This window comes from Modestobacter sp. SYSU DS0290, assembly GCF_054050955.1.
On sequence record NZ_JBJHAI010000014.1, the window covers coordinates 1 to 56,108 of the forward strand.

The window sequence follows — 56,108 nt, forward strand, 5'->3', positions numbered from 1 at the left end:
GGCAGGACCGTCGCCCGGCCGGTGACCGTCCGCAGCGCGGTGGTGGGGACCGTCCGCAGCGTGGTGGCGGTGACCGGCCCTCGTGGCAGGACCGTCGCCCGGCCGGTGACCGTCCGCAGCGCGGTGGTGGGGACCGTCCGCAGCGTGGTGGCGGTGACCGGCCCTCGTGGCAGGACCGTCGCCCGGCCGGTGACCGTCCGCAGCGCGGTGGCGGGGACCGTCCGCAGCGTGGTGGCGGTGACGGGCCGTCGTGGCAGGACCGTCGGCCCGATCGTGCGGCGGGCCGGCCGACCGGGGGTCAGGACCGCGACGATCGCCGCCCGGCCCGTTCCGGTCCGCCGGACCGTCCGTCGTGGCAGGACCGTCGGCCGGCACGCGCCGAGGGTGGTCAGGAGGACGTGGGTGGCCGTCCTGCGGGCCCGCAGCTGCCCGAGTGGGCAGACCCGCGTGAGCTGGACCCGGCCGTCCGTGCGGCCCTCCGTGGCCTCGACTCCCGCAACTCCGACGTCGTCGGACAGCACCTGGTGGCTGCGGGCGGTCTGCTCGAGGAGGACCCCGAGCTCGCCCTGCAGCACGCCCGGGCCGCCCGGGACCGGGCTTCCCGGCTGGCCGTCGTGCGTGAGGCGGTCGGCGTCGCCGCGTACCACGCGGGGGACTTCGCCGAGGCGGCCCGCGAGCTCCGCGCCTACGCGCGGATGGCCGGTGATCAGAGCTACCGCGCCGTGCTGGCCGACTGCGAGCGGGCGCTGGGGCGGCCGGAGACGGCGCTTCGACTGGTCCAGGAGGCGCTGGAGTCGGCGCCGGAAGGGGAGGAGCTCGTCGAGCTGCGCCTCGTCGAGGCCGGCGCGCGGCAGGACATGGGCGAGGATCGTGCGGCGGCCCTGGTGCTGGAGGCCGCTCTCGGGGGCCGGCCTACCCCGGCGGGTCTCGGCGCCGCCGACCTGGGCCGGCTCCGGCTGGCCAGCGCCTACGCCGACCTGCTCGCCGACCGGGGCGAGGACGACCTCGCCCAGCAGTGGTATGCGGCGATCGCTGCAGCCGACCCCGACGACCTGACCGGCGTCAGCGCGTACTTCGCCGACGACCTCGAGGACGACACCGACGACACCGACGACACCGACGACACCGACGAGTCGTCGGTCTCCGAGGACACCGACGGGAACGCGGTCGCCGACGACTCGCCGTTCCCGGAGGAGGAGCCCTTCGACGAGGAGATGCTCGCGGCGGTGACCGGCCCGGTGACCGACGACGACATCGAGGCGGAGGTCGCCGAGCTGCTGGGTGAGACCCCGCCTCCGGTGGAGCGCGACCACACCCGGCTCTTCCAGGAGGCCCCCGCTCCCGAGCACGAGCAGGACCCGCTGACGGACTGACCTTCGTCGTCCACACCGGCCAGGGCTGTCCACAGCTCGCGGGCAGCCCTGGCCGGCCTGCCCGTCCCCGGTGACGCTTGCGGGCATGAGCCTGGCCGTGATCGACCGGAACGACGTCGTGCTGCGCGGGCGGCTGTCCGCCCCGCCCGAACTGCGCCCGCTGCCCAGCGGGGACACGCTCCTGCTGTTCAAGCTGGTGGTCCGCCGCGAGAACCCGCGTCCGCGGGCGCCGCGGTCGGACGTCCTGACCTGCGTGAGCACCGCACCGACCCTGCTGCGCTACGCCGCTGCCTGGCGCGCCGACGACGTGGTCGAGGTCGAGGGCTCACTGCAACGGCGCTTCTGGCGCACCCCGACCGGTACCGCGGTGGCCTACGAGGTCAGCTGCCGGCGGGGGCGGAAGCTGCAGCGTGCGGGCCGCCGGGTCGCGCGGGAGCCCGCATGACCCGGTCAGTCCTCGTGCGGTCGCAGCACCAAACCGGTGCGCGGCTTCGGCACGAAGAGGGTCGACTTCCGGGGCATGCGGGCCCCGGAGCGGGCGACCGCAGCGACGTCCGCCGGGGCGGGGGAGCGCAGCAGCAGAGCCACCCCGGCCCGTTCACCGGCCAACCGCAGCGCCTGGTCGACGTCGTGGGCGACCAGCACGGAGGTGGGATCGTCAGCCCGGTGCCACAGGTGGCTCAGCAGCCCGTGGTGAGCCAGGACGACGTCCAGCTCGCGCCACGCCCGGGGTGCCTCGGCCGGCACGGTGGCCAGCAGCGACGCCGTCGGGGCCGACAGCTCCACCACCCGGGCGCCGTCGGTCACCAGGAACACCGGGGCGCTCGCGCTGTCCGCGCCGCGTGCCCAACGGCGGCACACCTCGGCCACCTCGCCGTCGGCGGGGGTCACCTCCCGCGCGGTCAACCCGGCGGCAGCGAGGTCGACGGCGGACGCCAGCGACAGGTCCGGCACGACCCGGTGGATCGCCTGCACTCGCAGCCCGCCGGGCCCCATGGGCGTGAGGAGGGCGAGCACGGCGCACCGCGAGGAGCCACCGGTGGTCTGGTGCTCCCGGGCCGCGGCGAACCGGTGGTGGCCGTCGGCGATGACCGCCTGGGTGCGGCCCAGCGCGGCCACCAACCGGTCGACCAGCTCCGTCTCGGTCACCCGCCACAGGCGGTGCGTGACGCCGTCGGGGTCGGTCACCTCCAGCGTGGGTGTGCCCTGCCCGGCGTGCTGCGTCAGCTGGGCCAGCTCCGGTTCCGGGTCGTGCGCCAGCACGATCGGCTCCAGGTCGGTCCGGGTCTCGTCGAGCAGCGCCCGGCGGCCCTCCACAGCCGGGGCGAAGGTGTCCTCGTGCGGCAGCACGGCAGGGGAGCCCGCTGGTGGCACGCGCACCGCGCCGAGCCATCCGGTGGTCGCCGCGGCTGCCGGCACGGCCATCTCGTAGCGCCACAACGCCGGTTCCTCCTCGCGGACGAGCACCCGCTCGGCCAGCCACTGCCGGAGGTTCGCCGCAGCAGCCCGGGCCGAGGCCCGGTCCCGTTCTCCGCGTCCCCCGGGGACGGGGTCGACGTGCGGCAGGATCAAGCGGACGATGTTGTGCGGGTCGGCCTCGGCCAGGCGGTCGCGGCCCCCGACGGTGACCAGGTCGTAGGCCGGCGAGCTCACCCGCGCCAGGTGCGCCGGGTCGTGCTCCCGGTAGACCAGGGCGCGGAAGGGCCGGACGTCGAGACCCGCCGAAGCGGAGGGCGAGACGTCCGCCGGCGGGTTGGGCACCGCCCGATGGTAGGAGCGCGGTGCCGGCCGGCCTGCGGCGGCTGGACGTCGGCGCGGTCGAGCCGGTGCGACGGGGGAGGAGCAGTGGTGGAGGCAGGCCAGCCGGACGGCGGCGTCTACGAGTGGTACCAGCGCGGTCTCCAGCTGCTCGGCAGCGGTCACCCCGACGCCGCAGCCACCCTGCTGGAGCGGGCGGTCAGCGCCGAGCCCGGCTCGCGCAGCGCGCGCGAGGCGCTGGCCCGCGCCCAGTACGACGCCGGCCGGTACCGCGCGGCGATCGACAGCTTCGCCCGGATCATCGAGGCCAATCCGACCGACGACTACGCCCAGTTCGGCCTCGGTCTCGCCGCCAGCCGTGCGGGCGAGCTCGAGCTGGCCGCCGAGCACTTGGCCCTGGCCGTCGCCATGCGCCCCGACCTCACCCACTACGCCCAGGCGTTGCGCGGCGTGCGCGCCCGCCGGGGCCTCGTCCAGGAGCTGCCATGACCTGCCCGACGCCCGCCGCTCGACCCCTTCCCGCGGGCCGATCGGGGGCCGCCGCGTGAGCGCCCGGGAGCTGCCTCCGCTGGCCGCCGGCAGCGACCGCGCCCCGGCCGGCGAGTACGACGTCGCACTGCTCGACCTGGACGGGGTCGTCTACGTCGGCCCGGCGGCGGTGCCCGGCGTGCCGGAGGCGCTCGCTGCTGCCCGCGACCGGGGCATGCGCCTCGGGTTCGTGACCAACAACGCCGCACGCACCCCTGAGCAGGTCGCCGACCACCTCGCCGAGCTGGGCGTCCCCGCGGCGGCCACGGACGTCATCACCAGCTCGCAGGCCGCCGCCTCGGTCGTCCGGGAGCTGGTCGGTGCCGGCGCACCCGTCCTGGCCGTGGGTGGCCCGGGCGTGGCCGCCGCGCTGACCGCTGCCGGGCTGCGGGTCGTCGAGCGGGCCGAGGACGGGCCCGTGGCGGTCGTGCAGGGCTACGGGCCCACGGTCGGCTGGGCGCAGCTGGCCGAGGCCGTGGTGGCCGTGCGCAACGGCGCTCGGCACGTGGCCACCAACACCGATGCCACCATTCCCTCACCGCGTGGGGTCCTGCCGGGTAACGGCGCGCTGGTGGGCGTGGTCAGCGCCGTCACCGGGCAGGCGCCCCTGGTCACCGGCAAACCGGACCCTGCGATGCACGCCGAGTGCGTGCGGCGCACCGGCGCGGCCCGGCCGCTGGTCGTGGGCGACCGCCTGGACACCGACATCGAGGGCGCCCGGCGAGCCGGCGCGGCCAGCCTCCTGGTGCTGACCGGGGTGGCCACCCCGGCGGACCTGCTCGCCGCGGTGCCCGAGCACCGCCCCGACCTGCTCTCCGCCGACGTCGCGGGGCTGCTGACCCCGCACCCCCGGGTGGAAGCGGTCGAAGGCGGGTGGCGGTGCCGCGGCTGGGTGGCCGAGGCCACCGGCGATCGGGTGGTGCTGCGCTCACCCGACGGGGGTGCGGCCGGCGGCGACGGCTTGGACGGGCTGCGCGCCGTCGCCGCGGCCCACTGGGCCGCGGCGGACGAGTCCACCGGCGGCAGTGGCCGGCGGCCGCGGATCAGCGGGGCCGACACCCCTGCCGACGTCGCGCTGGCGCAGTGGGGGCTCGGCGGCTGAGCGCAGTGGCCGGACGCGGGAGGGGAGGACGCCGGGCCCCCGGTGCCGGTACTCGGTGCCGGGTCCTCGGTGCAGGGTCAGAGCATGGCGCGGAGCCGGAGCATGTCGCGCAGTCCCGCCTCCAGCTTCACCCGGCCGCTGGCCCAGGCCGGGGTGAAGGACAGGTCGCCGGCGGTCAGCGCCAGCAGGTCGTCGCTGGTCATGGTCAGCCGGATGTCGGCCTTGGGCACCGCCGGCCCCTCGGGGACCGCGGTCATGTCGTGCACCGCCCCTCGGGCCAGCCGTCCCTGGACCACCTGCCCGAGGTCGGTCAGCCGGCAGGAGACGGTGCGGTCGAGGCCGCGGGCCGCGTCCTTCGCGGCCAACTGGCCGACGAAACCGGTGAGAGCGGTCATGCACTGGTCCAGCGTCGCCACGGAAGGGGTGCCTCCTCCAGCCGATGGCCAGGCAGGTCCCGGCCGGGGCAGTCCGGAGCGGGACGCTACCGGCGCCCACCGACACCGGCGCCGCCCGGTCGTGACCGGCACCGTGTCGCCGGTGGACCGTGTCGCCGGTGGACCGTGTCGCCGGTGCAGCGGGCCGACCGGCGCTCGGTCGGGCCGCGGGGACCCCGCACCGGCCGGTAACCTCCGACGTGGTCCCGCCGCGGCCACCGCCCGGTGGCGGGCCCCGTCCGGCGACCGCCACCACCCGGCGCGCGACGCCGATGCCCTGCACACCCATCCGGGCCGCCCGCCGGCCCGCCGACGGCGCCAGCCCGACACCGCGGAGGAGGACCACCGTGAGCCACCCCGACCGGCCACGCCCGGTGCCCGGCCCCCCGCGCGCACCCGTCGTCCCCCCGCCGGTGCCGGCCGACCGCGCGACCGGCGCCCCTGCCGTACCGGCCGCCCCCGCCGATGACACCGCTCCTGCCCCGGCTCCCGGCTCCCGGTTCGCGGACCTGGCCGAGCGGCCGGTGGCCGAGCACGTGGGGGTCTACGAGGCCGAGCACGAGCGGTTGCAGCGCGAACTGTCGACCATCGACCAGCTCTGATGGCACGTCGCAGCCGGCTCGACGCCGAGCTCGTCCGCCGCGGGCTGGCCCGCTCCCGCGAGCACGCCGTCACGCTCATCGCCGAGGGTCGGGTCACCGTCGCCGGCGCCGCCGCCACCAAGCCGGCCACCGGGGTCGAGGCCGGAACCCCCGTGGTGGTCCGCACCGACCCCGACCAGCCCAGCTGGGTCTCCCGGGGTGCGCACAAGCTGCTCGGTGCGCTGGCGGCCTTCGACGTCGACGTGACCGGCCGGCGGGCCCTGGACGCCGGCGCCTCCACCGGCGGGTTCACCGAGGTGCTGCTCAGTCGCGGCGCGCACGAGGTGGTCGCGGTCGACGTCGGGTACGGCGAGCTGGCCTGGTCGCTGCGCACCGACGACCGCGTCGCGGTGCACGAGCGCACCAACGTCCGCGAGCTCACCCCCGAGGCGATCGGCGGGCCGGTGCAGCTGGTCGTGGCCGACCTGTCCTTCATCTCCCTGCGGCTCGTGCTCCCCGCGCTGACCCGGTGCGCCACGCCGGACGCCGACCTGCTGCCGATGGTCAAGCCGCAGTTCGAGGTGGGCCGGGAACGCCTGGGCAGCGGGGGAGTGGTCCGCGACCCCGCGCACCGCGCGGACGCGGTGCTCACGGTGGCCCGGGCCGCCGCCGAGCTGGGCTGGGGCACCGCGGGGGTGGTGGCCAGTCCGCTGCCCGGACCGGCGGGCAACGTGGAGTTCTTCCTCCGGCTGCGCCGCGACGCACCACCACCGCAGCAGGCCGATGTCGACCGAGCAGTTCAGGAGGGACCGCAGTGACCGAGTGCGCACCACCGCGGGAAGGGGGCGGGGTGCGGCGGGTGCTGCTCGCCGTCCACACCGGCCGTGCCGACATCGTCGCGCTCGCCCGGTCCGCGGCCGCCCGCCTGGACCGGGCCGGCTTCGTCGTCCGGGTGCTGGACGACGAGGCCGAGGACCTGGCCATCCCCGGTGCCGAGGTCTGCGCGTTCGGCCCGCAGGCCGCCGAGGGCACCGAGATCGTGCTCGTCTTCGGCGGTGACGGCACGTTCCTGCGCGCCGCCGAGCTCGCCCGCTCCACCGACGCGGCGATCACCGGGGTGAACCTGGGCCGCGTGGGCTTCCTCGCCGAGACCGAACCCGAGGCGGTCGAGGAGATGCTCACCGCCGTCGAGCGCTGCCAGTACGAGGTCGAGGAGCGGCTGACCCTGGAGGCGACGGTGTTCGACCCCGAGGGGCGGGCCGTCGGCGGCACCTGGGGCCTGAACGAGGTCTCGGTGGAGAAGGTCGAGCGCTCCCGCGTCCTCGACGTCGTCCTCGAGGTCGACGGGCACCCGCTGACCAGCTTCGGCTGCGACGGCGTGCTGTGCGCGACCCCGACCGGGTCCACCGCCTACGCGTTCTCCGCCGGCGGGCCGGTGGTCTGGCCCGACGTCGAGGCGCTGCTGCTGGTGCCGGCCAATGCGCACGCGCTGTTCTCCCGGCCGCTGGTCACCTCCCCGACGTCGGTGCTCACCGTGGCCGTCCCGCACGACGGCGCCCGGGCGCGGGTCTCAGCGGACGGGCGGCGCCTGGTCGAGGTGCCCGACGGCGGCCGCGTGGAGGTGCGGCGCTCGGACCGGCCGGTGCGCATCGCCCGGGTCAACCCCACCTCCTTCGGTGACCGGCTGGTCGCCAAGTTCGGCCTGCCGGTGCGCGGCTTCCGCGACGCCCGCTCGCACGGGCCCGGGCACGAGGCGCCGACCGGGCAGCGCAACGTCCTCACCCGGGACTTCAGCACCGTCGACGGGGCTGCGGCCCGCCGACCCGGGGAGGTGGGCGATGGCGACGCGGACGGCGCGGCGTGAGCAGGCCGCCGCGGCCCCGCCGACGGCGGCGCGCAACGGCGCCCTCACCGAGCTGCACATCCGCGGCCTCGGGGCGATCGACGACGTCACCCTGGAGCTCGGGCCCGGCCTGACCGTGGTCACCGGCGAGACCGGGGCCGGCAAGACGATGGTGGTCACCGGCCTGACCCTGCTGTTCGGCGGCCGTGCCGACCCCGGCCGCGTGCGCGCGAACGGCCGGGCCAGCGTGGAGGGCCGGATCACCCTGCCGGCGGGGTCACCGGTCTGGGCCCGGGCCGCCGACGCCGGCGCCGACCCCGACGAGGACGGCAGCCTGATCCTGGCCCGCACGATCAGCGCCGAGGGCCGGTCCCGGGCGCACCTGGGCGGTCGCACCGTGCCGGTCGGCCTGGTCGCCGAGCTGTCCGAGGACCTGCTGGCCGTGCACGGGCAGACCGACCAGCTGCGCCTCACCCGCCCGGCCGAACAGCGTCGCGCTCTGGACCGCTACGCCGGCCCGGCGCACCTGGCGCTGGTCGAGGAGCACCGGGCCGCCTACGCGCGGTGGCGCGAGCTCGCCGACGACCTGGACCGCCGGCACAGCCAGGCCCGTGAGCTGGCGCAGACCGCCGACGTGCTGCGGCACGGGCTGGCGGAGATCGCCGACGTCGCCCCCGAGCCGGGCGAGGACGAGGCGCTCGACGCCCAGGCCAAGCGGCTCGGCGACGCCGACGCGCTGCGCGTGGTCGCCGACGAGGCGCGGATCGCGTTGGTCGGTGACGTGACCGGCGAGCTCGGCGGCGACGGCGGCTTCCCGGCCGACGCCTCCGCCGCCCTGGCCACCGCCGAGCGGGCGCTGGCGGCCTCCGACGACCCGTCGCTGGTGCTGCTGGCCCGTGACCTGGCCGACGCGGTGGCCGTGGTGTCCGACGTCGCCGTCCAGCTCGCCGGCTACGTGGCCGACCTGGACGCCGACCCGGCCCGGCTGGCCGAGGTGCTGGACCGGCGCGCCGCGATCACCGCGCTGGTGCGCAAGTACGCCGACCCGGGCGCGGGGCTGGCCGGGGTGCTGGCCTGGGCGGCCGACGCGCAGGAGCGGCTGGCCCAGCTCGACGTCTCCGACGAGGCGCTGGAGGCGCTGGCGGCCGAGCGGGACGCCGCCCGCGCCGAGCTGGCGGCGCTGTCCGCCCGGGTCACCGCCGGCCGCCGGGCCGCGGCCGAGGGGTTCGCCGCCGAGGTGGGCGCGGAGCTCGCCGGGCTGGCGATGAAGAGCGCCCAGGTCTCCTTCCGCATCGAGACCGACCCCGACCACCCCGGCGCCGAGGGCGCCGACGAGGTGGCGTTGCTGCTGTCGGCGCACCCCGGCGCGCCTGCCCGGCCGGTGCACAAGGGGGCCTCCGGCGGCGAGCTGTCCCGGGTCATGCTGGCCATCGAGGTGGTGTTCGCCGGTGCCGACCCGGTGCCGGTGATGGTCTTCGACGAGGTCGACGCCGGCGTGGGGGGTCAGGCGGCCGGGGAGATCGGCGCGCGGCTGGCCCGGCTGGCCCGGGAGCACCAGGTCGTCGTCGTCACGCACCTGGCCCAGGTCGCCGCCTTCGCCGACACCCACGTCGTGGTCGACAAGGCGCCGGACTCCGGCGCCGGCGTCACCGCCACCGACATCCACACGGTGCGGGACGAGGAGCGGGTGCGGGAGCTGGCCCGGATGCTGTCGGGCCTGGCCGACAGCGAGACCGGTCAGGCGCACGCCCGGGAACTGCTGGCGGTCGCCGCCCAGCGGCACGCCTGATCGGCGCCGTCCCGAGCAGGGCGCGCTACTGCTGGGGCCGTTCGGCGTAGCCGGCCAGGCCGGTCTGCAACAGCGCCAGGCCCGACCGGCCACGGGCCTGCAGCTCGGCGACCAGCTCCGGGCCGGCGGCACCGGCCAGCACCCGGTCGCGGGCCAGCTCGAGCAGCGCTGCGTACAGCCCCAGCACCGAGTGCGCGGCCAGCCAGGGCTCCAGCCGGCCCGGCTCTGCGCCCGTCTCGGCGGCGAACTCGGCGGCGAGGGAGTCGGTCAGCGCGCCGAGGATCTCCCGTTCACGCACCTGCAGGGTCCGCGACCCACGGATCACCCGGGCCATCTCGGCGACACCGTCGGCCGCCGCGGCGGAGCCGAGCTGGCTGATCGCGGCGACCACGAACCTCCCGGCGGCGGCCGGCGCGGACTCCCCGGCGCGCCGGTGCCGGACGGCGTCCAGCACCGCCTCGCGCATCGGCGGGTCGGCCTCGAAGACCAGCCCTTCCTTCACCGGGAAGTGGTTGAAGACCGTCTTCTCCACGACGCCCGCGCGCTGGGCGATCTGCTGCACGCTCACGGCGTCGAACCCGCGCTCGGCGAACAGCCCGGCGGCGGCGTCGACGATCTCCTCGCGGGTCTGCTGGCGGCGCAGCTCCCGTTTGCTCGGCCCCCCGCGGCCCCGCCGGCGGCGCGGTTGCCCGGCGTCGGCAGGGGCCGGCGCGGTGCCGGTCGCCGCAGGCAGGGCAGCCGTCTCCCGCAGCGGGGGCGGGGCGAAGGCCACCACCTGCCCGGTACGTGCCGCGTCCTCGGCGGGTTCGGCGCCCGTGACCGGGTCGGCCGGTTCGGTGGCGGTGTCGTGCAGGACGGTCGCTGTACCCCGGCTCGCGGAGGCCCCTCCAGTCACAGCAACCACGCTAGTGACGGGCCGGTCCCGTCCCCGGGCAGCGACACCCGGTGCGATCCTCGGCGTGTCGCGGCCGACCCCGTGGCGTTCACGAACTGTGATCGACCGGTCACCCTCGCGCGTCGGGCATCGGGTCCCGACGGCCCGTGGGAGCATCAAGGGATGCGCATCGGCACCCTGCGGCGCGGACGGGCGTCCTCGACGGGACCCGGCGTGACCGGCACCGTCCGGCTCGACCGGCGGACCAAGAACCTCACCAAGCGGCTGCGGCCCGGCGAGGTCGCGGTCATCGACCACGCCGACGTGGACCGGGTGAGCGCCGACTCGCTGGTCGCCGCCAAGGTCGCCGCGGTGGTCAACGCCGCGCCCAGCACCACCGGCCGCTACCCCAACCTCGGCCCCGGGATCCTCGTCGAGGCGGGCATCCCGCTGATCGACGGCGTGGGCAAGGAGGTCTTCGAGACCCTCAAGGAGGGCACGGAGGTCCGGGTCGAGGGCAACCGCCTCTACGCCGGGGACACCGTGGTCGCCGAGGGGGTCGAGCAGACCCGGGAGACCGTCGACGCGGCGATGGCCGAGGCGCGGGCCGGGTTGTCGACGCAGCTCGAGGCGTTCGCCGCGAACACCATGGAGTACATGAAGCGCGAGCGCGCGCTGCTGCTGGACGGCGTGGGCGTCCCCGACGTCCGCACCCGGATCGAGGGCCGGCACGCGCTGGTCGTCGTCCGGGGGTACGACTACAAGGAGGACCTGGCGGCGCTGCGGTCCTACATCCGTGACTACCGGCCGGTGCTCATCGGCGTCGACGGCGGCGCCGACGCGATCCGCGAGGCCGGCTACCAGCCGGACATGATCATCGGCGACATGGACTCGGTCAGCGACGACGTCCTGCGCTGCGGCGCCGAGGTCGTCGTGCACGCCTACGCCGACGGGCGCGCCCCCGGGCTGCAGCGGGTGCTGGACCTGGGGGTCGAGGCGATCACCTTCCCGGCGTCGGCCACCAGCGAGGACATCGCCATGCTGCTGGCCGACGAGAAGGGCGCCTCGCTCATCGTCGCCGTGGGCACGCACGCCACCCTCGTGGAGTTCCTGGACAAGGGGCGCGGGGGCATGGCCTCCACCTTCCTCACCCGGTTGCGCCTGGGCGGCAAGCTCGTCGACGCCAAGGGGGTGAGCCGGCTCTACCGCAGCCGGATCTCCACCCTCGCCCTCACCCTGCTGGTCCTCGCCGCCCTGGCCTCGATCGCGGCGGCGCTGGCCGTCTCGACCGCCGGCCGGGTGTACCTGGACCTGCTCATCGACCAATGGGACAGCTTCGTGTTCTGGCTGGAGAACCTCTTCTCGTGATCGACTTCCGCTACCACCTGGTCTCGCTGATCGCGGTCTTCCTGGCCGTGGCGCTGGGCATCGTCATCGGCACGACCCAGCTCAACGGGCCGGTGCTGACCAACCTGCAGAACCAGGTCAGCCAGCTGCAGGAGGACAAGCGGGGTCTGGAGGACCAGACCCGGGAGCTGCAGGCACAGCTGGCGGAGGACGGCGGCTTCGACGAGGCCGTCGGCCCGGTCCTGGTCGCCGACCGGCTCGCCGGGCGCAGCGTGGTGCTCGTGGTCGCCGGCGGCGAGGTCGACACCGAGGTGGTCGAGGGCGTGACCGCGCTGCTGGGCAGCGCCGGCGCCACGGTGACCGGCACGATCCGGCTCACCGATGCCTACGCCGACCCCTCCACCGCCAGCAGCCTGGAGAGCTACGTCAGCGGCCCGGGGCTGCCGGCAGGGGTGGTGCCCGCGGAGACCGCGGACACCGGCGAGCTCGTCGCCTCGGTGCTGGCGCAGGTGCTGATGGTGCCCGGTGACGGCGACGAGGGCGCCGGCGTCGCACCGGACACCGCCGCCACCTCGCAGGTGCTCGCCGGCCTCGAGGAGCTGGACGTGCTCAGCCGCGACACCACCTCGGTGAGCCCGGCCGACTACGCGGTCGTGCTCACCTCCGGCGGCGTCGAGGGAGAGGACGCCGAGGCGCGCGCCGCGGCGCTGGTCGACCTGGTGACCGCCCTCGACGCCCAGGGTTCCGGGGCCGTCGTCGCCGGTGACGCGGCCGCGACCGAGGAGGGCGGGCTGATCGCCGCCGTCCGGGCCGACCCCGGGGCCAGCGACAACGTGTCCACCGTGGACAACGTCACCGCGCCCGCCGGCCGGATCAGCACGGTGCTGGCCCTGGTCGCCGAGGGCACGGGCACGTCGGGGGCGTACGGGACGGGCGAGGACGCCCAGCCGGTGCCGGCGCCGGTCTCGTGACCCCCCCGGGACGCGCCCGTCGCAGGCTCGCTCTCACCGCCGCCGGGGCGCTCGCGGCCCGGGCCGGTCTCGCCGGCACCGCCGCGCTCACCGCCCGCCCGGCCGGGGCGCGCTGGCGCCGCACCAACTACGCCGGCCGGCCGGTCACGCTGCTCGGCGGCCCGGTGCTGGCCGCCACGGCCACCGGCACCGCCGTGGCCGGTGCCCCCACCGGGCAGCGGGCCGCCGCGCTCGTCGTCGGCGCCGCCGCCGGCCTGGTCGGCGGCTACGACGACCTCGCCGGCGCCCGGCCGGAGCAGGCCCGGGACAAGGGGCTGGCCGGCCACCTGGCCGCGCTGCGCGCCGGCCGCGTCTCGGCCGGCGCGGTGAAGGTCGCCGGGATCGGGGCGGCAGCCGCGGTCGCCGCCGTGCTGACCCGTCGCGGCACCGGCGCCGGGGCGCTCGTCGACGGCGTGCTCACCACCGGGCTCGTCGCCGGGACGGCGAACCTGGTCAACCTGCTCGACCTGCGCCCCGGCCGCGCGGGCAAGGCCGCGGTGCTGCTGGCTTCGGCCACCGCGGGTGGCCCCGCCGGTGGGCTGGTGGCCGGCCCACTGGGGGCGACCCTCGGCGTGCTGCCCGCCGACCTCGGCGAGCGGGTGATGCTCGGTGACTGCGGCGCCAACGCGGTCGGCGCGCTGCTCGGCTTGCGGCTGGCCGCGCTGCCCGGGCGCCCGGCGCGGGCGGGGCTGCTGACCGGCATCGCCGCACTGACCCTGGCCAGCGAGCGGATCAGCTTCACCCGCGTCATCGAGGCCACTCCAGGGCTGCGCGAGCTGGACCGGCTCGGCCGCCGACGGGCGTGAGTGCCCGGCGCGTCGCCGCCGGGGTCGCCGGTGCGGCGCTGCTGATCTCGGCGCTGACCCTGCTGTCCCGGGTGGCCGGCTTCGGCCGCACGGTGGTCTTCACCAACGCGGTCGGCGCGGACACCACCGCGGACACCTACCTCGCGGCCAACAACGTGCCGAACATCGTCTTCGAGGTGGTCGCCGGCGGGGCGCTGGCCAGCCTGGTCGTGCCGATGCTCGCCGGTGGCATCGCAGCGGGGGACCGGGAGCAGGTCCGCCGCACCGCCGGGGCGCTGCTGGGCTGGGCCCTGCTGGTGCTCGTGCCGCTGGCCGCCCTGCTCGCCCTGCTCGCCCGACCCATCGCGACGGTGCTGCTGGGCGGGGACGCCGGGGACCCGGCCAAGGTCGACCTGGCCGCGCGCTTCCTGCTGGTCTTCGCCCCCCAGGTGGTGCTGTACGGCATCGCGGTCGTGCTGACCGGCGTGCTGCAGGCCCACCGCCGGTTCGCCGGCCCGGCGGTCGCGCCGCTGCTCTCCACGCTCGTCGTCGCCGGCACCTACCTGCTGTTCGCCGCCCTCGACGGCAGCCGTTCGGTCGACGGGCTGTCCACCACCGCCGAGCTGGTGCTGGGGGTCGGGACGACGCTCGGCGTGCTCGCGCTGGCGGGCTCCCTGCTGGTGCCGGTGCGCGGACTGGGCCTGCGGCTGCGGCCCTCGCTGCGCTTCCCGGTCGGTGCCGCGCCGCGGGTGCGCCGCCTGGCGCTGGCCGGGGTGCTCACCCTCGCCGGGCAGCAGCTGGTCGCCGTGGTGGCGATCCGGCTGGCCAACGCGGGCGCGCCGGACGGCACCCAGACCGTCTACTTCGCCGGCATGACCGTCTTCCTGCTGCCGTGGGCAGCGCTGGCCGTGCCGCTGGCCACCTCGGTGTACCCCGGGCTGACCGAGCGGGCCGCGGTCGGTGACGAGGAGGGCTACCGGCGCACGCTGGCGCCGGCGGTGGTGCTGACCGTGGTCGCCGGCGCGGTGGCCGCCGCCGGACTGGTCGCCGTCTCCGGGCCGGTCGCCCGGGTGTTCCTCGCCGTCCCCGACGACCCGGGTGCCGCGGGCGCGCTGCAGTCGGCGATCGCCGCCTTCGCTCCGGGGCTCCTCGGCTACGGCCTGGTCGCGCTGCTGTCCCGGGCGCTCTACGCCCGCGGCCTCTGGCGGGCACCCACCGCATGCGTGGCCGGCGGGTGGCTGGTCGCCGTCGCCGCCGACCTGGTGCTCTCCGCCGCGCTGCCGGCGGGGGACCGGGCGCTGGCACTGGCCGCCGGGCACACCGTCGGCGTGACCGTCGCGGGCCTGGCGCTGCTGCTGGTCATCGGCCGGGTGGCCGGCGCAGGCGCGCTGGAGGGGGTGGCGCACGCCGGGGGAGCCGCCCTCGCCGCCGCCGTCCTGGGCGGTGCGGCGGGTCTGCTGACCGGCCGCCTGCTGGGCGCCGACCCGGTGCCCGACGGCGTGCTCGGGGCGCTGCTGTCCGGCAGCGCCGCCGGTGCGGTCGTGCTCGTGGTCGCCGGTGCGATCATGGTGGGCACCGCCCGGCGGCCGCTGCTCGCGGCCGTCGCCGGGCTGCGCGGACCGGCGCGACAGGAGGTGGGGACCGATGGCTGACCCGCAGGGGTCCCCGTTGGCCGACCGGCGGATCGCCGAGGTCCTCGCCACTAGCACCGGCGGGGTCGGCACCCACCTGCGCTCCCTGCTGGCCCCGCTGGGGCGGGCCGGTGCCTCGGTGCGGGTGTGCGGCCCGCAGCCCACCGAGGAGCTGTTCGGCTTCACCGCCACCGGTGCCGACTTCCGCCCGGTCGGCATCTCCGCCGGCCTCGACCCGGCCGCCGACCTGCGCGCCGTGCTCGCGCTGCGCCGGGCGACCGCCGGCGCCGACCTGGTGCACGCCCACGGCCTGCGGGCCGGCCTGGTCGCCGCGGCCGCCCGCCGGCTGGCCGGGCAGCACCGCCGGCCGCTCGTCGTCACCCTGCACAACGCCCTGCCCGAGGGCGGCGGGCTGCGCCGGCGGGTGCTGCAGGTCGCCGAGCGGGCGACGATCCGCGGCGCCGACGTGGTGCTGGCGGCCTCCAGCGACCTCGCCGAGAACGCCCGCCGCCTCGGTGCCCGCGACGTCCGGGTAGCCCCGGTGGCCGCGCCCCCGCTGCCGCCGCCGCAGCGCCCCCGGCCGGAGGTGCGCCGGGAGGTGGGCCTGGACGACGACGTCCGGCCGCTGGTGGTCGCCGTCGGCCGGCTGCACCCGCAGAAGGGCTACGACGTCCTGCTGGACGCGGTGGCCCGCTGGGTGGCCGACCCGCGACTGCAGCCGCCGCCCCTGGTGGCCATCGCCGGCGACGGCCCGCTGCACGCCGAGCTCGCCGCCCGGATCCGGGCCGAGCAGCTGCCGGTCACCCTGCTGGGCCGCCGAACCGACGTCGCGGACCTGCTGGGCGCCGCCGACGTCTGCGTGCTGCCCTCGGTCTGGGAGGCCCGGTCGCTGACCGCCCAGGAGGCGCTGCGCGCCGGGACGCCGCTGGTCGCCTCCCGGGTGGGCGGCATCCCCGAGCTGGTGGGCGACGCCGCCGAGCTGGTGCCGGTGGGCGACTCCGGTGCGCTGGCCGAGGCCGTCGCGCAGGTGCTCACCGACCCGGCGCGGACCGCCCGGCTGGGCGCCGCCGGCCCGCGGCAGGCGGCGAGCTGGCCCGACGAGGCGGCCACCGCCGCCCAGCTCGTCGCGCTCTACCGGGAGCTGCTCGGCCCGCCGCGGGGACGGCGCTGATGGCCCGGGCCGCCCGGGCGGTCGCGGTCCTGGTGCTGCTGTCCGGGGTGCTGGCCGGCCTGTTCGCCGGGACCGCCGCGCCGGCGACCGCCGCGGACGGGGCGGCGGAGGACCGGTGGCGGGCCGACCGGGTGCTCGTGGTCGGGGTGCCCGGGCTGCTGTGGTCGGACCTGGACCCCGAGGCCACCCCGCAGCTGTGGTCCCTGGCCGAGGACTCCGGGATCTCGGCCGTGTCGGTCCGCGCCGCGCGGTCCACCACCTGCCTGCTGGACGGCTGGGCGACGCTGGGCGCGGGCAACCGCGCGCGCTACCCCGGCCCGTTCGAGCCGATCCCACCGGTACCGCTGCCCAGCGCCCCGGTGCCGGAGGAGGGCGAGGAGGAGGGTGCCGCGCCGGCCGCGCCGGTCGACACCACGCTGTCCTTCTGCGGGCTGGAGGAGCAGGTGGCCCAGGTCGGCCTGCTGGAGCCGCGGAGCACCGTCGAGCGGGTGACCCAGGACGCGGCGACGACGCGGTTCGGCGCCCGGCCCGGCGCCCTGGGCGACGCGGTCGACTGCAGCACTGCCGTGGGCCGCGCTGCCTCCCTGGCGGTGGCCGGTCCCGACAGTCGGTTCACCGTCGTCGACCGGCTGCCCGCCGACGGGACCGACGTGGCCGCGCTGCTCGCCGGGTGCCCGTTGACGGCGGTCTCCCTGGACCAGCTGACCGACGCCGGCCGCTCCAGCCAGCAGGAGACCGAGACCGGTACCCGGGCCGAGGCGCGGCCCTGGGCGGTGCGGCAGGTCGACGCCGCCGTCGGGGTGCTGCGCGAGGCCGTCGCCGGGTTGCCGGGGGAGACCCTGCTGGTCCTGCAGGGGGTCTCGGTGGTCAACGACGGACGCCCGCAGCTGCACGTCGGCATGGTCTCCGGGCCGGGCTACGAGCCCGGCTGGCTGAGCTCGGCGAGCACCGGCCGGGCGCCGTTCACCCAGCTGATCGACGTCGCCCCCACCGTGCTGCGGGCGCTCGGCGTGGCACGGCCGTCGTCGATGAACGGGCAGCCGGTGCAGGTGGCCGGCGAGCGCCCGCCGCTGGCCGAGGCGATCACCGAACTCGAACGGGCGAACACCGGGGCGGTGGTGCACCACCGCAGCACCAGCACCTTCTTCTGGACCCTGGTGGTGCTGAACGGGCTGCTGCTGGCGGCCGCGGTGCTCCTCCTCGGGCTGCGCCGGCCCCGCGCCGTGCCCGGCGGGGTCCGCAGCGCGTTGCGGCTGGCCGCCCTGGTCGTCGCGTCGGTGCCGGTGGCCACCTACCTGGCGGGCGTCGTCCCCTGGGAACGGACGGCGAGCCCGCGGGTCACGCTCGCGCTGGTGGTGGCCGGCTCCGCACTCCTCGTCGGCGGGGTCGCCGCGGCCGGGCCGTGGCGGCGCGGACGGCTGGGGCCGGCGGTCGTGGTGCTGGCAGCCACCCTGGTCACGCTCGTCGGCGACGTGCTGTCCGGCTCCCCGCTGGAGCTCAACGGTCTGCTCGGCTACGACGCGATCGTCGCGGGCCGGTTCACCGGGTACGGCAACCTGACCTTCGGGCTGTTCGCGGTCAGCGCGCTGCTGCTCACCGCGGGCGGCGCGGCGTGGTGGGCCCGCCGGTCGTCCGGGACCGGCGGGCCGTCCCGGCTGCGCTGGGCGCTGCCGGTGCTGGCCGCCGGTGTGGTCTCCGTGGTGCTGGTCGGCGCCCCCCCGCTGGGCCGGGACTTCGGCGGGGTGCTCGCCGCCGTCCCGGGTTTCGTCGTGCTGGGGATGCTGCTGGCCCGGGTGCGGGTCACCGTCGTGCGGCTGGCGCTCGTGCTCGCCGCGGCCGTCGTCGTCGTCGGCTCGGTGGCGGTGCTGGACTGGATGGGCCCGGCCGACGACCGCAGCCACCTGGGCCGCTTCGTCGGGCAGCTGATCGAGGGCGAGGCGTGGACGGTGGTCAGCCGGAAGGCCTCGGCCAACCTCGCCATCCTCACCGGCAGCCCGCTGTCCTGGACGCTGCTGGTGGCCCTGCTCGCGGCGATCTGGCTGCTGCGGCCCGGCGGCCGGCTGCGCAGCAGGCCCGGCCGGCCGGCCGCCGGGCTCCCCGGCGCCCAGCTGCGGGTGCTGCGGGCCGGGCTGACCGCGGTGGCGCTGAGCCTCACCGTCGGCGCCCTGGTCAACGACAGCGGCGTCGCGCTGCCGGCCACCGCGGCCACCGTGCTGGTGCCGCTGCTGGTCTGGCTCGCCGCCGGCACCCCCGCCCCCGCGGACGCCGACGCCGTGCCGGGGAGCGGTGCCCCGGGAGCGGAGCCGGGCGACGGTGACCCGCGTGTTAACGTGGGCGTCCGTGGGTCGACTGGCTGAGAACAGCAACCGCGGGTCCCTTCTCCCCAACTCGCAGCCGACGAAGTTCATCTTCGTCACCGGCGGCGTGGTCTCCTCGCTGGGCAAGGGCCTCACGGCCAGCTCGCTGGGTGCACTGCTGTCCGCCCGGGGCCTGCGGGTGACGATGCAGAAGCTGGACCCCTACCTCAACGTGGACCCGGGGACGATGAACCCCTTCCAGCACGGGGAGGTGTTCGTCACCGAGGACGGCGCCGAGACCGACCTGGACATCGGTCACTACGAGCGCTTCCTGGACACCGACCTGAACGGGCGGGCCAACGTGACCACCGGGCAGGTGTACTCCGACGTCATCGCCAAGGAGCGCCGCGGGGAGTACCTGGGTGACACCGTCCAGGTCATCCCGCACATCACCAACGAGATCAAGTCCCGGATCATGGCGGTCGCGGACAGCTCCGAGCGGGTCGACGTCGTGATCACCGAGGTCGGCGGCACGGTCGGGGACATCGAGTCGCTGCCCTTCCTGGAGGCCGCCCGCCAGGTGCGGCACGAGATCGGCCGGGACAACTGCTTCTTCCTGCACATCTCGCTGGTGCCCTACATCGCGCCCTCGGGGGAGCAGAAGACCAAGCCCACCCAGCACTCCGTCGCCTCGCTGCGCAGCATCGGCATCCAGCCCGACGCGCTGGTCTGCCGGTCCGACCGGGAGGTCGGCGAGGGCATCAAGCGCAAGATCAGCCTGATGTGCGACGTCGAGGCCGAGGGCGTCATCTCCTGCCCGGACGCCCCGTCGATCTACGACATCCCGAAGGTGCTGCACCGGGAGGGCCTGGACGCCTACGTCGTCCGGCGGCTCGGGCTGCCGTTCCGGGACGTCGACTGGACCGTCTGGGGCGACCTGCTCGACCGCGTGCACCAGCCCAAGCGCACGGTGACGATCGCGCTCGTCGGCAAGTACATCGACCTGCCCGACGCCTACCTGTCGGTCACCGAGGCGCTCCGGGCCGGTGGGTTCGCGCACCGGTCGCGGGTGGAGATCCGCTGGGTCCCCTCCGACGACTGCGAGACCGAGGAGGGCGCCGCGGCGGCGCTGGCCGGGGTCGACGGCGTGTGCATCCCCGGCGGCTTCGGCGTGCGCGGCATCGAGGGCAAGCTCGGCGCGATCCGGCACGCCCGGGTCAACGGCATCCCGACGCTGGGGCTGTGCCTGGGCCTGCAGTGCATGGTCATCGAGACCGCCCGCAACCTGGCCGGGATCACCGGCGCGAACTCCACCGAGTTCGACCCGGGCACCCCCGACCCGGTCATCTCCACGATGGCCACCCAGCTCGACGTCGTCGCCGGTCGCGGGGACATGGGCGGCACGATGCGCCTGGGCAGCTACCCGGCCGCGCTGGCCAAGGGTTCGGTCGTCGCCGCCGCCTACGGGGCGACGGAGATCACCGAGCGGCACCGGCACCGCTACGAGGTGGCCAACGCCTACCGGGACCGGCTCAGCGAGGCCGGGCTGGTCTTCTCCGGCACCTCGCCGGACGGGACGCTGGTGGAGTTCGCCGAGCTGCCCGCCGACGTGCACCCCTTCTTCGTCGGCACCCAGGCCCACCCGGAGCTGAAGAGCCGCCCCACCCGGCCGCACCCGCTGTTCGCCGCGTTCGTGCAGGCCGCCGCCACCCATCAGGACTCCGCGCGGCTGCCCGTGCCGGACGAGGAGCCGGTGGGCATCTGATGGCACACGACTACGAGGTGCTCGGGTCGGAGGAGGTCTACGCCGGCCGGGTCATCTCGCTGCGGCGGGACACCGTGGCGATGCCCGGCGGCGGGGACAGCGTCCGCGAGGTCGTCCGGCACCCGGGCGCGGTCGCGGTGGTGGCGGTCGACGACGACGACCGGGTGGTGCTGCTGCGGCAGTACCGGCACCCGGTGGGCGAGCACCTGTGGGAGCTGCCGGCGGGGCTGCGCGACGTCGACGGGGAGCCGCCGGTGGAGACCGCCCGCCGGGAGCTGGCCGAGGAGGTGCAGCTGGCCGCCGAGCGCTGGTCGCTGCTCACCACGCACTTCTCCTCGCCGGGCTTCTGCGACGAGCAGGTCGTGATCTACCTGGCCGAGGGCCTCTCCGACGTCGACCGGCCCGAGGGCTTCGTGGTCGAGCACGAGGAGGCGGACATGACCGTCGAGCGGGTGCCGCTCGGCGAGGCGGTGCAGCAGGTGTTCGACGGCACGATCCGCAACGCCGCCGCGGTGGTGGGCGTGCTCGCCGCGGCGCAGGCCCGGACGACCAGCCCCCGGCTGCGCCCGCTCGACGGCGGCTGAGGGAGCCGCGGCCCGCCCGCCGGGCGGGCCGCGGGTTGCCCGCAGCCCGGCAGGCGGGACAAGGTGGCGGGGTGCTGACCCTCGACCAGGCCCTGGAGCTGCTCGCTGCCGCCCGCGCGGAGGCGGAGGCCATCGGCGTGCCGATGTCCTTCGCGGTGACCGACCCCGGCGGTCACCTGGTGGCGGTGGCCCGGATGGACGGCGCCCCGTGGATCACCCCGGAGATCGCGCAGGGCAAGGCCTGGACGTCGGTCGCCTTCCGGGTGCCCACTGACGTGCAGAAGACCCGGATGGAGTTCATGCCCAACTTCGTCTCGGCGCTGACCGCGCTGACCGGTGGCCGGTACACCCCGCAGACCGGTGCGGTCCCGGTGCACGCCGACAGCGCGCTGGTCGGCGCGATCGGTGCGGCCGGCGGCACCGGTGCCCAGGACGAGGCGGTGTGCGCCGCCGCGGTCGCGGCCTGCGGCTACTCGGTGGGCTGATCCGCCCGGCCGTCGTCCCGGGGCAGGTCCAGGCCCAGCCGGCGCAGCTCGAGCGCGGCCAGGTCCCGCACCGCGGCCGGCTCACCGGCCCGCCAGCCCGCCCCGGTGCCCACCGGCAGGCGGGCCAGCTCGGGCAGCGGTGCGGTGGCCATCGCGCGGGCGGCCAGCAGTTCCAGGTCGGTCGGCTCCACCCCGCCGGTGCCCAGCAGCCGGTCGGCCGCCCCGGCCTCCCGCGCCCAGCGGAGCCGGGCCGGCAGCCGGCGCGCCACCAGCCAGCCCACCGGGAGCACGACGAGGACGATCGCGAGGACCGCGGCCAGGGTGTGCACCGCGTCCTGGGTGGTCTCCCCGGCGCCGGTCACCGAGGCGCCGGCCCGCCCGAGCGCCTCGAACGGCCCGGACAGCTCGTCGCCGACCACAGGGACGTCGTCGGCCGCGCCGGCGGCGGAGCCCATCGCCTCGGACAGCGAGCGGCCCAGGCCGGCGATCGCCTCGCCCGGTTCGGCCAGGGTCAGGACCGCGCCGTGCACCGTCCGGGCGACCAGCAGCCACAGCACCGCCCAGAGCAGGACGGTGAGGTCGCCGGCGATCTGCCTGGCCCGGCGGTCGGGGCGGTCGGCGTACAGGCGCATCGGGCGGACTCCGGGGTCGGCGGGGCGGTCCCCGGGATCCTGCGTCACCCCGGCGGGGACGGCGATCCGAGCAAGAACGGTCGGGCGCGGGCGCCCCGTGGGTCGGGAGACTGCTGGGCATGACCGAGGACGTGCCGGCGGGGCGGGACCGGCTGCGTGAGCTGCTCGACGCGGTGCTCGACGAGGGGAACCGCACGCTCACCGAGATGGCCGGGGACGCCTTCGCCTCACCGTGGCACTTCAGCCGCCAGGTGGCCCGGGGCGCGGGGGAGTCGCCGGTGGCGCTGCGCCGGCGCGTGGAGCTGGAGCGGGCGGCCTGGCAGCTGCAGCAGGGCGAGCGCGTCACCGACGTCGCGTTCGCCGCCGGCTACGAGTCGGTGGAGGGCTTCCGCCGCGCCTTCGCCCGGGCCTACGGCCGCTCCCCGGGGCGGCGGGTGCCGGCGCCCGCCCGCGACGGCCACTGGCTCCCCGCGCCCAACGGCATCCACTTCCACCCGCCGACCTCGCTGTGGGTGGCGGGTGAGCCCGGCGCCCGCTCCGGCGACGAGGTCACCGCCCTGCTGGTGCACCACGCCCTGGACGACACCCGCGCGCTGCTGGCGGCGGCGTGCGGGCTCCCGGAGGAGGAGTACCGGCGCCCGCGCGCCCCCGGGCTGCAGGTGCTGCCCTGGGACGGCCCCGAGGAGTCGCTCGCCGCCGTGCTGGAGCACCTGGTGTGGACGACGGAGGTCTGGCTCGCCTCGGTCGAGGGCGCCGACCACCCACCCCGCGGTGCCGACGACCCTGCTGCCCTGCTCGGCCGGCACGACGACGCCGCGCCCCGCTGGCTGGCGTTCGTGCGTGAGGTCTCCCGCCGGGGGGCCTGGGGCGACCGGCTCGTCGACGCGCTCTGCGACCCGCCCGAGACGTTCGTGCTGGGCAGCGTGGTCGCCCACGTGCTGACCTTCGGCGCGCACCGGCGGCTGCTGGCGCGCCACTGGTTCCGCGCGGCCGGGGTGCCGGTCGACGCGGGAGACCCGATCGACTGGCTGAGCAGGAGGACCCCGTGACCCGCACCGTCTACTACACCGCCACCTCGCTGGACGGCTTCATCGCCGGCCCCGACCACTCGCTGGACTGGCTGCTGAGCCGGGACAGCGACGCGGACGGGCCGATGGGCTACGCGGCCTTCATCGCCGGCGTCGGCGCGCTGGCCATGGGCGCGGCGACCTGGGAGTGGGTGCGCGCGCACGACCCCGGCTGGCTGCCGGAGCGCCCCGCGTGGGTGTTCACCCACCGCGACCTGACGGCCCCGTCCGGCGCCGACGTGCGGTTCACCGCCGAGGACCCGGCGGCGGTGCACGCCGCGATGAGCGAGGCGGCGGGTGGACGCGACCTGTACCTGGTCGGCGGCGGGGACCTGGTCGGGCAGTTCGCCGACCGGGGTCTGCTCGACGAGGTGGTGGTGTCCGTCGCGCCGGTGACCCTGGGCGGCGGCGCCCCGCTGCTCCCGCGCCGGGTGGAGCTGGAGGTGCTCGAGTGCGCCCGCAACGGGGAGTTCGTCTGCGTGCGGTACGCCGTGGCCCCGAGCCCGGCCTGACCCAGGTCAGCGGCCGATCGCGTCGAGCTCGGCGACGTCCTCGGCGGAGAGCCGGAGCCCGGCGCCGGCCACGTTCTCCCGCAGGTGCGCCGTGGACGAGGTGCCGGGGATCAGCAGCACGTTCGGCGACCGCTGCAGCAGCCAGGCGAGGGCGACCGACATCGGCGTCTCGCCCGCCCGGTCCGCGACCGCGGACAGCGCCGCGGACTGCAGGGGGCTGAAGCCACCGAGCGGGAAGAACGGCACGTAGGCGATCCCGTCCGCGGCGAGGTCGTCGATCAGCTCGTCGTCGTGGCGGTGGGCGAGGTTGTACATGTTCTGCACGCACACCACCGGTGCGATCGACCTCGCCTCGGCGACCTGCTCCACGGTCGCGTTGCTCACCCCGAGGTGCCGGACCAGGCCCTGCTGCTGGAGCTCGACCAGCGCCTCGAACGGTTCGGCGAGGGAGCCGGCGACGGGCCCCTCGGCGTCGCCGAGCCGCAGGTACACCAGGTCGAGCACCTCCAGGCCCAGGGTCGCCAGGTTCTCGTGCACCTGACGGCGGACGTCCTCCGGCCGGCGGGCCGGCGGCCACCCGCCCTGCGCGTCCCGGGTCGCGCCGACCTTGGTGGCGATGTGCAGCGACTCCGGGTAGGGGTGCAGTGCCTCCCGGATCAGCTGGTTGGTGACGTGCGGCCCGTAGGCGTCGCTGGTGTCGATGTGGGTGATGCCGAGCTCGACGGCCTCGCGGAGGACGGCGAGGGCGCCGTCGTGGTCGGCCGGCGGGCCCATGACCCCGGGACCGGCGAGCTGCATCGCGCCGTAGCCGAACCGGGGAACGGTCAGGTCGCCCATGGTCCAGCTGCCGCCGGGGAGAGTGGTGGAGAGCGTGCTCATGTCCTGCCTTCCGGGATGGGTGGTGGTGCCGGTCGACTCCCGGTACGAGGATGGTCAGGCGACTCCCCGACGGGAAGCAGGCACCTGGAAGTGCGTAGGGCACCCAGGGGGAAGAGGAGCGGTGCATGGCGACGACGACGGCGGCCCAGCAGCGGGCGCAGGAGAAGGCGGAGTACGACGCGTTCCTGGCCGGCTGCCCCAGCCGCCAGCTGCTCGACCGGATCTCCGACAAGTGGGTCACGCTGGTGCTGGCCGCGCTCGGCAGCGGTGGCCCGCACTCCGACGGCGGACCGTGCAGTGGCGAGCCGCGGGCGATGCGGTACTCGGAGCTGTCCCGCCAGCTGGCCGGTGTCAGCCAGAAGATGCTCACCCAGACGCTGCGCTCGCTGGAGCGCGACGGGCTGCTCACCCGCACCGTCACGCCGACGGTGCCGGTCACGGTCAGCTACGAGCTGACCGGCCTCGGCCTCTCGCTGTACGAGACGATCCGCGGCCTCAAGGCGTGGGCCCAGCAGCACATGGACGAGGTGCTCGCCGAGCGCGCGGCCTACGACGCCCGGGTCGGCTGAGGCCGGACGACGACCGGCCGCGCGTGGCCGCTGACACACCACGGTGACCGTCGGTGCCTACACTCCGGCCGAGGCGGCTGCGACCGGGCCGCTCAGACGCGGTGGCACCACCGACACCCCGGTGGCTCCCGCCGAGACCGGGGGTCGGAGCAGATGCGGGTCGGAGTCGCCCGAGAGGTCAAGAACCGTGAGTACCGGGTCGCGCTGACGCCATCGGGCGTCACCGAGCTGGTGGCTGCCGGGCACGAGGTGCTCGTCGAGCACGACGCCGGGGCCGGGTCGTCGATCCCGGACGCCGACTTCACCGCCGCCGGGGCCCGGATCGTGCCCTCCGCCGACGACGTCTGGGCCGACGCCGACCTGCTGCTCAAGGTGAAGGAGCCGGTCGCCGAGGAGTACGGCCGGATGCGCCCCGGGCAGACCCTGTTCACCTACCTGCACCTGGCCGCCTCCCGCGCCTGCACCGACGCGCTGCTCGCCGCGGGCACCACCGCGATCGCCTACGAGACGGTGCAGACCGACGGCGGGGCGCTGCCGCTGCTCGCCCCGATGTCGGAGGTGGCCGGCCGGATGGCCCCGCAGGTCGGGGCGCACACCCTGGAACGCGCGCAGGGCGGGCGGGGCGTGCTGCTCGGCGGCGCCCCCGGGGTGCACGCGGCGAAGGTCGTCGTCCTGGGGGCCGGCGTCTCGGGGATGAACGCGGCCACCATCGCCCTGGGCATGCAGGCCCAGGTCACCGTGCTCGACCGCGACCTGGAGAAGCTGCGCGCCGCCGACCGGCTCTACCGCGGGCACCTGCAGACGGTCGCCTCCAACGCCCTGGAGGTCGAGCGGGCGGTGCTGGAGGCCGACCTGGTCATCGGCGCCGTGCTGGTGCCCGGCGCCAAGGCGCCGACGCTGGTCAGCGACGAGCTGGTCGGCCGGATGAAGCCGGGGTCGGTGCTGGTGGACATCGCCGTCGACCAGGGCGGCTGCTTCGAGTCGACCCGCCCCACCACGCACGACGACCCGACGTTCGGCGTCGCCGACTCGGTCTTCTACTGCGTGGCCAACATGCCCGGCGCGGTGCCGCACACCTCCACCTACGCGCTGACCAACGTGACCCTGCCCTACGTGCTGGCCCTCGCCGCGCACGGCACCGACGCCGCGGTGACGGCGGACCCGGCGCTGGCCCGGGGGGTCAACGTCGCGGCCGGCCGGCTGGTGCACGAGGGCGTGGCCGCGGCGCACGGGCTGCCGTGGGAGCCGCTGGCGGAGGTGCTGTCCTGACGGTCGTGCAGACGGGGGCCGGCCCCGACGTGCAGCGGGTGGTCACCGGGTACCTCGACCACCTGACGGTCGAGCGCGGGCTGGCCGCCAACACCATCGCCTCCTACCGCCGGGACCTGCGCCGGTACGCGAAGTTCCTCGCGGCCACCGGTGTGCGCGGCCTGGCCGAGGTGGGGGAGTCCGACGTCGCGGCGTTCCTGGTGGCGCTGCGCACCGGCGACCAGGACCACCCGCCGCTGTCGGCGACGTCGGCGGCGCGCGCGGTGGTCGCCGTCCGGGGGCTGCACCGCTTCGCGCTGCTCGACGGGCTGGTGCCCGACGACGTCGCCGCCGAGGTGCGACCGCCCGCCCCGGCCCGCCGGCTGCCCAAGGCGATCCCGGTGGCGGAGGTCGAGGCGCTGCTGACCGCGGCCGGCTCCGTGGAGGGCCCCCGCGGGCTGCGCGACCGGGCACTGCTGGAGCTGCTCTACGGCACCGGGGCACGGATCTCCGAGGCGGTCGGGCTGGCCGTCGACGACCTCGACCTGTCCGCCGCTGCGGTACGGCTGGCCGGCAAGGGCGGCAAGGAGCGGGTGGTGCCGGTCGGCAGCTACGCCGTCCGCTCCGTCGAGGACTACCTGGTGCGGGCGCGGCCGGCGCTCGCCGAGAAGGGGCGGACCGGGGTGCGCGGGGGAGCGTTGTTCCTCAACGCCCGCGGCGGGCCGCTGTCCCGGCAGAGCGCCTGGTCGATCCTGCGGGACGCCGCCGAGCGGGCAGGGATCTCCGCCGAGCTGTCCCCGCACACGCTGCGGCACTCCTTCGCCACCCACCTGCTCGACGGCGGCGCCGACGTCCGGGTCGTGCAGGAGCTGCTCGGGCACGCCTCGGTGACCACCACGCAGGTGTACACGCTGGTCACCGTCGACCGGCTGCGCGAGGTCTACGCCACCAGCCACCCCCGCGCCCTGCGCTGACCAGCCCGCGCAGCCCGTCGGCAGATTTGTCGACAACTCGACCGCCAACCGGTCACGTCCCCCTCCCGGGCTGCCGAGATCACCGGTGGGAGATCGGTGCGGAGGCTTCCCCCCGCCGTGCCGCGAGGTCTCCCGGCGCGGTCACCGTCCGGTGGTCGCGGGTCCGGGGCCGGCGCACGCCGCCGGCCGGCACCAGCGAGGGAAGAGGGCGCACACCATGTCGACACGAGCCGAGGCGGCGGGGCGCGCGGTCGCGCTCCCGTACGGCGGGGCCCCGGCCGGCGATGCCGAGATGGGGGCGCCGGCCAGCCGGATGGACCCGGCGAAGGCGCGGCAGCGCAAGCTGCCCGACCCCAAGCCGCTCACGCAGCACGGGCCGGCGCGGATCATCGCGATGTGCAACCAGAAGGGCGGCGTCGGCAAGACGACGTCCACCATCAACCTGGGTGCCGCCCTCACCGAGGCCGGGCGCAAGGTGCTGCTGGTCGACCTGGACCCGCAGGGCGCGCTGTCGGTCGGCCTGGGCATCCCCGCCCAGCAGCTGGACCGCACGATCTACAACGCCCTGATGGAGCCGGCCACGACGCTGGCCGACGTCCGCGTGGCCACCGGCGTGCCCGGCCTGGACCTGGTGCCCAGCAACATCGACCTGTCCGCCGCCGAGGTGCAGCTGGTCAGCGAGGTCGCCCGCGAGCAGACCCTGATGCGGGTGCTCGCCCCGATCCGCGCCGAGTACGACTACGTGCTCATCGACTGCCAGCCCTCGCTGGGCCTGCTGACGGTCAACGCGCTGACCGCCGCGCACGGCGTGATCATCCCGCTGGAGTGCGAGTTCTTCTCCCTGCGCGGCGTCGCCCTGCTGGTCGACACCATCGACAAGGTCAAGGAGCGCCTCAACCCGGCGCTGGAGGTCTCCGGGATCCTCGCCACCATGTACGACACCCGGACCGTGCACTGCCGCGAGGTGTTCAGCCGCGTGGTCGAGGCCTTCGGCGACACCGTCTTCCAGACCGTCATCGGCCGCACCGTCCGCTTCCCGGAGACGACCGTCGCCGGGCAGCCGATCACCACCTGGGCGCCCACGTCCTCCGGCGCCGCGGCCTACCGCGACCTGGCCAAGGAGGTCATCGCACTGTGACGCGCCGTCCCGTGCTGCCCGGAGCCAGCGAGCTGTTCCGGCGCACCGACGCACCGGCCGCGCCGTCGGCGCCGGTCACTGAGCTGCCGACCCTCGCCGCCGCGCAGTCGTCCCCGGCCCTGCGCGGCGCCAAGGCCGAGCCCGCCCGGCCGGCCGCCGAGCCGCAGACCGCTCCGCCGCCGCCCGGCGCGGCGCCGCTGACCCTGGTGCCCGACGTGGCCGGAGGAGCGCCGCGGATCGTCGTCGACGAGCTCGCCGGCCACCGCGCCGCGCTGCCCGCGCCGGCCCCGAAGCCCGCGGCCCGCCAGCGCGCCGACCGCGGGCGCACCCGGCACGAGGAGAAGATCACCGTCTACTGCTCCGCCGAGGAGCTGCTGGCGCTGGAGTCGGCCCGGCTCACGCTGCGCGGCCAGCACGGCGTGGTGGCCGACCGGGGACGGATCGTCCGTGAGGCGATCGCCGTCCTGTTGTCCGACTACGAGCTGCACGGCGAGGACTCCGTCCTCGTCCGCCGCCTCCGGAAGTGAGCTGACCACCCGGGGCACCGGTCCTACGCTGGACCGGTGCCCCCGACGCCGTTCATCGACGAGCTGGTCCGCCGGCTGCGGATGGACGAGCGCGAGGTCGAGGTGCGGTACGGCGGCCACCGCTCGGTGGAGATCCGCCTGCACCCGGCAGACCTCGACCACCCGGTGACCCTCTGGACGAAGGAACCCCACCTCGAGGCAGCCGTGGTGCACATCGGCGAGGGCTGCCGGGACGACCTGTGGCCGGACCACAGCGTGGAGTCCGCCGGGTTCAACCTGCTGCTGGTGCACCTGGACGAGGTGATCGCCAGCCGCGACACCACCGAGCCGTTGCGGATCACCCCCGTGGGGCTGGAGTGGCCACGGTGGTTCCGTGGCTGACCAGCGGCTGGTGGCGATCTAGGCTCGGATCATGACGACGACGGCGCCGGAGGTGGTCTCCGACGGCCGGTTCACCGTCCGGCTGACCAACTTCGAGGGCCCGTTCGACCTGCTGCTGCAGCTGATCGGCAAGCACAAGCTCGACGTCACCGAGATCGCGCTGGCGAAGGTCACCGACGAGTTCATCGCCCACCTGCGGGCGCTGGGTGACGAGCTGGACCTGGACCAGGCCAGCGAGTTCCTCGTCGTGGCCGCGACCCTGCTGGACCTCAAGGCCGCCCGGCTGCTGCCGGCCGCGGACGTCGAGGACGAGGACGACCTGGAGCTGCTGGAGGCGCGCGACCTGCTGTTCGCCCGGCTGCTGCAGTACCGGGCGTACAAGCAGGCGGCCGAGTTCCTCCGCGAACGGGAGTCCGCCGCGGCCCGCCGCCACCCCCGCGACGCCGCGCTGGAGCCCCGGTTCGCCGACCTGCTGCCCGAGGTGCTGCTGGGGGTCGGCCCGGAGCAGTTCGCCGCGCTCGCCGCCCAGGCCCTCACCCCCAAGCCCCCGCCGACGGTCAGCGTCTCCCACCTGCACGCGCCGGCGGTGAGCCTCACCGAGCAGCTGGTCCTGGTCCGCGCCCGGCTGGCCGAGGCGGGCACCGCCACCTTCCGCGGCCTGAGCCGGGACTGCGCGCACACCCTGGAGGTGGTCGCCCGGTTCCTCGCCCTGCTGGAGCTGTACCGCCAGCAGCTGGTCACCTTCGACCAGGTCGTCCCGCTGGGGGAGCTGCACGTGCGGTGGACCGGACCGCAGCTGGTCGACGGCCGGCTGCCGGGGCTCGACGACGACGCCGACGAGCGGGTGGAGGAGTACGCGTGACCGGGCCCGAACTGCCCGAGGACCAGCAGACCGGCGACCAGCCGCCCGAGGAGCGCCCCGCCTTCTCCTGGGACGCCCTCGCCGCCGAGTTCGCCGCCGCCGGGCAGGACGCCGACCCGCCGGTCGCGGCCTGGGACGCCATCGCCGCCGAGCTCGCCGCCGGCCTGGGCGCCCCCGAGGACGCCGACGGCCCGCCGCAGGGCTCCCTCCCGGACAGCGCCCCGGCCGCCGACGAACCCGCCGCCGACGGACCCGCCGCACCCCCGCTCGGGCGTGCTCCGGCCGCCCCGCCGGTGGAGCTGGTCGTCGTCCCCGAGCCGGAGGCGCCGGTGGAGGAACCGGCAGCCGCCGCCGCGGAGGAGCCGGACGGCCAGCCGCTGGACCCCGTCGCGCTGCGCGGCGGGCTGGAGGCGCTGCTGTTCGTCGCGGACGCGCCGCTCGACGAGGGCGCCATGGCCGCCGCGCTGCGCTGCTCGGTGCTGCGGCTGCGCCAGGAGCTGGCCGATCTGGCCGCCGAGTACGACGCCCGGCGCGCCGGGACGGTGCTGCGGCGGGTGGGGGAGGGGTGGCGGCTCTACACCCGGGAGGAGCACGCCCCCGTCGTCGAGCGGCACCTGCTCGGTGGGCAGCGCAGCCGGCTGACGCAGGCGGCGCTGGAGACGCTCGCGGTGATCGCCTACCGCCAGCCGGTCACCCGGGCGCGCGTCTCGGCGATCCGCGGGGTGGGTGTCGACGCCGTCGTCCGGACCCTGGTGGCCCGGGGGCTGATCCGGGAGGCCGGCTCGGACCCCGACACCGGGGGAGGGCTGTACGTGACCACGCCGCTGTTCCTGGAGCGGCTCGGCCTCACCGGCCTCGACGAGCTGCCGCCGCTGGCGCCGCTGGTGCCGGACACCCGGACCGTGCTGGACGAGCACCCCGAGCGCTAGCCGGCCCCGTCGCCCTGGCGAGCCGTTGGGGCAGGCGGCGCGGGGTGGGAGACTGGCGGGGATGAACACGCACGCAGACGACGAGTCCCAGACCGCGGGCGGCGAGGGCTGGTCGGAGGAGATGGAGCTCGCGCCGGCCCACCCCGGTGACCGGGACACCACCGAGCCCGACGACGACCGCCCTGGCGAGCGGCTGCAGAAGGTCCTCGCCCGCGCCGGCGTCGGCTCCCGCCGGGTCTGCGAGGAGATGATCGACGCCGGCCGGATCAGCGTGAACGGTGCGGTGGTGATGGCGCAGGGCATGCGGATCGACCCCGACACCGCCGTCATCGCGGTCGACGGGCGGCGGATCGACATCCGCAACGACAAGGTCACCTACGCGATGAACAAGCCCTCCGGCGTCATCACGTCGATGAGCGACGACCGCGGCCGCCCGACGGTGGGCGACATGATGGGCGACCTGGCCGCGGGCCTGGTGCACGTCGGCCGGCTGGACCAGGACACCGAGGGCCTGCTGCTGCTCACCACCGACGGTGAGCTGGCCCACCGGCTCGCTCACCCGTCCTACAACGTGAAGAAGACCTACCTGGCGCAGGTCAGCGGCTCGGTGCCGCGCGACATGGCCCGCCGGCTGCGCAAGGGCATCGAGCTGGAGGACGGCCCGGTGAAGGTCGACTCCTTCTCCGTCGTCGACACCCACGCCGGCCAGTCGGTCGTCGAGGTCGTGCTGCACGAGGGCCGCAAGCACATCGTGCGGCGGCTGCTGGCCGAGGTCGGGCTGCCGGTCAACCGGCTCACCCGCACCGCCGTCGGCCCGGTCGACCTGGCCCGGATGCGCGTGGGCACCATCCGGAAGCTGACCCGCCAGGAGGTCGGCGCCCTGCACGAGCTCGTCGGGCTCTAGAACGCCGACCGCCGGTGCCCCCGAGGGGGCACCGGCGGTCGGGAGAACGCCAGGAGGGACGGCCGTCGCAGGACAGCCGCCCCTCCGGCCGTCACAGGGCGCGGACCTCCACCGGGGTGCTGAGCACCCGGTCGGTGCCCACCACGCGGGTGGCACCGGTCAGCTGCACCGGCAGTTCGAAGCGCAGGTCCTCGCTCGAGGCGCCCAGCTGGAACACCAGGTCGCCGGGCTCGACGATCCGCTGCATGTCCCGGCCGGTGAACGACGTCCGGTCGGCGTGCACCGTGAAGGTGACCTGCGCCGCGGCACCGGCGGCGAGCTCGACCCGGGCGAACCCGACGAGCTGGCGCACCGGGCGCACCACGCTGGCCACCGGGTCGTGCAGGTAGAGCTGCACGATCTCCGCGCCGTCGCGGTCGCCGGTGTTGCGCACCGTCAGCGACACGGTCACCTCGCCGTCGCTGGGCAGCTCGGCCGCCCCGACCGCGGCGTCCTCCCAGCTGAAGGACGTGTAGGACAGGCCGTGCCCGAACGGGAACGCCGGGGTCGGGTCCGCCGCGCTGATCCCGCTCTTGGCGCCCAGCGCCGCGTGCAGGTAGGTGTTCGGTGCGCCGCCGGGCGTGCTGGCCACCTGGACCGGCAGCTTGCCCGAGGGGTTGACCCGGCCGCTGAGCACACCGGCGACCGCGCCGGCGCCCTCCTCACCCGGGAAGAACGCCTGCACGATGGCGGCGGCCCGGTCGACCACGCCGCCGAGGGCGTAGGGCCGGCCGGTGAGCAGCACCACCACGACGGGCTTGCCGGTCTCCAGCAGGGCGTCGAGCAGCTCGCCCTGGGCGCCGGGCAGCCGCAGGTCGTCGGCGTCGCAGCCCTCGCCGGAGGTGCCGCGGCCGAACAGCCCGGCGACGTCGCCCAGCACGGCCAGCACCACGTCGGCGTCCTCGGCCACCCGGACCGCCTCGGCGATGCCGCTGCGGTCGACCTCCTGCACCGGGCAGCCCCGCGCCGTGGTGACCTCGGCGCCGGGGAACTCGGCGCGGACGGCCTCCAGCAGGGTCGGCAGCTCGATGCCCAGGTCCATGTCCGGGTGCTGCACCCCGACGTGGTTGGGGAAGGCGTAGCAGCCCATCAGCGAGAGCACCTCGTCGGCGGCGGGGCCGACGACGGCGAGCGTGCCCGGGGTGGTCAGCGGCAGGGCGCCGGCCCGGTTGTCCAGCAGGACCACCGAGCGCTCCGCGATGGTGCGGGCCAGCGCCCGCATGTGCGGCGGGTCGAAGTCGATGGTGGTGCCCTCGCGCAGCACCGCCGGCTCCGGGTCCCAGCCGGCGTCGAGCAGGCCGAGCTCGCCCTTCTGCCGCAGCACCCGCTCCAGGGCGGTGTCCACCACCGACATCGGCACCTCGCCGGTGCGGATCCGCTCCAGCAGCGGCTCGCCGTAGCAGCGCACGGTGGGCAGCTCGACGTCGATGCCGGCGGTCAGCGCGAGGGCCGCGGCCTCGCCGGGGCCACCGGCCACGCCCTGGGTGGTCTCCAGGAAGGAGACGGCGAAGTAGTCGGCGACGACCACGCCGTCGAAGCCGAGCTGGCCGCGCAGCAGGTCGGTCATCAGCGCCGGGTCGGCCGCCGGGGGCAGGCCGTCGACGGCGGCGTAGGAGTTCATCACCGAGCGGGCGCCGCCCTCCCGCAGGGCGGTCTCGAACGGCGGGAGCACGACGTCGCGGAACTCCCGCTGACCCATCCGCACCGGGGCGTGGTTGCGGCCGGCCCCGGAGCCGGAGTAGCCGGCGAAGTGCTTGAGGGTGGAGACGATGCCGGCCTCCTCCAGGCCCCGCACGTAGGCGGTGCCCAGCGCCGCGACCAGGTAGGGGTCCTCGGCGATGGTCTCCTCGGTGCGGCCCCAGCGGTGGTCGAAGCTGACGTCGAGGACGGGGGAGAGGCCCTGGTGCACCCCGACCGACCGCATCAGGTCACCGATGCCGCGGGCCATGGTGTGCACCGACTCGGCGTCGAAGGAGGCCCCCCACGCCAGCGGGGTCGGGAACACCGTCGCCTGCCAGGCGGTGAAGCCGGTGAGGCACTCCTCGTGCGCGATGGCCGGGATGCCCAGCCGCGAGCCCTCGACGATGCCCCGCTGGGTCTGCGCCAGGACCCGGGCGCCGGTCTCCGGCTCGACCGGGCCGGTGCCGAACATGCGGGTCAGCTGACCGAGGCCGGGCTTGGTGAGCTCCTCCCACGGCGGGAGCGGCTCGGCGAACTCGTGCTGGTTGGGGGCGACCTCCTCGCCCTCGGAGATCGCCGTCCACACGCCGTACAGCTGGGCGACCTTCTCCTCCAGCGTCATGGCGTCCATGAGCTCGCGCACCCGCTCGTCCAGTGGGCGGGCGGGGTCGCGCCAACCGGCGGTGGCCTCGGCGGGGTCCCCCGCGGTGGCCTCGGCGGCGTGCTGGTCGTTCGGCTTCGTCACGGTGGTGCTCCTGGTGGTCCGGGTTCAGCGGCGGCGAGCTCGACCGCCGGTGGTCAGGTACGGGGAGGTGCGGTGGAGGCGCGGGTGACGAGGTGGGTGGCGAGCTCGACCCGCTGGGTGGCCAGCTCCTCGCCGGTGATCAGCTCGGTGAGCACCCGGCCGGCCATCCGGCCCATGTCCGCCAGCGGCTGGCAGACGGTGGTCAGCGGGGGGGAGGACCAGCGGGCCATGGGCAGGTCGTCGAAGCCGACCACGCTCAGGTCCCCGGGCACCGAGAGCCCGGCCTGCCGGGCGGCCTCCATGACGCCGAAGGCCTGCTCGTCGCTGCCGGCGAAGACCGCGGTGGGCGGGTCGGGCAGCTCCAGCAGCCGGCGGGCCTGCTCGTAGCCGCCCTCGTGGTGGAAGTTGCCGTGGCACAGCAGCTGCGGGTCGACGGCGATGCCGGCCCGGTCCAGGGCGGCGCGGTAGCCGTCCAGCCGGGCGCGGCTGCAGAGGTAGGGCTCCGGCCCGCCGATGGCGGCGATCCGTCGGTGCCCCAGCTCGATGAGGTGCTCGGTGGCGGCCAGCCCGCCGGCCCAGTTGGTCGCGCCCACGCTCGGGACGTCCTGCCCCGGCATGTCGACCGGGTCGATGACGACGACGGGCAGCCGGGAGCGGCCGAGCCGGCGCTGGTCGGCCGGGGTGAGCCGGGAGGTGACCACGATGGCCCCGCGGCGACCGCCGGCGATCAGCTGCTGCACCCAGTCGTTGCCGGGGGACTGGCTCATCGCGTTGACCACCACCTCGAGCCCGCTCTCGGTGATGCCCCGGAGGATCTCGATCGCCCAGGGGCTGTCCAGGGCGGTGAAGACGACGTCGACCAGCAGGCTCTCGGGGGCCTTGCGGTTCAGCGGCACGTAGTTGTACTGCTCGAGCACCTTCTGCACGTGCGCCCGCGTGGCGGGGGCGACGTCCTGCTTGCCGTTGACCACCTTGGAGACGGTCGGCAGCGAGACGCCGGCCGCGGCGGCGATGCTCGCCAGCGTCGGCCGGCCCACCTGTGGGGCAGCCACTGTCGGTCCTCCCGGGTTCGGCATGCGGGCGCCGGCTGCGTGCGGAGCCACGCACACGGCAGGGAGCGCCGGGCGGGCCGGCGTCGCTGTCGGCGTGAAGACGCATGCTAGCCACACGTCGGCAATTATCGAAACTCCCCGGCCGCGAGACCTCGTCCGAGGGGGTGCAGACTGGCCCCATCGAGGTGAATGTCACGGCTTGGACACCGTTCGCCCGTGCGGCAGCCCTGTCGTTGACACGCAACGTGGCGTGTCTTACGTTCTCGCAACTGCCCGAAACTTTCGGTTTTCAACGACGAAACAGGAAGGTGCGTGGGATGAACTCCCGGCGTCTGACCCGTGTGGCCGTCTCGGCCACGTCTCTCGTCCTCATCGGCTCCATGGCCGCCTGCGGGTCCTCCGGCCCCGCCGGTGGTGGTGGCGGCGGCGGCGACACCGCCCAGATCTGGGCGCTGCAGGACACGAACCTGAACCCCATCGAGGAAGCCTCGATCGAGCGCTTCAACGAGCAGTCGGAGTCCGGTGACGCCGAGCTCGCCACCTTCGGCAACGACCCCTACAAGCAGCGGCTGCGGGTCGCGCTGGGCTCGCCCAACGCCCCCGACCTCTTCTTCAACTGGGGCGGTGGCAACCTCAAGGAGTACGTCGACGCCGGTGAGGTCGAGGACCTGACCCCGCTGCTCGACGAGAACCCCGAGCTGCGTGACGCCTTCCTGCCCAGCGTGCTCGCCGGCGCCGAGCTGGACGGCAAGAACTACGGCCTGCCGATGCGCGGCATGCAGCCCGTGATGCTGTTCTTCAACAAGGCGGTCCTCGAGGAGGCCGGTGTCCAGGTGCCCGAGACCTGGGACCAGCTCCTGACCGCTGTCGACCAGCTGAAGGCCGCCGGCAAGACCCCCATCGCGCTGGCCGGCAACCAGGCCTGGACCGAGCTGATGTGGGCCGAGTACCTGCTCGACCGCGTCGGCGGCCCGCAGGTCTTCCAGAACATCCGCGACGGCGTCGAGGGTGACTGGAACCAGCCCGAGGTCCTCGAGGCGATGACCATGCTGCAGCAGCTCATCGAGCGCGGTGCGTTCGGCAGCGACTTCGCCTCGGTCGGCTACGACGTCGGTGGTGCCTCGACGATCCTCGCCCAGGGCGACGCCGGCTTCCACCTGATGGGTTCGTGGGAGTACACGAACCAGCTGGGCCAGAGCCCGGACTTCGTCAACAACGGCGACCTGGGCTGGACCACCTTCCCGGCCGTCGAGGGTGGCCAGGGCGACCCGTCGAACCTGGTCGGCAACGTCTCGAACTTCTACTCGCTGACCACCGACTCCAACAACAAGGAGACGGCCCGCGAGTACCTGCAGACGGCGCTCACGGACGAGGAGTACATCACCGACCTCATCGAGGCCGGTGACGTCCCGCCGGTGCAGGGTGTCCGGGACCAGCTGGCCGAGACGGAGAACGGCGACTACGCGACGTTCATCTACGACGCCACCGTCGACGCGAACAACTTCCAGCTCTCCTGGGACCAGGACCTGACGGCCGACGAGGCAACTGAGATGCTCGAGCAGCTGTCCCGGTTCTTCCTCGGCGAGATCGACGCGCAGGGCTTCGTCGACGCACTGGCCGGCTGAGAGAACGAACGAGAACGGTAGATCATGAGTTCACGAGGGTCGTCAGAGCAGACGGGTCTACAGCGACCGTCCGCTTGGTATGCAGCACCGGCACTGTTCTTCTTCGGGCTGTTCGCACTGGTGCCGATGGTGCTGGTCGTGTACCTCAGCTTCACGGACTGGAACGGCTTCGGTTTCCCCGCCATCTCCGGCGCGGACAACTGGACCCGTCTGGCCCAGGACGGTGAGGCGCTCGACTCGCTGTGGCTGACCCTCGTGTTCATGGTCCTGTCCTGGGTCGTCCAGACCCCGATCGCGCTGGTGATCGGGGTCTGGGCGGCCGGGCGGCAGAAGAACCGGGCGATCCTGAGCTCGCTGTTCTTCCTGCCGCTGCTGCTCTCCACCGCCGCCATCGCCCTGCTGTGGCGTTCGGTGCTCGACCCCAACTTCGGGGTCACCCAGTCGTTGCCCTTCCTGGACAACTTCAACTTCCTCGGGGACACCTCGATCGTGGTGTACGCCGTGGTCTTCGTGGTCAGCTGGCAGTACGTGCCCTTCCACACCCTGCTGTACCAAGCCGCCGCCCGGGGCATCCCGGCCAGCCTCTACGAGGCCGCGACGATCGACGGCGCAGGCCGGTTCAAGCAGTTCTTCCAGATCACGCTGCCGCTGCTGCGGTACACGGTCGTCACCTCGAGCGTGCTGATGCTGGTGGGCTCGTTCACCACCTTCGACACCATCCTGATCCTCACCGGTGGCGGCCCCGGCACGGCGACCCGCGTCGCGCCGCTGTACATGTACATCACCGGGTTCAGCGGCTTCGAGTTCGGCTACGCGAGCGCCATCGCCGTCCTCCTGCTCGTGCTGGGTGGCGTGCTGTCCCTGGTCGTGACCAAGGCGACCGGCTTCCGTGACATGCAGAGCCAGCAGGAAGGGGCGTGACCGTGTCCTCCACCGTCACCCAGACCGCCACCACACCGGCCACGTCGACCGGGGCGACCGCGAGCCGGCCGCCGCGTCGGGGCAAGGGCACCCCGGGCGGCCGGCGCGAGCGGCCGAACTGGCTGGCCGGCATCCTGGCCACCATCTGGCTGGTCATCGTCGCCGTGCCGCTGTACTACCTGGTCGCGGCGAGCTTCCGGACCCGGCAGGACTACCTGTCGACCAGCCCGCTCAACCCGCCGTCGAACCCGACGGCGGAGAACTACACGACGGTGTTCGAGGGTGGGTTCCTCACCTACCTGCTCAACACGGCCGTCGTGACCGTGGCGACCGTGGCGATCGTGGTCGGGCTGTGCGTGCCGGCGGCCTACGCCGTGGCGCGCAACACCGGCCCGCTCGTGCAGCGCGGCTTCTCGCTCATGCTGATCGGCCTGGCGATCCCCGCCCAGGCGACGATCATCCCGGTCTACCTGCTGATCACCCAGCTGCGGCTGTACGACACCCTGCTGGCGATCATCCTGCCGACGGCGGCCTACGCGATGCCGGTCGCCCTGCTGGTGATGACCAACAGCCTCCGGGACATCCCCAAGGAGCTGTACGAGGCCCAGACCCTCGACGGAGCCGGGCCGTTCAAGGTGCTGCGGAACCTGGTCCTCCCGCTGGCGAAGCCGGCGATCACCACGATCTCCGTCTTCACCGCGCTGAACGCCTGGAACGGCTTCCTCTTCCCCCTGGTCCTCACCCAGTCCAAGAGCAACCGCGTGCTCACCCTGGGCCTGTGGGACTTCCAGGGCCAGTTCGGCACCAACGTGCCGGGTCTGCTGGCAGCCGTCACGCTGTCGGTCGTCCCCATCTTCGTGCTCTACCTGTTCGGCCGGCGCTACCTGCTGGGCGGCCTGACGGCCGGCTTCGGCAAGTGACCGTCCCGTACACCTCCTGATCCACCAGCACTCGAGAGGAACCTCCTGATGACCAGCCTCCAGCCCACGCGCGAGGACAAGTTCACCTTCGGCCTGTGGACGGTCGGCTGGCCGGCCGCCGACCCGTTCGGCACCGCGACCCGTGAGCCGGTCGACGTGGTCGAGTCGGTGCACCGCCTCGCCGAGATGGGCGCCTACGGCGTCACCTTCCACGACGACGACGTCATCCCGTTCGGCAGCGACACCGCTGCGCGCGACGCGCACATCAAGCGCTTCCGCGCCGCGATCGACGAGACCGGTCTGGTCGTGCCGATGGTCACCACCAACCTGTTCACCCACCCGGTGTTCAAGGAGGGTGGCCTGACGGCCAACGACCGCGAGGTGCGTCGCTACGCGATGCGCAAGGTCATGCGGAACATGGACCTGGCCGCCGAGCTCGGTGCCCAGACGTACGTGCTGTGGGGCGGCCGCGAGGGCGCCGAGGTCGACATGGCCAAGGACCTCATCGCCGCGCTGGACCGCTACGCCGAGGCGATCGACACCCTGGCCGCCTACTCCGAGGCCCGCGGCTACGGCCTGCGCTTCGCCCTGGAGCCCAAGCCGAACGAGCCCCGCGGCGACATCTTCCTGCCGACCATCGGGCACGCGCTGGGCTTCATCGCCAAGCTCGAGCACTCGCACCTGGTGGGGCTCAACCCGGAGACCGGGCACGAGCAGATGGCGAACCTGAACTTCACCCACGGCATCGCCGAGGCGCTGTGGGCGGGCAAGCTCTTCCACATCGACCTCAACGGCCAGCACGGCCCGAAGTTCGACCAGGACCTGGTCTTCGGCCACGGCGACCTGCTGCAGGCCTTCTCCACCGTCGACCTGCTGGAGAACGGCGGCGTCGACGGCGCCCCGGCCTACGACGGCCCGCGGCACTTCGACTACAAGCCGCTGCGCACCGAGGACATGGACGGCGTGTGGCGTTCGGCCGCGGCCAACATGCGCACCTACCTCATGCTCAAGGAGCGGGCCGCGGCGTTCCGGGCCGACCCCGAGGTGCAGGAGGCGCTGGCCGCCGCCCGGGTGCCGGAGCTGCGGCAGTCCACCCTCGGCGCGGGCGAGACCTTCGAGGACCTGCTGGCCGACCGCTCGGCGTTCGAGGACTTCGACGCCGACGCGGTGGCGAAGCGCGGCGCCGGTGTCGTCCGGGTCGACCAGCTGATGGTCGAGCACCTGCTCGGCGCCCGCTGAGCCGACCGGGGACCTGAGGACAGTTCGATGACGTTGGTGGCCGGGGTCGACTCCTCGACCCAGTCGTGCAAGGTCGTGGTGCGGGACGCCGAGAGCGGCGCCCTGGTCCGTGAGGGCCGGGCGTCGCACCCGGAGGGCACCGAGGTCGACCCCGCCGCCTGGGAGGCGGCACTGCGGGAGGCGATCGACCAGGCCGGTGGCCTGGGCGACGTCGCCGCGGTGGCCGTCGGGGGGCAGCAGCACGGCATGGTCTGCCTCGACGAGGCCGGCCAGGTCGTGCGCCCCGCGCTGCTGTGGAACGACACCCGGTCGGCCGGCGCCGCGACCGACCTCATCGCCGAGCTCGGCGACGGGGACAGCGACGCCGGCCGCCGGGCCTGGGCCGACGCGGTCGGCCTGGTGCCGGTGGCGTCGTTCACCGTCACCAAGCTGCGCTGGCTGGCCGAGCACGAGCCGGAGAACGCAGCCCGGACGGCGGGGGTCTGCCTCCCGCACGACTGGCTGACCTGGCGGCTGGCCGGCTCACCGGGCCTGGACGCCCTCGTCACCGACCGGGGCGACGCCAGCGGCACCGGCTACTGGTCACCGTTCACCGGGGAGTACCGGGCCGACCTGCTGGAGCGGGCGTTCGGCTCCACCCCGGCGCTGCCGCGGGTGCTGGGGCCGGCGGAGCGCGCCGGGCAGGTGGCCGCTGGGGCGCTGGCCGCCGACGGCGGTGCGGTGCTCGGTCCGGGCAGTGGCGACAACGCCGCCGCCGCGCTGGGCATCAACGCCGAGCCCGGGGACGTCGTCCTCTCCATCGGCACCTCCGGGGTCGTCTCCACCGTCTCCACCACCCCCTCGGCCGACCCCTCCGGGACCGTGGCCGGGTTCGCCGACGCCACCGGCAACTTCCTGCCGCTGGTCGTGACGCTGAACGCCGCCCGGGTGCTGGACGCCACGGCCCGGCTGCTGGGGGTCGACCACGAGGAGCTCTCCCGGCTGGCGCTCACCGCGCCGGCCGGCTCCGGCGGGCTGGTCATGGTGCCCTACCTCGAGGGGGAGCGGACGCCCGACCGTCCGCACGCCACCGGCGCGCTGCACGGGCTGACCCTCGGCACCAGCGACCCCGCCCACCTGGCGCGTGCGGCGGTCGAGGGGCTGCTGTGCGGGCTGGCCGACGGGCTGGAGGCCATCGCCGCCCTCGGCAACCCGGTCCGCCGGGTGCTCCTGGTGGGCGGCGGTGCCCGGTCCGAGGCGGTCCGCCGCCTCGCCCCCGCAGTGCTCGGCGTCCCGGTGCTCGTGCCCCCACCGGGGGAGTACGTCGCCGACGGCGCCGCCCGTCAGGCAGCCTGGACCCTCGCCGGGGGCGACACCCCGCCGGTCTGGCCCGCCACCAGCACGGAGACCTACCAGGCCGACCCGGTCCCGCACGTGCGGGAGCGTTATGCCGAGGTCCGGGAGATGACCGCCGCGCGGGTCTGATCCGCGCGACGTCGGGGCGTTCGTGAGAGGGCCTGCCCAGCCACTGCACCACCGTGAACCCACCCACTCGGATCGTCCGGCACGTTCCTGCCGGTAGGAGGACCACACCATGGCGTCTGTCACCTACGACCACGCGACCCGCCTGTACGCCGGGGCGCAGCGCCCCGCGGTGGACGCGCTCGACCTGGAGATCGAGGACGGCGAGTTCCTCGTGCTCGTCGGCCCGTCGGGCTGCGGGAAGTCGACCTCGCTGCGCATGCTCGCCGGCCTGGAGGAGATCGACGGCGGGCGCATCCTCATCGGCGGCCGGGACGTCACCGGCGTCGCCGCCAAGGAGCGCGACATCGCGATGGTGTTCCAGAACTACGCGCTGTACCCGCACATGACCGTCGCCGACAACATGGGCTTCGCGCTCAAGATGGCCGGCGTCGGCAAGGAGGAGCGCCGCTCGCGCGTGGAGGAGGCGGCGAAGCTGCTGGACCTCGAGCCCTACCTGGACCGCAAGCCGCGGGCGCTCTCCGGTGGTCAGCGCCAGCGCGTCGCCATGGGCCGGGCGATCGTGCGCAGCCCGCAGGTCTTCCTGATGGACGAGCCGCTGTCGAACCTCGACGCCAAGCTGCGCGTGCAGACCCGCACCCAGATCGCCTCGCTGCAGCGCCGCCTGGGCGTCACCACCGTCTACGTCACCCACGACCAGACCGAGGCCATGACCATGGGCGACCGGGTCGCGGTGCTCAAGGACGGGTTGCTGATGCAGGTCGGCAAGCCCCGCGAGCTCTACGACCAGCCGAGGAACGTCTTCGTGGCCGGCTTCATCGGCTCGCCGGCGATGAACCTCTTCGACCTGGACGTCGTGGACGGCGGGGTCTCCTTCGGCGACACCGTCTACCCGGTGCCCCGTGACGTGCTCGGCCAGACCGCCGCCGGCAAGGTCACCGTCGGCATCCGTCCCGAGGACGTCGAGTTCTCCGAGCACGGCCTGACCGTCGAGGTCGACGTGGTCGAGGTGCTCGGCGCCGACGCCTACGTCTACGGGCGCACCAAGCTCGGCGACGGCGAGCACGACATCATCGCCCGCGCCGACGGCCGCACCCCGCCGGAGAAGGGCGACGTGCTGCACGTCAGCCCGCGCCGGGGCCACGTGCACCTGTTCGACGCCACGAGCGGCGAGCGCATCGGATGACGACGGTCCTCCCGACCGGGCAGCAGTACCTGCTCACCTGCGCCGGCGCGGAGGTGACCGTCGTCGAGGTGGGCGGCGGGCTGCGCACCTACCGCGCCGGCGGCCGGGAGGTCGTCGACGGGTTCGCCGAGCACGAGCTGGCGGAGTACGGACGCGGGCACGTCCTCGCGCCGTGGCCGAACCGGCTGCGCGACGGCCGCTACACCTGGGACGGTCTGCAGCAGCAGCTGCCGCTGACCGAGCCGGAGGTGGCCAACGCCATCCACGGCCTGGTCCGCTTCGTCAGCTGGGGGGTGGTCGAGCGCGCGAGCGACGCGATCACTCTGGAGCACCTGCTGCACCCGCAGCCGGGCTACCCGTTCACGCTGCGGCTGCGGGTCTCCTACGAGCTGTCTCCCGAGGGGCTCACGGTCACCACGACCGCGACCAACGAGGGCGACGCGGCGCTGCCCTACGGCGAGGGGCACCACCCCTACCTCGCGGCCGGGGCCGGGTTGCGGGTCGACGACTGCACGGTGGTCGCCCCCGGTGCCACCCGGCTGGAGACGGACGAGCGGGGCATCCCGACCGGCTCCGAACCGGTCGAGGGCACCGAGTACGACCTGCGTGCGGGCCGGCTCATCGGTGAGCTGCGGATCGACCACGCTTTCACCGACCTCGAGCGGGGCCCCGACGGGCTCGCCGAGGTCCGGCTGACCCGCCCGGACGGTCGCGGCGCCGCCGTCTGGATGGACGCCTCGTACGACCACGTGCAGGTGTTCACCGGTGACGTCGTCGTCGGGCCGCGCCGTCGGTGCGGGCTCGCGGTGGAGCCGATGACCTGCCCGCCCAACGCGCTGCAGAGCGGTGAAGGGGTCCGCCGGCTGGAGCCGGGGGAGTCCGCGACCGGCCGCTGGGGCATCCGCCCGATCGGCTGAGCCCCGTTCCGGGACGGCCGCCGACGGCGGCCGTCCCGGGCGGGTGGCGCGGCGTCCCTAGACTCGACCGAGGTGCGCGGCGACCCGCGTGCCGAAGCGATCGAGGAGAGTGCCGTGGCCGTCCGAGCCATCCGGGGTGCGACGCAGGTGGCCGCCGACGACCGGGACGAGGTCCTGGAGGCCACCCGGGAACTGGTGGCCACCGTGCTGGAGCGCAACCGGCTGCAGTCGCCCGACCTGATCAGCATCCTGTTCACCGCCACTCCCGACCTGGTGTCGGAGTTCCCCGCGCTGGCCGCCCGGGAGCTGGGGCTGGGTGACGTGCCGCTGATGTGCGCCACGGAGATCGCCGTGCCGCACGCGCTGCCGAGGGTGCTCCGGCTCATGGCGCACGTCGACACGGCGCTGAGCCGGGCGGACATCCAGCACGTCTACCTGCGGGGCGCGGTCGCGCTGCGCCGGGACATCGCGCAGTGAGCGGGCAACACAGTGAGGAGCGAACGGTGGACGGGTTCCGATTCCGCGGGCAGGTGACCCTCGACGGGCCGTCGGGCACCGGGAAGTCCAGCGTCGCCCGGGCGGTCGCGACCCGGCTGGGCGCCGCCTACCTGGACACCGGCGCGATGTACCGCGCGGCCACGGTCGCCGTGCTGGACGCCGGAGTCGACCTGGACGACGCCGACGGCATCGCCCGCGCCGTCGCGGCCGCCGACATCCGGATCGGGACGTCGGCGGGGTCGGAGCTGGTCCAGGTGGACGGCGTCGACGTGGCCGAGCGCATCCGCGGCGCCGAGGTGACCCGGGCGGTGTCGCCGGTCTCCGCCGTCCCCGCGGTGCGGCGGCTGCTCGTGGACCGCCAGCGCGAGCTCGCCGCCGCGGCCGACGCCGTGGTGGTCGAGGGCCGGGACATCGGCACCGTCGTGCTGCCCGCGGCCACCTGCAAGATCTACCTGACCGCGGCACCGGAGGTGCGCGCCGAGCGCCGGGCGGGGCAGCTCGGCGTGCACGACCCCGCCCGCATCGCCCAGATCGCGGCGGACCTCCGGCGCCGGGACGAGTACGACAGCAGCCGGGCCGACAGCCCGCTGCGCCCGGCCGAGGACGCGATCGTCGTCGACAGCACCGGGCTGGACCGCGAGGCCGTCGTCGAGCGCGTGCTCGACCTGGCCAGCACAGCAGTGGGAGACCCCGCATGAGCACCACCGACCCCGACCTGCCCACCGAGGAGCACACCGGGCCGCTGCCCGTGGTGGCCGTCGTCGGCCGCCCCAACGTGGGCAAGTCCACGCTGGTGAACCGCTTCCTGGGCCGCCGCGCTGCCGTGGTGCAGGACGTCCCCGGTGTCACCCGCGACCGCATCTCCTACCAGGCGCTGTGGAACGGCCGGTCGTTCATGGTCATGGACACCGGCGGCTGGGAGCCGAAGGCCAGCGGCATGGCCGCCTCCATCGCCCGGCAGGCCGAGTACGCGATGAAGACCGCCGACGTGATCGTGCTGGTCGTCGACTCCTCCGTCGGCGTCACCGACACCGACCTCGCCGCGGCACGGGTGCTCCGGCGCAGCGACCGGCCGGTGATCCTGGTGGCCAACAAGGTCGACGACGAGCGCGGTGAGGCCAACGCCGCCGAGCTGTGGTCGCTGGGCCTGGGCGAGCCGTTCTCGGTGAGCGCCCTGCACGGCCGGGGGAGTGGTGACCTGCTCGACCTGGTCCTGGATGCGCTCCCGGATGCCCCGCGCGAGCAGGAGGAGGCCGGCGGCCCGCGGCGCGTCGCGCTCGTCGGCCGGCCGAACGTCGGCAAGTCCAGCCTGATCAACCGGCTGTCCAAGGAGGAACGCTCCGTCGTCGACTCCGTCGCCGGCACCACCGTCGACCCGGTGGACTCCATCGTCACCCTGGGCGGGGAGGAGTGGCGCTTCGTCGACACCGCCGGGCTGCGCCGCCGGGTCAACACCGCCAGCGGGACGGAGTACTACGCCAGCCTGCGCACCGAGGCGGCGATCGAGGCCGCCGAGGTCGCCGTCGTCCTGCTGGCAGCCGACGAGGTGATCAGCGAGCAGGACCAGCGGGTGATCACCCAGGTGATCGAGGCCGGCCGGGCACTGGTGATCGCCTTCAACAAGTGGGACACCCTCGACGAGGACCGGCACGCCCAGCTGGAGCGGGAGATCGACCGCGACCTGGCCCGGGTCCAGTGGGCCAGCCGGGTCAACATCTCCGCGGTGACCGGCCGGGGCGTGAACAAGCTGGCCGGCCACCTGAAGACCGCGCTCGCCGGCTGGGAGACCCGGGTGCCCACGGCTGAGCTGAACACCTTCATCCGGGCGCTGGTGCAGGAGACCCCGCCGCCGGCCCGCGGCGGCCGGGCCCCGAAGATCAAGTACGTCACCCAGGCCGACATCCGGCCGCCCCGGTTCGTGGTCTTCTCCACGGGTTTCCTGGAGCCGGGCTACCGGCGTTTCCTGGAGCGGAGGCTGCGCGAGCAGTTCGGCTTCCACGGCACGCCGATCGACGTGTCGGTCAAGGTGCGCGAGAGCAAGGCGCGAGACCGGAAGGGCTGACCCGGCCCGCAGGCCGGGGGAGCGGGTGCGGTAACCTTCTCCGGCAGCGATCGGGGGGCGGCCGGAGCGATCCGGGAGCACTCGACGCTCGGGCTGTAGCGCAGCTTGGTAGCGCACTTGACTGGGGGTCAAGGGGTCGCAGGTTCAAATCCTGTCAGCCCGACAGTACGAAAGTGCAGGTCAGGGGCCGTTTCCGCGGGTTGGGAAGCGGCCCCTTTCGCTTTTCCGGTGCCCATGTGGGCGCATGGTGGGCGCATCCGGTCACGCGGTCGCACGTGGGTGCACCGCGGCCCCCATTCCATCGGCTGCCTGGCGGCCGACCCCGGGCAGCAGATGCGTCACCACCTACTGAGCTCATCGGTCCGAGATCGGTCGGGTACCGGTCAGCCTCCGTCCAGCCGGCGCGCGAGGGGAAGCGGCGACGTGGCAGCCTGCAGGTCGTGAGCTTCAGGAGCAACCTGCGGGAGCGGGCGCGGCGGAAGGTGTTCGGCGAGGGGCACGTCGACGAGCTGGCCGCTGCCTACGGCCTTGTCGGTGACGACGTTGCTCTGGCTGAGCACTTCAACCGTTCGTTCGAGACCCCTTGGCGGGTGGACGGTCGCCTGCGATGGGACCGGGCGACCGAGCCGTGGCACTGGACCGAACGCGGGAACCGGCTGGCCCGCTACTACGCCGAGCGCTTCTGCGGCTTCCATGTGGGCCGCTACTCCTACGGCTTAGAGCAGTGGTTCCAGCACCCCCGGCCACACCTCTCGTCTGTGGGAGCCTTCACGTCCATCGGACTGCACGTGCTCGTAGCCGGCTTCAACCATCCGCTGGACCGCGTGACCACCAGCCCCATCACGTACCTGCCGTCGCGGGGTTTCGTGGGGGAGAGCGGTGAGGCCGCGATGATGCAGGCCCCCAACAACCTGCCCGTCTCGATCGGCAACGATGTGTGGATCGGCAACCGGGTGACCATCATGCGAGGGGTCACCATCGGCGACGGCGCTGTCCTGGCGGCCGGCGCTGTGGTCGTCCGGGACGTGCCGCCCTATGCCATCGTCGGTGGCGTGCCGGCGAAGTTGATCCGCTGGCGGTTCGACGAACCCACACGGGAGGCGCTGCTGGCTTCGCGATGGTGGGACTGGCCCGACGAGGTCATCCGCGAGCGGATCGGGCAGTTCACCGATCCGGCAGCTTTCGCCGCTAGGTGGGGGACGCGCACCGACGGGTGATCCAGAACGCGTCCTCGGTGCCACCGGCCCGGAAGCGGTCGGGTAGCGGTCGGTCCGCCGACGGGCGGTTGTGGGCCGCTGTTCTGACACCGAGTCCTGGTTGCGCAGAGCGAGGGTGGCGGTTTCCGCCAGTGGTTGTCCGGGCCTGGGTCGCCGCCGATCTCGGACCACTCCACGCACAGGCCCACCCTGTGGTTCCCTGAACTCAGACCTGGCCGGTTGACAGTGCGCGAGCGACGTCGGCTCGGACGTGGCTTCCAACGATCCGCAGCGCCGCCGGTCGCAACCTCGAGAACGGCGCGCCAGACGTCTCACGGGTCGCGGAGTGGACAGGCATCGCGGAGGGCCACAAGGATCCGCTGGTGCTGCGAGCAGGAACGCCGGTCGGCAAGGTCCAGGCTCTCTACCGGTATCCGGTCAAGTCGACCGCGGGCCAGGCGCTGTCGAGCGCTGTGGTGACGACACGTGGGTTGCGGCACGATCGCGGATGGGCGGCCTACACCGATGACGGGGGCGTTGCGAGCGGGAAGCGGACTCGCCGGTTCCGACCTGTGGTCGGTCTGATGGCGTGGGCGTCGCTCGCTGAGGATGACGGCGGAGTTCCAGTGCTGGTCAGCCCGGACGGCGCCCGACACCCAGTCGATGACCCCGCGGCCTCTGCAGCACTCAGTGCAGCTTTCGGACAGCGGTTGATGCTGCGGCCCGAGGGCACGGTTCCGCACCACGACGAGTCACCGATCCACCTGCTGACGAGCTCGTCCATCGCGGCGCTCGAAAGCCGGGTCGACGCTCCGGTCGACCATCGCCGGTTCCGCGCCAACATCATCATCGACACCGGGTCAGGGCCGGCATTCCTCGAGGACGACTGGTCCGGCGCGGAACTGGTGATCGGCGAAACGGTTCTCCAGCTCGGCCCGGCAATGCCCCGTTGCGTGATGGTCGACCAGGCGCAGGCAGAAGTCGGGGGCCAGCCCAAGGTCCTGCGGTCGCTCGGCGCCCACCACGACGCGGCGATGGGGCTCCAGGCGCTCGTGAGCCGCACCGGAACGCTCCACATCGGAGATGCAGTGGTGCTGCGCCGGCCCGCGCGCACGTGAGCGCTTCCTGCAGCCGGCGGCCGGCGTGACGTCAGTTGTCCGCCACGAACGGCACGCCGGCGGGGTGGTCGATCGTCGGATCCGGCACCGTCTCGACGCCGGCACACGCGGTGATCGACGCGGGCGACGCTGCGCCGCCGTCCCCTCCGGCCCCACGGAGACCAGCACGCGGTCGACCGGGACCGGCCCCCGGGGCAACGCCGACGTGGGTTCGTGGACAGTGGAGCGAGCCGACCTCGACCGGTCGGGGGCGTTCGGCGGGGCAGCGATGGGCGAGGGGGCAGGGATGGGCGAGCAAGCCGGCCGGGAGACCGCTGTCGAGGCGGGGGAGCGGCTGTACGCGGTGTGCGACCCGCTGGACTACGAGGCGTTGCTGACCGCGGAGGAGCGCGGGCAGCTGTGGCGGCTGCGCCGGTTCCTGGACGCCGAGGCGCGGCCGCTGCTGGCGGAGCACTGGGAGCGCGCGGAGTTCCCGGCCCGGCTCATCGCCCCGATGGCTGCGCTGGACCTGATCGCCCCACCCGCGCTCACCGCCGGGGGAGCGGCGCCGCGGTCGCTGTTCACCGGGTTCCGGAACTTCGAGCTGGCGCGCACCGACGCCTCCCTGGCCACGTTCTTCAACGGCCAGTCGGGGTTGTTCCGCACCACCATCGAGCGCGGGGGCAGCCCCGAGCAGGTCCGCCGGTGGCTGCCCCGGGTCGACTCCTTCGCCACGGTGGGCGCCTTCGCCCTCACCGAGCCCGACCACGGTTCCGACGTGGCCGGCGGGCTGGAGACGACCGCCCGGCGAGAGGGGGAGAGCTGGGTCCTCGACGGCCGCAAGCGCTGGATCGGCAGCGCCGTCCTCGCCGACGTGCTCGCCGTGGTGGCCCGGGACGTGGCCGACGGCCAGGTCAAGGCATTCCTCGTGCCGCGGGACGCGCCCGGGGTCGAGCTGGCCACGATCACCGGCAAGACGTCGCTGCGGATGGTGCAGAACTCCGACATCACCTTGCGCGCGGTGCGGGTGCCCGAGGAGGACCGGCTGTCCCGGATCACCTCCTTCCGCGACGTCGCCGACCTGCTGCGGTCCATGCGCTCGGGCGTCGCCTGGTTCGCCGCCGGTGTGCAGGCCGGGGCGTACGAGGCCGCGCTGCGGTACGCCGGCTCCCGGGTGCAGTTCGGCCGGCCGATCGCCGGGTTCCAGCTGGTGCAGGAGAAGCTCGCCACCATGCTGGGCAACCTCGTGGCCTCGCTGGGCATGGCGGTGCGCGTGGCCCAGCAGCAGGACGCCGGCGTCTACCGGGACCAGGACTCGGCGATGGCGAAGTCGTGGACGTCGGTGCGCATGCGGGAGACGGTGGCGCTGGCGCGCGAGGTGGTCGGCGGCAACGGTGTGCTGCTGAACCACGACGTCGCCCGGTTCTTCGCCGACGCCGAGGCCATCTACACCTACGAGGGCACCTACGACGTGAACACCCTCGTCGTCGGCCGCGCCCTCACCGGCCTCGGCGCCTTCACCTGACTGCTGCGCCGCCTGCTCGTTCTGCACCAGGCGGGTGGCGTCGTGATGACACGTGGCGGCCGCGCCGCTCAGGGGGCCGTGTAGGCGGACGGCCGCACCACCAGGGTGCCGCTGCCGGGGTCCACGGAGAAGAGCAGCGCACCGGACTCCCTGCTGCCCGGTGGCACGTAGTCGATCGTGGCGGTGGCCTGCTCGACCACCTCCCCGTGGCGGGACAGGACGCCGGTCACCTGCACCTGCCCGGCGGTCGACCCGCCGTCGTTGCGGATCTCGAAGGGCACCGTCCAGCCGCCCGGGACCTGCTCGGCCGCCGAGGCGGTGACCGACAGCCGGGGACCGCCGTCCCGGACGACGACGGCCTGGTGGACGAGGAATCCGGACACCAGCAGCACGACGAGCGCGCCGAGCCAGCCCAGCGCGTACTCGCCCCGGCTGGTCCCACCCTCGGCGTCCATCCCGGGCTCGCGGTCGTCGGTCACCATCCCCTCCTCACAGGATCAGCCGGGCGGCCGCTGCACCCAGGCTGGCCGGCAGTGCGAGGACCACGGCCTGGGTCACCGCCGTCACCGGCCCGACGCCGTCGAAGCGGCCGAAGGTCCACAGCAGGTACGCCGACAACGTCAGCGCGATCACGTATCCGACGACGGTGAGGGTCAGGAACGAGCGCAGCAGCCCGCCGACCGCCTCTTCCTGCCCGCGGAACCCGACCCAGTACACGAAGCCGTGCATCAGCAGCAGGCACAGCAGGACGAGGGCGACCGGGTGCCAGGGGCCGATCTTCGCCGCCAGCAGCACCACCTCCTCGGTGGGGGCGATGTTCGCGGCGAAGACCACCGCACCGGCCGCCATGAGCAGCAGCTCCCCGCCGTAGGTCGTGGTCGGCCGGCGCCGGCCGCCCAGGCCCAGTTGGCTGCGGGCGAAGGAGGCGCCGACGGCAGCCGGCAGCATCTCGATGGCGATCACCGACAGCGCGTCCCGCCAGCCGCGCAGCGGCTCGATCACGGCGAGCACGCCGAGGACGAGTGCGGCCGCGATCGCGGCCATCACGAAGGCGACCCCCGCGTCGGCCAGCGACCCGCGCCAGCCGACGCCCGGTGACCCGGCTCCGAAGTGCTGGGACAGGAAGACGACGAGCAGGACGGTGGCTGCCAGGAGCAGGGCGAGGCGGTACCGGGGGATGGTCACCCCCAGCCGCCAGATCTCCATCGTCATCAGCAGCGGCAGGGCGAACAGCAGCGCACCACCGAACGCCCGGCCGCTGCTCTGGGCGAGCTGGTGCGCGCCGGACACCCGCGGCTCCACCGGCTCAGGCGCCGTCGGCAGGCGGGGCGCTGCGCGCCGGGAGCCGGCCGACCGCGGCGTGGCCAGTGGTGATCACGGTCCCCGCCCTACCCGCCCCGGCACGGCTGACCCCTGGATGCCCGTCCGGCAGCGCCCACCGCGGTGGGGCGGAGCCCCGAGACGTAGGCCCGAGGCGCAGGCCCGGGGCGCGGCCGGGCCGGTCGTGGCCGGGAGCGTCGCCGAGGGGCACTAGCCTGATCCCCGACGTGGAGGGGGAGCGGCGATGACGACGGCGGACGACCAGGCGGCCGAGGTCCCGGCGGGGCCGGCGGCGGTGGCCGGTCCGGCTGGGCAGTGGGACCGCGACCAGCTCGGCGACCGGGTGTTCACGCTGCCCAACGCGCTGTCGGTGCTGCGGCTGCTGGGTGTCCCGCTGTTCCTCTGGCTGCTGCTGGGCCCCGAGGCCGACGGCTGGGCGGTGCTCGTGCTGATGGTCGCCGGGTTCACCGACTGGGCCGACGGGAAGCTGGCCCGGGGGCTGGGGCAGGCCAGCCGGCTGGGAGCGCTGCTCGACCCGGCCGCGGACCGGCTCTACATCGTCGCCACCCTGGTGGCCTTCGCGCTGCGCGACGTCGTCCCGCTGTGGGTGGTCCTCGTGCTGCTGGGCCGGGAGCTGGTGCTCGGGGTGACCCTGCTGGTCCTGCGCCGGGCCGGATGGCCGCCGCTGCAGGTGCACTACCTCGGCAAGGCCGCCACCTTCCTGCTGCTGTACGCCTTCCCGCTGCTGCTGCTGGCCGACAGCGAGGGCACGCTGGCCTCGGTGGCCCGTCCGGTCGCCTACGCGCTCACCGTCTGGGGGGGTGCCCTCTACGTGCTGGCCGGTGCGTTCTACGTCGTGCAGGCCGTGGGCCTGCTGCGTGGCGACCGGCGCGCCGGGGCCCGGGGATGAGCGCTCCGCCGCGCGGGCCGCGGTCGCTGGGGTCCTCGCTGCTGGACCAGGTACTCGCCGAGACGCTCGACCCCTCCTACGCCGAGGCCGCCGCCGCGCGTGCGGCCCGGGAGGAGTCCCGCCCGCGCGCGGAGGGGTCCTGGCTGCGCCGCCGGCGGGGGCAGGTGCTCGTCGCCGCCACCCTGGCCGTGGCCGGCTTCCTCGCCGCGGTGACCTACCGGGAGGCGGCGTCCGGCGCCCAGGGGCGCGAGGTGGTGCGGGAGGCGCTGCGGGAGGACATCCTCCAGTCCTCGGACACCACCGACGAGCTGGCCGCCCAGCTGGAGACGCTGACCGCCGAGGTCACCGCCGCCCGCGAGGACGCACTGGCGGCCAGCGTGGTCGGCCAGCGCGCGCTGGACCGGCTCGCGGTGGCCGAGCAGCAGGCGGGGACCGTACCGGTCGAGGGCCCCGGGGTCGTGGTGACCCTGGGCAACGCACCACCGCCGTCGGACAGCGACCCGGTGGGCGGGTCCGCCGCGGTGGGCCTCGGCGGCATCGTCCAGGACCGCGACCTGCAGCTGCTGGTGAACGCGCTGTGGTCGGTGGGCGCGGAGGCGGTCAGCATCAACGGGCAGCGGCTCGGCCCGACGTCGGCGATCCGGCAGGCCGGCGACGCCATCCTGGTCGACTTCCGCCCGGTGGCCAGCCCGTACGAGGTCTCCGCGATCGGCGACCCGGAGACGCTGACCCGCGACCTGCTCAACACCCCGGAGGCGAAGGCGCTGGGCCAGCTGACCGTTGACTACGGTGTCGTCTTCCAGTACATGCGCGAGGACTCCCTCGAGCTGCCGGCCGGCTCCGTCGCCGAGCTGGTGCACGCCATGCTGCTCGACCCCACCACCGGCTCGGGCTCGTCCGCGCCCTCGACCGCCACCGACGGAGGCTGACGCGTGATCCCGATCATCGGACTGGCGATCGGTGTGGTGCTGGGGCTGGTGCTCGACCCGAGCGTCCCGCTCTGGCTGCAGCCCTACCTGCCGATCGCCGTCGTCGCCGCGCTGGACGCGGTCTTCGGTGGGGTGCGCGCCCGCTTCGACGGCATCTTCGACGCGAAGGTCTTCGTCGTCTCCTTCGTCTCCAACGTCGTCGTCGCCGCGCTCATCGTGTTCCTCGGTGACCAGCTCGGGGTGGGGGCGCAGCTGTCCACCGCGGTGGTCGTCGTCCTGGGCATCCGCATCTTCGGCAACGCGGCGGCGATCCGCCGGCACCTGTTCCGGGCATGACCGACGAGCGGCCGGACGGGGAGGACCCGGCCCGGCGGGACGGCCCCGGCGGCGGCGCGACCCCGGACCCGACCTCGGACCCGACCTCGGGCACCGACCGGCGGCCGGGAGCCACGCCGCTGCCGGCGCCCTGGCGCGGGAAGGTGGTCCGCGGGCGTCGCGGCCTGGTCGCCGCGGCGCTGATCAGCGTGCTCACCCTGCTGCTGGGCTTCGCGTTCGCGGTGCAGGTCCGCAGCGCCGACACGGCGGCCGCGCTGGCCGGGCAGCGGGAAGAGGACCTGGTGCGGATCCTCGACGACCTCACCGCCCGCGAGGAACGGCTGCGCCAGCAGCTCGAGGACCAGCGGACCGCCCAGGAGCAGCTGGGGAACGCCGACAGCGCCTCGGCGGCCGCCCTGGCCGAGGCGCGCGAGCGGTCCCGGACCCTGGCGCTGCTCAACGGCACGGTCGCGGCCCAGGGCCCGGGGCTGGAGATGACCGTCTCCGACCCCGGCGGCCGGCTCGCGTCCTCGGAGCTGATCAACGCGGTCCACGAGCTGCGCGCCGCCGGCGCCGAAACCATGCAGGTCGACGACGTCCGGATCGGGGCGGACAGCGAGGTCACCGGTGACCCGGGCGAGCTCTCCATCGACGGCACCCCGGTGACCTCGCCCTACACCGTGCGGGTCATCGGCCCGCCGCAGTCGATGCAGACCGCGATGAACATCCCCAACGGGGTCGTCGACCGGATGACGCGGCGGCTGGCCACCGTGGAGATCCGGCAGTCGGACCGGATCGTGGTCGACGCGCTGCGGCCGGTGGTCACCCCCCGGTACGCCGAGCCCTCCGACGCGGACTGACCCGCGCGCCCCTCCCGTCCCGCCACTGCCGGACACGATCACTATCATCACCGCAGAGGTCCGACGCTCCACCGCGAGCGGCCGGACTCTCACCCTGTACGTGCGGTTGACCCCCCGGTCAGCCGCTGGTTCCATGACCCCCGGCCCGACCGCGACCCCGCGGTGGCCGACCAGCGACGGGCCGTCCGGCTCGTCGTCCGCCGGCCGACCGCGGCCCTCCAGGCCGCGGCGGTGCCGCCTGCACCGGAGGAGACCGACGTGCTCTGCACTCGATGTGGCCACCAGAACCCCGAGGGCAGCCGCTTCTGCGCCCAGTGCGGGGCGGCGCTGAGCCAGGAGCGTGTCGGCGAGTCGACCAGCATCATCCCCAAGGTCGGCGGTGAGGACTCCGGGGAGCAGGTCGAGGCGGTCGACACCACCGCGGACGCCCACGCCGGCGCGGTCGAGTCGCTGCCGGCGGGGTCGGCCCTGCTGGTGGTCAAGCGGGGGCCGAACGCCGGCAGCCGCTTCCTCCTCGACCAGGAGGTCACCACGGCCGGGCGCCACCCGGACTCGGACATCTTCCTCGACGACGTGACCGTCAGCCGGCGGCACGTGGAGTTCCACCGCGAGGGCGGCGGCTTCACCGTGCACGACGTCGGCAGCCTGAACGGCACCTACGTCAACCGCGAGCCGGTCGACGTCGCCTCCCTCGCCGGTGGCGACGAGGTCCAGATCGGCAAGTTCCGGCTGGTCTACCTGACCGGTCCGCGCACCGGCGAGACCGCCGGCGCCTGACCTGTCGGTCGTCGTCCGGTGCCCTCCGGCGCCGGGCGACGGCTGATCGCCACGGACGAGGGAACGAGGGGCGGGTCGGGACGATGAGCGCGGTGCCCCGGCGGGACACCGGGGGCAACGGTGCCCTGCTGACGATCGGGGAGGTGCTCGCCGCGCTGCGCGGCGACTTCCCGGACGTCACGATCAGCAAGATCCGGTACCTCGAGTCCGAGCAGCTGGTGCACCCGCAGCGCACCCCGTCGGGCTACCGGAAGTTCTCCGCCGCGGACGTGGCCCGGCTGCGCTACGTGCTCGCTGCCCAGCGCGACCAGTACCTGCCGCTGCGGGTGATCAAGGAGCACCTGGAGGCGCTGGACCGGGGCGAGCCGCTGCCCGGGCACCCCGAGGCCGGCAGCTCCACCACCGACGAGCAGCTCGCGGCCGCCGGGCCGATGCCGCCGGCCGAGTTCGCCGAGGCCGCCGGAGTGGACGAGCAGCAGCTCGCCGACTACGTGCAGTTCGGGCTGGTCAGCACCGACCGGCGTGGCCGGCTGCAGGCCGTCGACCTGCCGGTCGTGCGCGCCGCCGCCGCGCTGGCCCGGCACGGCCTGGAGGCCCGCCACCTGCGCGCCTGGCGCACCGGGGCCGACCGGGAGGCGGCCACGCTGGAGCAGCTCGTCGCGCCGGTGCTGCGCGCCCGCTCCGACGAGGCCCGCAGCCGCGCCGCCGAGCAGGTGCAGGAGCTCGCCGGGCTCTCCGCCCAGCTGCACACCGCCCTGCTCGAGGCCCGGCTGCGTGCCGTCCTCGGCGGCTGAGCGATCGGATGCCCTGGCGTACCGTTGCACGTGGCGGAGCGCCGCGGACACCGGCCCGGGC

General features: G+C 74.9%; 57 protein-coding genes and 1 tRNA gene. 48 read left to right on the forward strand and 10 right to left on the reverse strand.

The genetic code is table 11. The features are described 5' to 3' along the window. A partial coding sequence (locus ACI795_RS12600) for a hypothetical protein (protein ID WP_457075857.1) occupies positions 1-575 on the reverse strand: 575 nt, incomplete at its 3' end. Between ACI795_RS12600 and ACI795_RS12605 the strand changes: the two genes are divergently transcribed. Together ACI795_RS12605 and ACI795_RS12610 are read left to right on the forward strand one after the other, a co-directional pair. Continuing rightward, a complete protein-coding gene (locus ACI795_RS12605; protein WP_457075858.1) occupies positions 525-1,373 on the forward strand; it encodes a tetratricopeptide repeat protein in 849 nt (282 codons plus the stop codon). The two genes, ACI795_RS12600 and ACI795_RS12605, sit on opposite strands and share 51 nt — an antisense overlap. An 85-nt stretch (positions 1,374-1,458) precedes the next feature. After that, on the forward strand, positions 1,459-1,818 hold the full coding sequence (locus ACI795_RS12610) for a single-stranded DNA-binding protein (RefSeq protein ID WP_457075859.1): 360 nt from the start codon (positions 1,459-1,461) through the stop codon (positions 1,816-1,818). 5 nt (positions 1,819-1,823) lie between these two features. On the opposite strand, the gene ACI795_RS12615 is transcribed toward ACI795_RS12610, so the two are convergent. Beyond that, positions 1,824-3,134, reverse strand: a complete 1,311-nt coding sequence (locus tag ACI795_RS12615; protein WP_457075860.1) for a DUF1015 domain-containing protein — start codon at positions 3,132-3,134, stop codon at positions 1,824-1,826. A gap of 87 nt (positions 3,135-3,221) precedes the next feature. Here ACI795_RS12615 and ACI795_RS12620 point away from each other — a divergent pair, with 87 nt between their 5' ends. Beyond that, complete coding sequence (locus tag ACI795_RS12620; RefSeq protein WP_457075861.1) at positions 3,222-3,620, forward strand: tetratricopeptide repeat protein; 399 nt, start codon at positions 3,222-3,224, stop codon at positions 3,618-3,620. A 55-nt stretch (positions 3,621-3,675) separates the two neighbouring features. Next, the gene (locus ACI795_RS12625) at positions 3,676-4,761 is read left to right on the forward strand and encodes an HAD-IIA family hydrolase (RefSeq protein WP_457075862.1); all 1,086 of its coding nucleotides are present in this window, start codon (positions 3,676-3,678) and stop codon (positions 4,759-4,761) included. 77 nt (positions 4,762-4,838) lie between these two features. Here the strand turns inward: ACI795_RS12625 and ACI795_RS12630 are convergent, their stop codons facing one another. Continuing rightward, positions 4,839-5,156, reverse strand: coding sequence for an alkyl sulfatase C-terminal domain-containing protein (locus tag ACI795_RS12630; protein WP_457075864.1), 318 nt, complete (start codon positions 5,154-5,156; stop codon positions 4,839-4,841). A gap of 386 nt (positions 5,157-5,542) precedes the next feature. Here ACI795_RS12630 and ACI795_RS12635 point away from each other — a divergent pair, with 386 nt between their 5' ends. The 4 genes from ACI795_RS12635 to recN are packed head-to-tail and all read left to right on the forward strand — an operon-like array spanning position 5,543 to position 9,408. Beyond that, a complete protein-coding gene (locus tag ACI795_RS12635) occupies positions 5,543-5,797 on the forward strand; it encodes a hypothetical protein (protein ID WP_457075865.1) in 255 nt (84 codons plus the stop codon). After that, the gene (locus tag ACI795_RS12640; RefSeq protein ID WP_457075866.1) at positions 5,797-6,594 is read left to right on the forward strand and encodes a TlyA family RNA methyltransferase; all 798 of its coding nucleotides are present in this window, start codon (positions 5,797-5,799) and stop codon (positions 6,592-6,594) included. Before ACI795_RS12635 ends, ACI795_RS12640 begins: the two co-directional genes overlap by 1 nt. Before the next feature lie 41 nt (positions 6,595-6,635). Then, positions 6,636-7,640 carry an NAD kinase gene (locus ACI795_RS12645; protein WP_457075867.1) on the forward strand — a complete coding sequence of 335 codons (1,005 nt, stop codon included), beginning with the start codon at positions 6,636-6,638 and terminating at the stop codon, positions 7,638-7,640. Further along, positions 7,615-9,408, forward strand: a complete 1,794-nt coding sequence (recN, locus tag ACI795_RS12650; protein WP_457075868.1) for a DNA repair protein RecN — start codon at positions 7,615-7,617, stop codon at positions 9,406-9,408. Before ACI795_RS12645 ends, recN begins: the two co-directional genes overlap by 26 nt. Positions 9,409-9,433: 25 nt before the next feature. On the opposite strand, the gene ACI795_RS12655 is transcribed toward recN, so the two are convergent. Further along, positions 9,434-10,303, reverse strand: coding sequence for a TetR/AcrR family transcriptional regulator (locus ACI795_RS12655; RefSeq protein ID WP_457075869.1), 870 nt, complete (start codon positions 10,301-10,303; stop codon positions 9,434-9,436). Positions 10,304-10,516: 213 nt separating this feature from the next. Between ACI795_RS12655 and steA the strand changes: the two genes are divergently transcribed. From steA to ACI795_RS12700, 9 genes are all read left to right on the forward strand, one after another. Beyond that, positions 10,517-11,650 (forward strand): putative cytokinetic ring protein SteA, encoded by a 1,134-nt coding sequence (steA, locus tag ACI795_RS12660; RefSeq protein WP_457075870.1) that lies wholly within the window; start codon positions 10,517-10,519, stop codon positions 11,648-11,650. Continuing rightward, the gene (locus ACI795_RS12665) at positions 11,647-12,600 is read left to right on the forward strand and encodes a copper transporter (RefSeq protein ID WP_457075871.1); all 954 of its coding nucleotides are present in this window, start codon (positions 11,647-11,649) and stop codon (positions 12,598-12,600) included. Before steA ends, ACI795_RS12665 begins: the two co-directional genes overlap by 4 nt. Then, positions 12,597-13,445 (forward strand): hypothetical protein, encoded by an 849-nt coding sequence (locus ACI795_RS12670; RefSeq protein ID WP_457075872.1) that lies wholly within the window; start codon positions 12,597-12,599, stop codon positions 13,443-13,445. The genes ACI795_RS12665 and ACI795_RS12670 overlap by 4 nt, the downstream gene beginning before the upstream one ends. After that, the gene (gene murJ, locus ACI795_RS12675; protein ID WP_457075874.1) at positions 13,442-15,076 is read left to right on the forward strand and encodes a murein biosynthesis integral membrane protein MurJ; all 1,635 of its coding nucleotides are present in this window, start codon (positions 13,442-13,444) and stop codon (positions 15,074-15,076) included. Before ACI795_RS12670 ends, murJ begins: the two co-directional genes overlap by 4 nt. After that, on the forward strand, positions 15,069-16,226 hold the full coding sequence (locus ACI795_RS12680; protein WP_457075876.1) for a glycosyltransferase family 4 protein: 1,158 nt from the start codon (positions 15,069-15,071) through the stop codon (positions 16,224-16,226). Before murJ ends, ACI795_RS12680 begins: the two co-directional genes overlap by 8 nt. Continuing rightward, positions 16,226-18,583: a hypothetical protein gene (locus ACI795_RS12685; protein ID WP_457075877.1), complete on the forward strand. Its 2,358-nt coding sequence runs from the start codon at positions 16,226-16,228 to the stop codon at positions 18,581-18,583. The genes ACI795_RS12680 and ACI795_RS12685 overlap by 1 nt, the downstream gene beginning before the upstream one ends. Beyond that, on the forward strand, positions 18,567-20,288 hold the full coding sequence (locus ACI795_RS12690) for a CTP synthase (RefSeq protein WP_457075879.1): 1,722 nt from the start codon (positions 18,567-18,569) through the stop codon (positions 20,286-20,288). The genes ACI795_RS12685 and ACI795_RS12690 overlap by 17 nt, the downstream gene beginning before the upstream one ends. Further along, positions 20,288-20,872, forward strand: a complete 585-nt coding sequence (locus ACI795_RS12695; protein WP_457075880.1) for an NUDIX domain-containing protein — start codon at positions 20,288-20,290, stop codon at positions 20,870-20,872. Before ACI795_RS12690 ends, ACI795_RS12695 begins: the two co-directional genes overlap by 1 nt. Before the next feature lie 71 nt (positions 20,873-20,943). Continuing rightward, positions 20,944-21,357: a GlcG/HbpS family heme-binding protein gene (locus ACI795_RS12700; RefSeq protein ID WP_457075881.1), complete on the forward strand. Its 414-nt coding sequence runs from the start codon at positions 20,944-20,946 to the stop codon at positions 21,355-21,357. Here ACI795_RS12700 and ACI795_RS12705 read toward each other — a convergent pair. After that, a complete protein-coding gene (locus tag ACI795_RS12705) occupies positions 21,342-21,989 on the reverse strand; it encodes a hypothetical protein (protein WP_457075882.1) in 648 nt (215 codons plus the stop codon). The genes ACI795_RS12700 and ACI795_RS12705 overlap by 16 nt on opposite strands. 119 nt (positions 21,990-22,108) lie before the next feature. Between ACI795_RS12705 and ACI795_RS12710 the strand changes: the two genes are divergently transcribed. Continuing rightward, positions 22,109-23,038 carry a helix-turn-helix domain-containing protein gene (locus ACI795_RS12710; protein WP_457075883.1) on the forward strand — a complete coding sequence of 310 codons (930 nt, stop codon included), beginning with the start codon at positions 22,109-22,111 and terminating at the stop codon, positions 23,036-23,038. Next, the gene (locus ACI795_RS12715) at positions 23,035-23,568 is read left to right on the forward strand and encodes a dihydrofolate reductase family protein (protein ID WP_457075884.1); all 534 of its coding nucleotides are present in this window, start codon (positions 23,035-23,037) and stop codon (positions 23,566-23,568) included. Before ACI795_RS12710 ends, ACI795_RS12715 begins: the two co-directional genes overlap by 4 nt. A gap of 6 nt (positions 23,569-23,574) precedes the next feature. On the opposite strand, the gene ACI795_RS12720 is transcribed toward ACI795_RS12715, so the two are convergent. Beyond that, positions 23,575-24,447 (reverse strand): aldo/keto reductase family oxidoreductase, encoded by an 873-nt coding sequence (locus tag ACI795_RS12720; protein ID WP_457075885.1) that lies wholly within the window; start codon positions 24,445-24,447, stop codon positions 23,575-23,577. 125 nt (positions 24,448-24,572) lie between these two features. Here ACI795_RS12720 and ACI795_RS12725 point away from each other — a divergent pair, with 125 nt between their 5' ends. The 9 genes from ACI795_RS12725 (at position 24,573) to ACI795_RS12765 (ending at position 31,979) form a co-directional block, all read left to right on the forward strand. Next, complete coding sequence (locus ACI795_RS12725) at positions 24,573-25,016, forward strand: winged helix-turn-helix transcriptional regulator (RefSeq protein WP_457075886.1); 444 nt, start codon at positions 24,573-24,575, stop codon at positions 25,014-25,016. Positions 25,017-25,169: 153 nt separating this feature from the next. Further along, positions 25,170-26,285: an alanine dehydrogenase gene (ald, locus tag ACI795_RS12730; RefSeq protein ID WP_457075887.1), complete on the forward strand. Its 1,116-nt coding sequence runs from the start codon at positions 25,170-25,172 to the stop codon at positions 26,283-26,285. A gap of 5 nt (positions 26,286-26,290) precedes the next feature. Next, complete coding sequence (xerD, locus tag ACI795_RS12735) at positions 26,291-27,238, forward strand: site-specific tyrosine recombinase XerD (protein WP_457075888.1); 948 nt, start codon at positions 26,291-26,293, stop codon at positions 27,236-27,238. Positions 27,239-27,455: 217 nt separating this feature from the next. Next, on the forward strand, positions 27,456-28,376 hold the full coding sequence (locus ACI795_RS12740) for a ParA family protein (RefSeq protein WP_457075889.1): 921 nt from the start codon (positions 27,456-27,458) through the stop codon (positions 28,374-28,376). Then, positions 28,373-28,903: a hypothetical protein gene (locus ACI795_RS12745; RefSeq protein WP_457075890.1), complete on the forward strand. Its 531-nt coding sequence runs from the start codon at positions 28,373-28,375 to the stop codon at positions 28,901-28,903. Before ACI795_RS12740 ends, ACI795_RS12745 begins: the two co-directional genes overlap by 4 nt. A gap of 36 nt (positions 28,904-28,939) precedes the next feature. Continuing rightward, complete coding sequence (locus tag ACI795_RS12750) at positions 28,940-29,284, forward strand: hypothetical protein (protein WP_457075891.1); 345 nt, start codon at positions 28,940-28,942, stop codon at positions 29,282-29,284. A gap of 31 nt (positions 29,285-29,315) precedes the next feature. Beyond that, positions 29,316-30,146, forward strand: coding sequence for a segregation and condensation protein A (locus tag ACI795_RS12755; protein WP_457075892.1), 831 nt, complete (start codon positions 29,316-29,318; stop codon positions 30,144-30,146). After that, positions 30,143-31,075, forward strand: a complete 933-nt coding sequence (gene scpB, locus ACI795_RS12760; protein ID WP_457075893.1) for an SMC-Scp complex subunit ScpB — start codon at positions 30,143-30,145, stop codon at positions 31,073-31,075. Before ACI795_RS12755 ends, scpB begins: the two co-directional genes overlap by 4 nt. A gap of 61 nt (positions 31,076-31,136) precedes the next feature. Further along, on the forward strand, positions 31,137-31,979 hold the full coding sequence (locus ACI795_RS12765; RefSeq protein WP_457075894.1) for a pseudouridine synthase: 843 nt from the start codon (positions 31,137-31,139) through the stop codon (positions 31,977-31,979). A 91-nt stretch (positions 31,980-32,070) separates the two neighbouring features. Here the strand turns inward: ACI795_RS12765 and ACI795_RS12770 are convergent, their stop codons facing one another. Further along, positions 32,071-34,443, reverse strand: coding sequence for a beta-xylosidase/alpha-l-arabinosidase (locus tag ACI795_RS12770; RefSeq protein ID WP_457075895.1), 2,373 nt, complete (start codon positions 34,441-34,443; stop codon positions 32,071-32,073). A gap of 53 nt (positions 34,444-34,496) precedes the next feature. Continuing rightward, positions 34,497-35,495: a LacI family DNA-binding transcriptional regulator gene (locus ACI795_RS12775; RefSeq protein ID WP_457075896.1), complete on the reverse strand. Its 999-nt coding sequence runs from the start codon at positions 35,493-35,495 to the stop codon at positions 34,497-34,499. Positions 35,496-35,812: 317 nt separating this feature from the next. Here ACI795_RS12775 and ACI795_RS12780 point away from each other — a divergent pair, with 317 nt between their 5' ends. The 14 genes from ACI795_RS12780 to ACI795_RS12845 all read left to right on the forward strand — a co-directional run bounded on the left by ACI795_RS12780 (position 35,813) and on the right by ACI795_RS12845 (position 50,142). Continuing rightward, on the forward strand, positions 35,813-37,120 hold the full coding sequence (locus tag ACI795_RS12780; protein ID WP_457075897.1) for an ABC transporter substrate-binding protein: 1,308 nt from the start codon (positions 35,813-35,815) through the stop codon (positions 37,118-37,120). 126 nt (positions 37,121-37,246) lie between these two features. Continuing rightward, complete coding sequence (locus ACI795_RS12785; RefSeq protein ID WP_457075898.1) at positions 37,247-38,041, forward strand: carbohydrate ABC transporter permease; 795 nt, start codon at positions 37,247-37,249, stop codon at positions 38,039-38,041. Then, positions 38,038-38,961 (forward strand): carbohydrate ABC transporter permease, encoded by a 924-nt coding sequence (locus tag ACI795_RS12790; RefSeq protein ID WP_457075899.1) that lies wholly within the window; start codon positions 38,038-38,040, stop codon positions 38,959-38,961. The genes ACI795_RS12785 and ACI795_RS12790 overlap by 4 nt, the downstream gene beginning before the upstream one ends. A 48-nt stretch (positions 38,962-39,009) precedes the next feature. Beyond that, the gene (gene xylA / locus ACI795_RS12795; RefSeq protein ID WP_457075900.1) at positions 39,010-40,200 is read left to right on the forward strand and encodes a xylose isomerase; all 1,191 of its coding nucleotides are present in this window, start codon (positions 39,010-39,012) and stop codon (positions 40,198-40,200) included. 27 nt (positions 40,201-40,227) lie between these two features. Further along, the gene (xylB, locus tag ACI795_RS12800; RefSeq protein WP_457075901.1) at positions 40,228-41,664 is read left to right on the forward strand and encodes a xylulokinase; all 1,437 of its coding nucleotides are present in this window, start codon (positions 40,228-40,230) and stop codon (positions 41,662-41,664) included. Between the two features lie 109 nt (positions 41,665-41,773). Then, entirely contained in the window at positions 41,774-42,847 is a 1,074-nt protein-coding gene (locus ACI795_RS12805; RefSeq protein ID WP_457075902.1) for an ABC transporter ATP-binding protein, read from the forward strand. Beyond that, positions 42,844-43,764 carry an aldose 1-epimerase family protein gene (locus tag ACI795_RS12810; RefSeq protein ID WP_457075903.1) on the forward strand — a complete coding sequence of 307 codons (921 nt, stop codon included), beginning with the start codon at positions 42,844-42,846 and terminating at the stop codon, positions 43,762-43,764. The genes ACI795_RS12805 and ACI795_RS12810 overlap by 4 nt, the downstream gene beginning before the upstream one ends. 114 nt (positions 43,765-43,878) lie before the next feature. Next, positions 43,879-44,241 carry a chorismate mutase gene (aroH, locus tag ACI795_RS12815; protein ID WP_457075904.1) on the forward strand — a complete coding sequence of 121 codons (363 nt, stop codon included), beginning with the start codon at positions 43,879-43,881 and terminating at the stop codon, positions 44,239-44,241. Between the two features lie 26 nt (positions 44,242-44,267). Then, complete coding sequence (cmk, locus tag ACI795_RS12820) at positions 44,268-44,960, forward strand: (d)CMP kinase (protein ID WP_457075905.1); 693 nt, start codon at positions 44,268-44,270, stop codon at positions 44,958-44,960. Then, positions 44,957-46,324, forward strand: coding sequence for a ribosome biogenesis GTPase Der (gene der, locus ACI795_RS12825; protein ID WP_457075906.1), 1,368 nt, complete (start codon positions 44,957-44,959; stop codon positions 46,322-46,324). The genes cmk and der overlap by 4 nt, the downstream gene beginning before the upstream one ends. A gap of 89 nt (positions 46,325-46,413) precedes the next feature. Further along, positions 46,414-46,487: transfer RNA gene (locus tag ACI795_RS12830), tRNA-Pro, on the forward strand. Positions 46,488-46,764: 277 nt separating this feature from the next. Continuing rightward, positions 46,765-47,541: a CatB-related O-acetyltransferase gene (locus ACI795_RS12835; protein ID WP_457075907.1), complete on the forward strand. Its 777-nt coding sequence runs from the start codon at positions 46,765-46,767 to the stop codon at positions 47,539-47,541. A 362-nt stretch (positions 47,542-47,903) separates the two neighbouring features. After that, positions 47,904-48,638, forward strand: a complete 735-nt coding sequence (locus ACI795_RS12840; RefSeq protein WP_457075908.1) for an MOSC domain-containing protein — start codon at positions 47,904-47,906, stop codon at positions 48,636-48,638. Between the two features lie 286 nt (positions 48,639-48,924). Beyond that, on the forward strand, positions 48,925-50,142 hold the full coding sequence (locus ACI795_RS12845; RefSeq protein WP_457075909.1) for an acyl-CoA dehydrogenase family protein: 1,218 nt from the start codon (positions 48,925-48,927) through the stop codon (positions 50,140-50,142). A 68-nt stretch (positions 50,143-50,210) separates the two neighbouring features. On the opposite strand, the gene ACI795_RS12850 is transcribed toward ACI795_RS12845, so the two are convergent. Next, entirely contained in the window at positions 50,211-50,621 is a 411-nt protein-coding gene (locus tag ACI795_RS12850) for a hypothetical protein (RefSeq protein WP_457075910.1), read from the reverse strand. A gap of 10 nt (positions 50,622-50,631) precedes the next feature. Further along, complete coding sequence (locus tag ACI795_RS12855; RefSeq protein ID WP_457075911.1) at positions 50,632-51,432, reverse strand: TIGR02587 family membrane protein; 801 nt, start codon at positions 51,430-51,432, stop codon at positions 50,632-50,634. Between the two features lie 274 nt (positions 51,433-51,706). Between ACI795_RS12855 and ACI795_RS12860 the strand changes: the two genes are divergently transcribed. From ACI795_RS12860 to ftsR, 6 genes are all read left to right on the forward strand, one after another. Beyond that, positions 51,707-52,372 carry a CDP-alcohol phosphatidyltransferase family protein gene (locus tag ACI795_RS12860; RefSeq protein WP_457075912.1) on the forward strand — a complete coding sequence of 222 codons (666 nt, stop codon included), beginning with the start codon at positions 51,707-51,709 and terminating at the stop codon, positions 52,370-52,372. After that, a complete protein-coding gene (locus ACI795_RS12865; RefSeq protein WP_457075913.1) occupies positions 52,369-53,301 on the forward strand; it encodes a DUF881 domain-containing protein in 933 nt (310 codons plus the stop codon). The genes ACI795_RS12860 and ACI795_RS12865 overlap by 4 nt, the downstream gene beginning before the upstream one ends. A 3-nt stretch (positions 53,302-53,304) precedes the next feature. Next, positions 53,305-53,637, forward strand: coding sequence for a small basic family protein (locus tag ACI795_RS12870; protein WP_457069902.1), 333 nt, complete (start codon positions 53,305-53,307; stop codon positions 53,635-53,637). Then, on the forward strand, positions 53,634-54,476 hold the full coding sequence (locus ACI795_RS12875) for a DUF881 domain-containing protein (protein WP_457075914.1): 843 nt from the start codon (positions 53,634-53,636) through the stop codon (positions 54,474-54,476). Before ACI795_RS12870 ends, ACI795_RS12875 begins: the two co-directional genes overlap by 4 nt. A 162-nt stretch (positions 54,477-54,638) precedes the next feature. After that, a complete protein-coding gene (gene odhI / locus ACI795_RS12880; RefSeq protein WP_457075915.1) occupies positions 54,639-55,253 on the forward strand; it encodes an oxoglutarate dehydrogenase inhibitor Odhl in 615 nt (204 codons plus the stop codon). 83 nt (positions 55,254-55,336) lie between these two features. After that, a complete protein-coding gene (gene ftsR, locus ACI795_RS12885; RefSeq protein ID WP_457075916.1) occupies positions 55,337-56,047 on the forward strand; it encodes a transcriptional regulator FtsR in 711 nt (236 codons plus the stop codon). Positions 56,048-56,108: the final 61 nt, after the last annotated feature.

Coding starts and splice junctions, on each gene's coding strand:
- ACI795_RS12720 (WP_457075885.1), bottom strand. CDS start 24,447: ATGAGCACGCTCTCCACCACTCTCCCCGGCGGCAGCTGGACCATGGGC.
- recN (WP_457075868.1), top strand. CDS start 7,615: ATGGCGACGCGGACGGCGCGGCGTGAGCAGGCCGCCGCGGCCCCGCCG.
- ACI795_RS12785 (WP_457075898.1), top strand. CDS start 37,247: ATGGTGCTGGTCGTGTACCTCAGCTTCACGGACTGGAACGGCTTCGGT.
- ACI795_RS12875 (WP_457075914.1), top strand. CDS start 53,634: ATGACCGACGAGCGGCCGGACGGGGAGGACCCGGCCCGGCGGGACGGC.
- ald (WP_457075887.1), top strand. CDS start 25,170: ATGCGGGTCGGAGTCGCCCGAGAGGTCAAGAACCGTGAGTACCGGGTC.
- ACI795_RS12710 (WP_457075883.1), top strand. CDS start 22,109: ATGACCGAGGACGTGCCGGCGGGGCGGGACCGGCTGCGTGAGCTGCTC.
- ACI795_RS12680 (WP_457075876.1), top strand. CDS start 15,069: ATGGCTGACCCGCAGGGGTCCCCGTTGGCCGACCGGCGGATCGCCGAG.
- der (WP_457075906.1), top strand. CDS start 44,957: ATGAGCACCACCGACCCCGACCTGCCCACCGAGGAGCACACCGGGCCG.
- xylA (WP_457075900.1), top strand. CDS start 39,010: ATGACCAGCCTCCAGCCCACGCGCGAGGACAAGTTCACCTTCGGCCTG.
- ACI795_RS12860 (WP_457075912.1), top strand. CDS start 51,707: ATGACGACGGCGGACGACCAGGCGGCCGAGGTCCCGGCGGGGCCGGCG.
- ACI795_RS12810 (WP_457075903.1), top strand. CDS start 42,844: ATGACGACGGTCCTCCCGACCGGGCAGCAGTACCTGCTCACCTGCGCC.
- ACI795_RS12780 (WP_457075897.1), top strand. CDS start 35,813: ATGAACTCCCGGCGTCTGACCCGTGTGGCCGTCTCGGCCACGTCTCTC.
- ACI795_RS12695 (WP_457075880.1), top strand. CDS start 20,288: ATGGCACACGACTACGAGGTGCTCGGGTCGGAGGAGGTCTACGCCGGC.
- ACI795_RS12865 (WP_457075913.1), top strand. CDS start 52,369: ATGAGCGCTCCGCCGCGCGGGCCGCGGTCGCTGGGGTCCTCGCTGCTG.
- ACI795_RS12725 (WP_457075886.1), top strand. CDS start 24,573: ATGGCGACGACGACGGCGGCCCAGCAGCGGGCGCAGGAGAAGGCGGAG.
- ACI795_RS12740 (WP_457075889.1), top strand. CDS start 27,456: ATGTCGACACGAGCCGAGGCGGCGGGGCGCGCGGTCGCGCTCCCGTAC.
- ACI795_RS12610 (WP_457075859.1), top strand. CDS start 1,459: ATGAGCCTGGCCGTGATCGACCGGAACGACGTCGTGCTGCGCGGGCGG.
- xylB (WP_457075901.1), top strand. CDS start 40,228: ATGACGTTGGTGGCCGGGGTCGACTCCTCGACCCAGTCGTGCAAGGTC.
- ACI795_RS12630 (WP_457075864.1), bottom strand. CDS start 5,156: ATGACCGCTCTCACCGGTTTCGTCGGCCAGTTGGCCGCGAAGGACGCG.
- ACI795_RS12640 (WP_457075866.1), top strand. CDS start 5,797: ATGGCACGTCGCAGCCGGCTCGACGCCGAGCTCGTCCGCCGCGGGCTG.
- ACI795_RS12845 (WP_457075909.1), top strand. CDS start 48,925: ATGGGCGAGCAAGCCGGCCGGGAGACCGCTGTCGAGGCGGGGGAGCGG.
- ACI795_RS12705 (WP_457075882.1), bottom strand. CDS start 21,989: ATGCGCCTGTACGCCGACCGCCCCGACCGCCGGGCCAGGCAGATCGCC.
- ACI795_RS12685 (WP_457075877.1), top strand. CDS start 16,226: ATGGCCCGGGCCGCCCGGGCGGTCGCGGTCCTGGTGCTGCTGTCCGGG.
- ACI795_RS12765 (WP_457075894.1), top strand. CDS start 31,137: ATGAACACGCACGCAGACGACGAGTCCCAGACCGCGGGCGGCGAGGGC.
- ftsR (WP_457075916.1), top strand. CDS start 55,337: ATGAGCGCGGTGCCCCGGCGGGACACCGGGGGCAACGGTGCCCTGCTG.
- ACI795_RS12805 (WP_457075902.1), top strand. CDS start 41,774: ATGGCGTCTGTCACCTACGACCACGCGACCCGCCTGTACGCCGGGGCG.
- ACI795_RS12755 (WP_457075892.1), top strand. CDS start 29,316: ATGACGACGACGGCGCCGGAGGTGGTCTCCGACGGCCGGTTCACCGTC.